The organism is Thermomonospora catenispora (assembly GCF_006363815.1).
Lineage (GTDB): Bacteria > Actinomycetota > Actinomycetes > Streptosporangiales > Streptosporangiaceae > Thermomonospora > Thermomonospora catenispora.
Map to the genome: position 1 here is coordinate 1 of NZ_RRYT01000032.1, position 50,517 is coordinate 50,517.

40 protein-coding genes and 1 pseudogene are annotated in these 50,517 nt (G+C 72.0%); 21 read left to right on the forward strand and 20 right to left on the reverse strand.

Annotated elements, in window-relative coordinates:
* From EIO00_RS19970 to EIO00_RS20000, 7 genes are all read left to right on the forward strand, one after another.
* The coding region (locus tag EIO00_RS19970) for a MinD/ParA family ATP-binding protein (protein WP_422100062.1) at positions 1–1,060 on the forward strand (1,060 nt) is incomplete at its 5' end.
* A gap of 511 nt (positions 1,061–1,571) precedes the next feature.
* Entirely contained in the window at positions 1,572–4,037 is a 2,466-nt protein-coding gene (locus EIO00_RS19975) for an ATP-binding protein (RefSeq protein WP_140181241.1), read from the forward strand.
* Positions 4,038–4,147: 110 nt separating this feature from the next.
* Entirely contained in the window at positions 4,148–6,472 is a 2,325-nt protein-coding gene (locus EIO00_RS19980) for a type IV secretion system protein (RefSeq protein WP_241661481.1), read from the forward strand.
* Positions 6,472–7,128: a hypothetical protein gene (locus EIO00_RS19985; RefSeq protein ID WP_140181244.1), complete on the forward strand. Its 657-nt coding sequence runs from the start codon at positions 6,472–6,474 to the stop codon at positions 7,126–7,128. The genes EIO00_RS19980 and EIO00_RS19985 overlap by 1 nt, the downstream gene beginning before the upstream one ends.
* Before the next feature lie 47 nt (positions 7,129–7,175).
* Positions 7,176–8,228, forward strand: a complete 1,053-nt coding sequence (locus tag EIO00_RS19990; RefSeq protein WP_140181246.1) for a C40 family peptidase — start codon at positions 7,176–7,178, stop codon at positions 8,226–8,228.
* Between the two features lie 75 nt (positions 8,229–8,303).
* Positions 8,304–8,789, forward strand: a complete 486-nt coding sequence (locus EIO00_RS19995) for a MarR family winged helix-turn-helix transcriptional regulator (RefSeq protein ID WP_140181247.1) — start codon at positions 8,304–8,306, stop codon at positions 8,787–8,789.
* A complete protein-coding gene (locus tag EIO00_RS20000; protein WP_422100063.1) occupies positions 8,786–9,223 on the forward strand; it encodes a (deoxy)nucleoside triphosphate pyrophosphohydrolase in 438 nt (145 codons plus the stop codon). Before EIO00_RS19995 ends, EIO00_RS20000 begins: the two co-directional genes overlap by 4 nt.
* A gap of 54 nt (positions 9,224–9,277) precedes the next feature.
* Here the strand turns inward: EIO00_RS20000 and EIO00_RS20005 are convergent, their stop codons facing one another.
* Positions 9,278–9,814, reverse strand: a complete 537-nt coding sequence (locus EIO00_RS20005) for an RBBP9/YdeN family alpha/beta hydrolase (RefSeq protein WP_140181250.1) — start codon at positions 9,812–9,814, stop codon at positions 9,278–9,280.
* Positions 9,815–9,997: 183 nt separating this feature from the next.
* Here EIO00_RS20005 and typA point away from each other — a divergent pair, with 183 nt between their 5' ends.
* Complete coding sequence (gene typA / locus EIO00_RS20010; protein ID WP_140181253.1) at positions 9,998–11,854, forward strand: translational GTPase TypA; 1,857 nt, start codon at positions 9,998–10,000, stop codon at positions 11,852–11,854.
* Between the two features lie 145 nt (positions 11,855–11,999).
* On the opposite strand, the gene EIO00_RS20015 is transcribed toward typA, so the two are convergent.
* The 7 genes from EIO00_RS20015 to EIO00_RS20045 all read right to left on the reverse strand — a co-directional run bounded on the left by EIO00_RS20015 (position 12,000) and on the right by EIO00_RS20045 (position 20,420).
* Positions 12,000–12,398: a DUF4282 domain-containing protein gene (locus EIO00_RS20015; protein WP_140181255.1), complete on the reverse strand. Its 399-nt coding sequence runs from the start codon at positions 12,396–12,398 to the stop codon at positions 12,000–12,002.
* Positions 12,399–12,581: 183 nt separating this feature from the next.
* On the reverse strand, positions 12,582–13,853 hold the full coding sequence (locus tag EIO00_RS20020; protein WP_140181257.1) for an FHA domain-containing protein: 1,272 nt from the start codon (positions 13,851–13,853) through the stop codon (positions 12,582–12,584).
* On the reverse strand, positions 13,850–14,575 hold the full coding sequence (locus EIO00_RS20025) for a 4Fe-4S single cluster domain-containing protein (protein WP_140181259.1): 726 nt from the start codon (positions 14,573–14,575) through the stop codon (positions 13,850–13,852). The genes EIO00_RS20020 and EIO00_RS20025 overlap by 4 nt, the downstream gene beginning before the upstream one ends.
* Entirely contained in the window at positions 14,572–16,488 is a 1,917-nt protein-coding gene (locus tag EIO00_RS20030; RefSeq protein ID WP_140181261.1) for an AAA family ATPase, read from the reverse strand. The genes EIO00_RS20025 and EIO00_RS20030 overlap by 4 nt, the downstream gene beginning before the upstream one ends.
* On the reverse strand, positions 16,485–17,639 hold the full coding sequence (locus EIO00_RS20035) for a response regulator receiver protein (protein WP_140181263.1): 1,155 nt from the start codon (positions 17,637–17,639) through the stop codon (positions 16,485–16,487). The genes EIO00_RS20030 and EIO00_RS20035 overlap by 4 nt, the downstream gene beginning before the upstream one ends.
* Before the next feature lie 22 nt (positions 17,640–17,661).
* Positions 17,662–20,046 carry a serine/threonine-protein kinase gene (locus EIO00_RS20040; protein ID WP_140181266.1) on the reverse strand — a complete coding sequence of 795 codons (2,385 nt, stop codon included), beginning with the start codon at positions 20,044–20,046 and terminating at the stop codon, positions 17,662–17,664.
* A gap of 50 nt (positions 20,047–20,096) precedes the next feature.
* On the reverse strand, positions 20,097–20,420 hold the full coding sequence (locus EIO00_RS20045) for a DUF4282 domain-containing protein (protein ID WP_241661482.1): 324 nt from the start codon (positions 20,418–20,420) through the stop codon (positions 20,097–20,099).
* A 755-nt stretch (positions 20,421–21,175) separates the two neighbouring features.
* Between EIO00_RS20045 and EIO00_RS20050 the strand changes: the two genes are divergently transcribed.
* From EIO00_RS20050 to EIO00_RS20065, 4 genes are all read left to right on the forward strand, one after another.
* Positions 21,176–21,976 carry a hypothetical protein gene (locus tag EIO00_RS20050; RefSeq protein WP_140181270.1) on the forward strand — a complete coding sequence of 267 codons (801 nt, stop codon included), beginning with the start codon at positions 21,176–21,178 and terminating at the stop codon, positions 21,974–21,976.
* A gap of 28 nt (positions 21,977–22,004) precedes the next feature.
* Entirely contained in the window at positions 22,005–23,972 is a 1,968-nt protein-coding gene (locus EIO00_RS20055; RefSeq protein WP_140181273.1) for a fumarate reductase/succinate dehydrogenase flavoprotein subunit, read from the forward strand.
* On the forward strand, positions 23,969–24,739 hold the full coding sequence (locus EIO00_RS20060) for a succinate dehydrogenase/fumarate reductase iron-sulfur subunit (RefSeq protein ID WP_140181275.1): 771 nt from the start codon (positions 23,969–23,971) through the stop codon (positions 24,737–24,739). The genes EIO00_RS20055 and EIO00_RS20060 overlap by 4 nt, the downstream gene beginning before the upstream one ends.
* A gap of 401 nt (positions 24,740–25,140) precedes the next feature.
* A complete protein-coding gene (locus tag EIO00_RS20065; RefSeq protein WP_140181278.1) occupies positions 25,141–25,848 on the forward strand; it encodes a Crp/Fnr family transcriptional regulator in 708 nt (235 codons plus the stop codon).
* Here the strand turns inward: EIO00_RS20065 and EIO00_RS20070 are convergent.
* From EIO00_RS20070 to EIO00_RS20100, 7 genes are all read right to left on the reverse strand, one after another.
* Positions 25,845–26,831: a LysR family transcriptional regulator gene (locus EIO00_RS20070; RefSeq protein ID WP_140181283.1), complete on the reverse strand. Its 987-nt coding sequence runs from the start codon at positions 26,829–26,831 to the stop codon at positions 25,845–25,847. The two genes, EIO00_RS20065 and EIO00_RS20070, sit on opposite strands and share 4 nt — an antisense overlap.
* 220 nt (positions 26,832–27,051) lie before the next feature.
* Entirely contained in the window at positions 27,052–27,810 is a 759-nt protein-coding gene (locus EIO00_RS20075) for a succinate dehydrogenase/fumarate reductase iron-sulfur subunit (RefSeq protein WP_140181284.1), read from the reverse strand.
* Positions 27,811–27,889: 79 nt separating this feature from the next.
* Positions 27,890–29,830 carry a fumarate reductase/succinate dehydrogenase flavoprotein subunit gene (locus EIO00_RS20080; protein ID WP_140181285.1) on the reverse strand — a complete coding sequence of 647 codons (1,941 nt, stop codon included), beginning with the start codon at positions 29,828–29,830 and terminating at the stop codon, positions 27,890–27,892.
* Positions 29,831–29,892: 62 nt separating this feature from the next.
* The gene (locus EIO00_RS20085; RefSeq protein ID WP_140181286.1) at positions 29,893–30,591 is read right to left on the reverse strand and encodes a succinate dehydrogenase cytochrome b subunit; all 699 of its coding nucleotides are present in this window, start codon (positions 30,589–30,591) and stop codon (positions 29,893–29,895) included.
* Between the two features lie 179 nt (positions 30,592–30,770).
* Positions 30,771–31,208, reverse strand: coding sequence for a response regulator (locus EIO00_RS20090; RefSeq protein WP_140181287.1), 438 nt, complete (start codon positions 31,206–31,208; stop codon positions 30,771–30,773).
* Positions 31,201–32,904, reverse strand: coding sequence for a sensor histidine kinase (locus EIO00_RS20095; RefSeq protein ID WP_140181288.1), 1,704 nt, complete (start codon positions 32,902–32,904; stop codon positions 31,201–31,203). Before EIO00_RS20095 ends, EIO00_RS20090 begins: the two co-directional genes overlap by 8 nt.
* On the reverse strand, positions 32,901–34,115 hold the full coding sequence (locus EIO00_RS20100; protein WP_140181289.1) for a PP2C family protein-serine/threonine phosphatase: 1,215 nt from the start codon (positions 34,113–34,115) through the stop codon (positions 32,901–32,903). The genes EIO00_RS20095 and EIO00_RS20100 overlap by 4 nt, the downstream gene beginning before the upstream one ends.
* 344 nt (positions 34,116–34,459) lie before the next feature.
* Between EIO00_RS20100 and EIO00_RS20105 the strand changes: the two genes are divergently transcribed.
* Together EIO00_RS20105 and EIO00_RS20110 are read left to right on the forward strand one after the other, a co-directional pair.
* Positions 34,460–36,175, forward strand: a complete 1,716-nt coding sequence (locus tag EIO00_RS20105) for an ABC transporter transmembrane domain-containing protein (protein WP_241661483.1) — start codon at positions 34,460–34,462, stop codon at positions 36,173–36,175.
* A 21-nt stretch (positions 36,176–36,196) separates the two neighbouring features.
* Entirely contained in the window at positions 36,197–38,002 is a 1,806-nt protein-coding gene (locus EIO00_RS20110; protein WP_140181292.1) for an ABC transporter ATP-binding protein, read from the forward strand.
* Here the strand turns inward: EIO00_RS20110 and EIO00_RS20115 are convergent.
* The gene (locus EIO00_RS20115) at positions 37,983–40,061 is read right to left on the reverse strand and encodes a S9 family peptidase (RefSeq protein ID WP_140181294.1); all 2,079 of its coding nucleotides are present in this window, start codon (positions 40,059–40,061) and stop codon (positions 37,983–37,985) included. The two genes, EIO00_RS20110 and EIO00_RS20115, sit on opposite strands and share 20 nt — an antisense overlap.
* A gap of 192 nt (positions 40,062–40,253) precedes the next feature.
* Between EIO00_RS20115 and EIO00_RS20120 the strand changes: the two genes are divergently transcribed.
* From EIO00_RS20120 to EIO00_RS20135, 4 genes are read left to right on the forward strand one after another with little or no spacing between them, the layout of a single operon-like run.
* The gene (locus tag EIO00_RS20120; protein WP_140181297.1) at positions 40,254–41,792 is read left to right on the forward strand and encodes a serine/threonine-protein kinase; all 1,539 of its coding nucleotides are present in this window, start codon (positions 40,254–40,256) and stop codon (positions 41,790–41,792) included.
* A gap of 13 nt (positions 41,793–41,805) precedes the next feature.
* A complete protein-coding gene (mshB, locus tag EIO00_RS20125; RefSeq protein WP_140181299.1) occupies positions 41,806–42,705 on the forward strand; it encodes an N-acetyl-1-D-myo-inositol-2-amino-2-deoxy-alpha-D-glucopyranoside deacetylase in 900 nt (299 codons plus the stop codon).
* Positions 42,706–42,728: 23 nt separating this feature from the next.
* Complete coding sequence (locus EIO00_RS20130) at positions 42,729–43,202, forward strand: DUF6113 family protein (RefSeq protein WP_140181301.1); 474 nt, start codon at positions 42,729–42,731, stop codon at positions 43,200–43,202.
* 41 nt (positions 43,203–43,243) lie between these two features.
* A complete protein-coding gene (locus EIO00_RS20135; protein WP_241661484.1) occupies positions 43,244–43,756 on the forward strand; it encodes a flavin reductase family protein in 513 nt (170 codons plus the stop codon).
* Between the two features lie 72 nt (positions 43,757–43,828).
* On the opposite strand, the gene rocD is transcribed toward EIO00_RS20135, so the two are convergent.
* On the reverse strand, positions 43,829–45,022 hold the full coding sequence (gene rocD / locus EIO00_RS20140) for an ornithine--oxo-acid transaminase (RefSeq protein ID WP_140181303.1): 1,194 nt from the start codon (positions 45,020–45,022) through the stop codon (positions 43,829–43,831).
* Between the two features lie 173 nt (positions 45,023–45,195).
* Here rocD and EIO00_RS20145 point away from each other — a divergent pair, with 173 nt between their 5' ends.
* Positions 45,196–45,651 (forward strand): Lrp/AsnC family transcriptional regulator, encoded by a 456-nt coding sequence (locus EIO00_RS20145; RefSeq protein WP_140181305.1) that lies wholly within the window; start codon positions 45,196–45,198, stop codon positions 45,649–45,651.
* A gap of 173 nt (positions 45,652–45,824) precedes the next feature.
* Positions 45,825–46,304: a ribonuclease E activity regulator RraA gene (gene rraA / locus EIO00_RS20150; RefSeq protein WP_140181307.1), complete on the forward strand. Its 480-nt coding sequence runs from the start codon at positions 45,825–45,827 to the stop codon at positions 46,302–46,304.
* Positions 46,305–46,738: 434 nt separating this feature from the next.
* Here the strand turns inward: rraA and EIO00_RS20155 are convergent, their stop codons facing one another.
* The 3 genes from EIO00_RS20155 to EIO00_RS20165 form a co-directional block, all read right to left on the reverse strand.
* Entirely contained in the window at positions 46,739–47,500 is a 762-nt protein-coding gene (locus EIO00_RS20155) for a hypothetical protein (RefSeq protein WP_206664209.1), read from the reverse strand.
* A 766-nt stretch (positions 47,501–48,266) separates the two neighbouring features.
* Positions 48,267–48,821, reverse strand: coding sequence for a hypothetical protein (locus EIO00_RS20160; RefSeq protein ID WP_140181311.1), 555 nt, complete (start codon positions 48,819–48,821; stop codon positions 48,267–48,269).
* 333 nt (positions 48,822–49,154) lie between these two features.
* Entirely contained in the window at positions 49,155–49,811 is a 657-nt protein-coding gene (locus EIO00_RS20165) for a cysteine--tRNA ligase (RefSeq protein WP_140181313.1), read from the reverse strand.
* A 478-nt stretch (positions 49,812–50,289) separates the two neighbouring features.
* On the opposite strand from EIO00_RS20165, the pseudogene EIO00_RS24880 reads away from it, so the two are divergent.
* Positions 50,290–50,517, forward strand: a pseudogene (locus EIO00_RS24880) (hypothetical protein); the annotation flags it as partial.

Here is a 50,517-nt window from a genome sequence, read left to right on the forward strand (position 1 = left end):
GCCCGGCCAGGGGACGGGCGGCGTGCCCGGACAGGCCCCGCCGCCGGCCGCGGAACGGGAGACGCGGTCCAGGCCGGCCGCACCGGTGCGGCCGCGACCGCTTCCGCCGCCGCCTCCGCCGCCCTCGCCCCCGGCCGCGCCCGCGATCACACCGCCGGGACTCGACCAGGACACCGGACACGGCGGTGGGCTGCGGAGGCTGCTCCAGGCGGTCGGCGGCAAGCACGACCAGGCCGACCAGGAGTACCTGGAGCGGCTGCAGCGGCCGTTCCACGGATCACGGCACATCGTGGTGCTGGGCTGCACCGGCGGCGCGGGACAGACCGTCACCGCGCTCATGCTGGGGCACACGTTCGCCCAGCACTGCGGGGAGCCGGTGGTGGCGGTCGACGTCAACCCCGGCCCGGGGGCGCTGGCGCGGCGCAGCCGCAGCGACACCCACGAGACCCTGGCCGGCCTGATCACCCGGGCGGATCAGATCACCACGCTGACCGCGATGCGCCGGTACGCCTCGCAGGCCAAGTCCGGGCTCGACGTGATCGCCGCGGGCAAGAACCCGCTGCAGGCGCTGGACGACCGGGACTACGCGCTGGCCATCCGGACCATCGACCGGTTCTACTCGATCACCCTGCTGGACGTCGCGGCGGCCGTGGTCGCCCGCGTCCTGCCGCACGCCGACCATCTGGTGCTGGTCGCCCCGGCCAGCGCGGACGCCCCCCGGGCGGTGGCCATGACCTTCGAGTGGCTCGACGGCCACGGCTACACCGACCTGCGCTCCCGCGCGGTCACCGTCATCAACGGGGTCAGCCGCCGCAGCATGAACGACGTCGAGCAGGCCGAGGCGGTCGCCCGGGGGCGGTGCCGGGCGCTGGTCCGCATTCCGTGGGACGATCACCTCAGCATGGACCGGGCGCCGCGCAACGAGCTGAAGTCGTTGCGCTCGCCCACCCGGCGCGCCTACCTTGCGCTCGCGGGCGTCATCGCCGGCGGCTTCACCGAACTACCCGAGCGCTACACCCGGCAGGAGGAAGTGGAACGGCAGCAGGAGGGCACCCGGTGAACGCCCCCCGTCCGTCCCCCACGCCCCCGTCCCGCACGGGACGCGCGCCCTCCGGCCGGAGCGCCGCCGGGACCCGCGACCCCATGACGAGCGCGGCGCGGCCGCCGCACGCGCCGCGCGGAGCGGCCGCCGCGCCCGCGGCGCCGCCTTCCCCGCCCGGTCCTCCGCCCGGCTCTTCGNCCGCGGCGCCGCCTTCCCCGCCCGGTCCTCCGCCCGGCTCTTCGCCCGCGACCGGGCCGCACCCGGGCGCACCGCCCGGAACCGTGCACGGCGACCGGTCGGGCGGCCTCGGGCGTCGACGAGGACACCGGGTCGGCGGGACCGCTCGGGGTGCGGTGGTGTGGCTCCCGGGCGATGGAGCGCTTTGGGGAGGGTGGGGGACCCTTGAACGGACCACGCGCACGCGGTGCGCGCCGAAGGGACGTCGGCGCGTCCCCGGGTGCGGACACGACGGCGCGCAGCCGAAAGCGGTGGCGGTCCACGGATCGTCGGGGCGAGCGGAGCTGGTGAGATGAGCAGAGCGAAGGCGCGCTCCAGCCGTCTGTCGGTGCGGTACTTCGACGACCGGATCCTGCTGACCGACCAGGCGGCATGGGCCTACTTCCGGTTGCCGACGGTGTCGTACGAGTTCACCACCGGCGAGGAACGCGAGGCGCTGGCCACCAACATCACCATCGCGCTGGCCGGGATCCGGATGCAGGACGCGGAGATCCACCTGCGGATCGCCCACCGGACCTACCCGGCGGCCGAGTGGGCGCGCAACCTGGACCGGACCTCCGACGGCGGGCCGGGCTGGCGCGAATACCTGGAGGAGATGTACGCCCACGTCTGGGCGCAGGATTTTTGGACCAAAGAGGTCTACCTCGGGGTGCGGCTCGGCCCGCGCGGGATGGGCGCCCAGCTGTCCGGCGGGGTGCTCTCGCAGCTGTTCGGCCTCTACAAGCGCAGCGAGCAGATCCTCGGCATCGAGGACGACGCCATCGACCCCAAGGAGATCGACCGCTGGACCGAGCAGGCCGAACGGCTCGGGCGGGCGCTCGGCGGGTCGGCCCTGTACGCCCGGCACGCCACGGCGAACGAGGTGGCCTGGCTGTTCCGGCACGCGGTGACCGGCTCGCTGAACGATCCGCCGCCCTCGGCGGTGCAGCGCCGCACCTGGGGCGCGGGGGAGATCGAGTCGCTGGTCGAGGGCGCCATCCACAACGGCCGTTCGTTCCTGCGGATGGAGCAGCCGGGCAGCGACGGCAGCGGCGGCGCGATCAGCTCCTCCTATGTGGCGTATCTGAGCTTCGCCCGCTTCCCCGATCTGATGCCCTTCCCGGACGGGGAGCCGTGGCTGCACTTCGCCGACGCGCTGCCGTTCCCGGTGGAGATCAGCTCCCGGATGAAGCTGATCTCCCCGGCCAAGGCCTCCAAGGACGTCTCCCGCAAGCTCGCGCACGCCCGCGACATGGACCAGCACATCCGGGAGGCGGGCGCGGAGGCCCCCTTGGCGCTGGCCGAGCAGATCGACGCCGCCCGGATGCTGGAGCACGGCATCACCAAGGAGCGGCTGCCGTTCGTCTACGGCTGGCATCGGCTGATCGTGTCGGCGCCGTCGGAGGAGCTGCTGGCCCAGCGGGTGGACGCGGTGGTCGAGCACTACCGCGACATCGGCATCGACGTGGTCAACTCCACCGGCGACCAGTTCTCGCTGTTTTTGGAGTCGCTGCCGGGCGACCGGATCCGGCTGAACGCCTACGCCCAGCGGCAGCCGCTGCGCACCATCGCCGGCGGCATGCCGACCGCCACCGTGGACCTGGGCGACCGTCAGGACGAGGCCGGCAACGGCTGGGTCGGCCCCTACATCGGCGAGACGCTGGGCCGGGCCCGCTCCATCGTGCACTTCGACCCGCTGGTGGCGGCGGCCCGCAACCGGCCGACCGCGGTGGCGATCACCGGTGAGCCCGGCGGCGGCAAGACCACGCTGGCGCTGTTGCTGATCTATCAGATGGCGCTGCGCGGGGTGACGATCGCCGCGATCGACCCCAAGGGCGACGCCGAATCCCTGGTGGAGCTGCTGCGGTCCCGCGGACGCAAGGCGCGGATCCTGCCGCTGGGGTCGGCCGCCCCCGGCCTGCTGGACCCGTTCTCCTTCGACGACGACCTGGCCGCCAAGAAGACCATGGCCACCGAGACGCTGCGGCTGCTGCTGCCGCGGATGTCGGAGGAACGCGAGTCGGCGATGATCCAGGCCGTCGGCGCGGTGGCCAACGGCGAGCGCCCCTCGCTCGGCAAGGTCGTCGACTACCTGGAGGCCGCGCCGGACCCGGCGTCCAAGAACCTCGGCGCGGTGCTGCGGTCGATGTCGGAGATGCGGCTGGCCCGGCTGTGCTTCGACCCCTCCGGCGGGGAGCGGATCGACACCGAGGGCTGGACCACCGTGTTCACCCTGAGCGGGCTGACCCTGCCGGACGCGACGATCTCCCGGGACGACTACTCCTATGAGCAGCGGCTGTCGGTCGCGCTGATGTACCTGGTCTCGCAGTTCGCCCGGCGGCTGATGCACGGGCTGGACCGCAGGCTGCCCAAGGCGATCTTCCTGGACGAGGCGTGGGCGATCACCTCCACTCCCGAGGGCGCCAAGCTGGTGCCGGAGGTGTCGCGGATGGGCCGGTCCCGCAACACCGCCCTGATCCTGGTCTCCCAGAACGCCGGGGACCTGCTGAACGAGCAGGTGACCAACTGTCTGTCGTCGGTGTTCTCGTTCCGCTCCTCCGAGCGGCACGAGGTCAGCAACGTGATGTCGCTGCTGGGCGTGGAGCCCTCTGAGGAGCACCAGGCCGTGCTGCGCAATCTGGGCAACGGCGAGTGCATCTTCCGCGATCTGGACGGCCGGGCCGGCCGGATCGGGGTGGATCTGATCTCCGAAGAGCTGCTGCGCCGGCTCGACACCAACCCCACCCGGGCTCACTCGTCGTCCCCCCTCACGATCTAGGAGGTCTGCCCATGAACGGGTCCTGGCGGAGCCGCGTCCGGCCGGCGGGAGCGCGCGGTCGCGTCCGGCTGCCGGCCGTCAGGGGCGGACCCGCCCGGCGGCCGGCGGGGTTGCAGCGTTCTCCGGCCGAGGGCATCGCCCCGCCCCGGCGCGGCCGGCGCTTCGGCCTGTCCCGCCGGCGCCGCCGCACCGCCCTGCTGCTGGCGGTGCTGGCGCTGTTCATGCTCAGCCCCGTCGCCCCGGCCGCGGCCGACCCGTTCGGCGGCGACCCCTGCCGTCCGGCCGACAACCCGGCGCCGGAGATGTACGGCGCCGGGTACGAAGGCATGATCAAGCCGCCCGGGTATCCGAGCGAGGAGCTCAAGCGGACCCCGCCCGAGAAGCTGACCTACTACGACCGGTACGGGACGGCGGGGCAGTTCTGGTACGCGGTCGACATGGGCTGCGCGGACGCCATGAGCATGATGGGCAACGCGCTGGCCAACACCACGTTCACCCTGGTCCGGGTGATCGACCGCACGACCATCACCGTCTACCAGGCCGCCGCCTCCGAAGCGCTGCTGGGCTGGCTGAAGAACACCGTCGACGACGTGATCAGTGACATGGGCGAGACGTTCAACGCCCGTTACTGGTCGTGGGTGGTCATCCTCGGCGCGATCTGGCTGGCCTGGTGGGGACTGGTCCGCAAACGGGCCAGCCGCGTCACCGAGGGCACCATCTGGATGGTCGCGGCGATGGTCGCGTTGATCTGGCTGGTGGCCAGGCCCGCCGACTTCACCACCTTGGGCACCAAGGTGTCGGAGGCCACCAGCGCGGCCTTCAACGCCGCGCTGCCGCAGGCCAGCAACAAGGGTGCGGTCTGCATCCCCTCACCCGACGGCCAGAACCCGGCGGCCTCTCCCGACGTCGACGCCACCACCCGCAACGCCAACGGCCTGTGGGTGGCGCTGGTCTGCAAGCCCTGGCTGATGGGCGAGTTCGGCACCGCCGATCCCAACGCCAAGATCGTCCGGGACAACGCCGACAAGCTGCTGTGGTCCCAGGCGGTCGACCTGCCTGAGGCGCACGGTCAGACACGGCTGGACCTGAGCAAGAAGGCCGACGCCTACAAGCAGGTCGCCGAGAACATCAAAGAAGAGCACCCCGGCGTCTACCCCCTCTTCCAGGGCAAGAACTGGACGAGCCGGCTGGCGGTGGCGTTCGGCGCGCTGTTCGCCGCGCTGGTCGCCGGGCTGCTGATCCTGGTGATCGCGATCGCGCTGATCGTGGTGAAGATCGCGTTCCTGCTGCTGCTGGTGGCGGGCCCCATCTTCCTGGGCATCGGCATCCATCCGGGCATCGGCCGGGTGATCGCCATGCGCTGGCTGGAGCTGCTGCTGTCCATGCTGCTCAAGCAGGCGGCGCTGATCGGCGTGCTGGCCCTGCTGCTGTGGACGTACGGGCTCATCCTGAGCGAGGGCCTGCCGTGGGGCCTGCAGATCCTGCTGATCTCGCTGGTGACGCTCGCGGCGTTCATCTACCGCAAGCCGTTCCAGCACCTGTTCTCCGCGGTCGGCTACTCCGCCGTCGGAGCGCGCGAGAAGAGCGAGGTCCATCTGAACAAGTCGATCGCCGAGGCGCGCAAGAACACCGTGGGAGCCGCCACCGCCGTGGTGCCGGGAGTGGCCGGATACCGGCTGGCGCGCTGGGCCAAGCGCGATCCGGCCGTCGAGGGCACCGCGCTGGGCGACGCCGCCGCAGGGGCGACCGCCGCGGCCGAGCGCCGAGGGGCCCTCGCCCAGGCCGACGGGGCCGACGGCGACACCGCCGACGCGACCGCATCGGGCAAGGGCCGAGGCGGCACGGCCATCGCGGCGGGCCGGCCGCGCTCCAGCGCGCCGCCGCTCAACCTGCCCACCCGCGGCAGGTCCTCGACCGGCACCGGGGATTCCGGCGGGTCGGACGGCGCCGCCTCCGGCGGAGGGACGGGCAGGCCCGCCTCTTGGGTGAGCGGCCGGATCGGACGCGGGTCCGGCGGCGGTGAGGACGGCGGCGAGTCCGGAGGGCTCGTGGGCGCCGGCGTCATCGGAGGACGCGCCGCCGGCGGCGGAGGCCGTTCGCGCGGCGAGGGGTCCGGATCCGGAGGGGCGTCGTCCGGCGGCCGGGGGAGCGGAGGCGACTCCTCCGGAGGCCGGCGCTCCGGCGGGGACTCCGGTCGCGGCAGGCTCGGCGGAGGGTCCGGCTCCTCCGGCGGATCCGGCGCGTCGCGGCGCAACGGCCGCCCGTCCGACCCCGCCGCCGGAGTGCCGCGGCCCAGGACCGGCGAGGGCGGCGGGACCTCCGGCGGCGACCGCAGGACCCCGCCCCCGCTGTGGGGGACCGGCCCCCGCGACGAGGGCCCGCCGATGCCGTTCTGGCTGCGTCCGGTCGAAGACGCAAGTGAACGAGAGGACTGATGGAGCTCTCCGATAGCCGGCGCAAGCTGCTGTTCGCAGGGCTGGTGGTGGCGTTGACCGCGGTCGGGGTCTACCTGACCGTGGTCGGCCCGCCGGGCGACGAGGAGCCCGCGCAGAGCCCGGCCGCCCGGGAGACCGCCCTGACGCCTCCCGGGCAGCCCGGCCCGGCCGTGCCGTCGGTGACGCCGCCCGGCATCTCCTCCACCGTCTCTCCGGACGACTTCGACATCTACCGGCTGCTGCCGTTCTCCAAGCGGGACTTCGCCGCCGCGGCCGACTTGGCCCAGCGGTTCACCGCCGCGTACGGCACCTACCGCTACGACGAGGACCCGCAGGCCTACATGGCCCGGTTGGAGCCCATGGCCACCGAGGAGCTCGCCGTCCAGATCGCCCGCGGCGCGTCCGCGCCGGGCCTGCTGGAGCAGCGGCGCAGCGAACAGGTCGTCGCGCAGAGCACCGCCACCCTCGACGCCATCCGCGACATCGAGGCCAACTCGATCATCTTCCTGGTCACCGGCAACCAGCAGCTCACCCGGAACGGCCGGACCGGCCACGAGAGCAAGCGGTTCGCGGTCACGGTGGCGCGGGACGGCAACGCCCTGCGGGTCTACGCGTTCGAACCCGCCGACGCCGGCCAGGCCGGGGACACCGGATGATCGCCGGCGCCCGGGCCAGGGGAACCGACGGCAGGTGAGGGAGGCGGATGAGACGGCAGCTGCTGCTCCTGGGGGCCGCCGCCGCGGTCGGCGCGCTCTTCACGGTCCTCATCGTCATGCCGGTGTTCATGAGCGCCGGGCAGTTCCTCTACGGCGGGGGCACCTCTGACGCGTTCTGCATCGACACCGGCGAGGCGGCGCGACAGCCCGAGGAGACCGCAGACGCCCGCGCCATCCCGGCCGAATACCTGGAGCTGTACAAGAAGGCCGGGCGGGAGTACGGGCTGCCGTGGAACGTGCTGGCCGGGATCGGGAAGGTGGAGACCAATCACGGCACCTCCACCCTCCCCGGCGTCTCGTCGGGCGAGAACTACGCGGGCGCGGGCGGCCCCATGCAGTTTTTGGAGTCGACCTGGAAGGCGTTCGGGGTCGACGGCAACAAGGACGGCAAGAAGGACCGCTACGACCCCGAGGACGCCATCCCCTCGGCCGCGCGCTACCTCAAGCACAACGGGGCCCCGGAGCGGATGCGCTCGGCGCTGTACGCCTACAACCACTCCTGGGAGTACGTCGACCTGGTGCTGTCGTGGTCCAAGCGCTACGGCGGCGGCGACTTCCAGATCGTGCAGGCCGACGGGCCGCTGTGCTCCGACACCGAGGGCCTGCCGGAGAACGTCGAGGACCTGGTCCGGCGCATCATCGACTTCGCCATGGCCCAGCGCGGCAAACGCTACATCTTCGGCGCCAACGGACCGGACGCCTGGGACTGCTCCAGCCTCGTCCAGGGCGCCTACCGGTCGGTGGGGCTGACCATCCCCCGGACGACCTGGGAGCAGTGGCCGTTCGGCGTGAAGATCCCCAAGGGCGAGGAGCAGCCGGGCGATCTGGTGTTCTTCAACTCCGGCCCGGGGACCTCCTGGGACCGTCCCGGCCATGTGGGCCTGGTCATCGGCAACGGCAAGATGATCGTGGCCCGCTGCGCCACCTGCGTGCCCAACATCGGCGTGCAGAGCTACAAGCGGTCCGACTGGGTCGGGGTCACCCGCCCGCTGGCCAAGCCGGAGGTGCAGCAGCAGCTCGCAAGGCTCCGTTCCCGCTGACGGCGCCCGCGGATTCCCCCCGCCGCGCCGGGGCATGCCTGACGCACGGAGCGGTCGGCGGAACGTGGAGACCACATGACGCGCACACCGACATTCGGCGGCCCGAGGGTCAGCCCGGGATATCTGCTGTGGCGGGCGACGCTGCGCTGGCAGCGGCGGATCGCCACGGCGCTCAAACCGCTCGGCCTCACCCATGTGCAGTATGTGCTGCTGGAGAGCCTGTGGCGGTTCGACGCCCAGGGGCGCCGCCCCAGCCAGCGGGAGCTGGCCGACCGGGCGGGCACCGATGTGATGATGACCAGTCAGGTGGTGCGGACGCTGGCGGACAAGGGCCTGCTGCGCCGGACGGTCGATCGGCGCGACGCCCGCAAGCGGGTGCTCGCCCTCACCCCCCGGGGCCGGGAGGCGACCGAACGGGCGATGGAGGTGGTGGCCAGGGCCGATGAGGAGCACTTCGGCGGCGTCGGCGACCGGCGGGCGCTGCTGGTGCTGCTGGGCCGGCTGGCGTACCCCGAGGAGCGGAGGCGGACACGGGACGGCGGCGACCCCGTCGCGAGATGATGGGCCTGGCCCGCGGCCGGCGCGGGAGAGGTGAAGGGAAGGGGATCGCCATCGTCATCGTGGTGGGGGCCGCGATCATCCGCGACGGCCGGTTGCTGGCGGCGCAGCGGGCCGAGCCGGCGCGGCTGGCCGGAGGCTGGGAGCTGCCCGGCGGCAAGGTCGACCCGGGCGAGTCCGACGAGGACGCCCTGATCCGGGAGTGCCTGGAGGAGCTCGGCGTCAAGATCCGGCTGACCGGGCGGGTCGGCGGCGACTGGCCGCTGGCCGACGCGGGCGGCGTGCTGCGGGTCTGGACGGCCCGGATCGTGGAGGGCGAGCCGACCGCCCTGGAGCACTCGGCGCTGCGCTGGCTCACCGAGGCCGAGCTGTATGACGTCGACTGGCTGCCGGGGGACCTGCCCGTGGTGGACGCCCTGCGCGGTCGGCTGAGCTGACGCCCGGCCGGGACGCGTGCGGGCCGCGGCGGGGTGCCCCGGCGGGTCCGCCGGTCAGCTCAGCAGCTCCGCCAGCAGCCGCCGTCCCTCCGGCCAGGAGCCGAGCCCGCTGTCGGCGTTGATGTGGCCCGCCTCGCCGAGGTCGACCAGGTCGGCGCCCCAGGCCTCGGCGAACTCCACGGTCCGCTCGAACGTCATGTACGGGTCGTTCCGGCTGCCCACCACCGTCGTGCGGAACGGCAGCGCCCGGCGCGGTATGGGCGCGAAGGAGCCCAGCGGCAGCTCGGGCAGGCGCTCGACGTCGGCGGGCGCGACCAGCAGCGCCGCCTGGACCAGCTCGCGGGCGGCGTCGGGATGCTCGGCCGCCCACCGCGCCACCGTGATGCAGCCCAGGCTGTGCGCCACCAGCGCCACCCGCTCGGGCGCCGCGGTGACGGCCTCATGCAGCGTCGCGGTCCACTCCTCGGCCCGGGGGAACGACCAGTCGCGCTGCTCGACCCGCCGGTAGGCGGGGTTCTCCCGTTCCCACAGCGTCTGCCAGTGATCGGGACCGGAGTTCTCATAGCCGGGCAGCACGAGGACCTGTGTCATGGCGCGATCATAGGGTTCCCGGAATGCCGGCCTTCACCGGGGCGTTCCCTTTCGTGACGCGCGGCGTCGCCTCCCTCCGGCCCGCTTCGCGGTGGGAGCCCTCACCGGCCGCCACGTAGAATCGACCTGCCGCGTCCGTTCCCCCGCGGCTCCAGCTCCCCAGATCCCAAGGCGAGAACACGCATGCCCCTCTCCACCCGCGACGACCTTCGCAACGTCGCGATCGTTGCTCATGTCGACCACGGCAAGACCACGCTGGTCGACGCGATGCTCTGGCAGTCCGGAGCCTTCCGCGCCAACCAGGACGTCAGCGAACGGGTCATGGACTCCGACGACCTGGAGCGGGAGAAGGGCATCACGATCCTGGCCAAGAACACCGCCGTCCGCTGGAACGGGACGACGATCAACATCATCGACACCCCGGGCCATGCCGACTTCGGCGGCGAGGTGGAGCGCGGGCTGTCCATGGTGGACGGGGTGGTGCTGCTGGTGGACGCCAGCGAGGGGCCGCTTCCGCAGACCCGGTTCGTGCTGCGCAAGGCGCTGGCGGCCCGGCTGCCGGTGATCTGCGTGATCAACAAGACCGACCGGCCGGACGCCCGGATCGACGAGGTCGTGGACGAGACCTATGAGCTGTTCATGGACCTCGACGCCGACGAGGAGCAGATCGAGTTCCCGATCGTGTACGCCTCCGGCCGCGCCGGCCGCGCCTCGCTGAACAAGCCCGGCAACGGCGAGCTGCCCGACAGCCCCGACCTGAAGCCCTTGCTGGAGACGATCCTGCAGACCATCCCGGCGCCGACCTACGACCCCGACACCCCGCTGCAGGCCCACGTCACCAACCTGGACGCCTCCAGCTACCTCGGCCGGATCGCGCTGTGCCGGATCCACTCCGGCACCCTCAAGAAAGGACAGCAGGTCGCCTGGTGCCGCCGCGACGGCGGGATCGAGAGGGTCAAGATCACCGAGCTGCTGATGACCGAGGCGCTGGAGCGCCGCCCCGCCGAGGAGGCCGGTCCCGGCGACATCGTCGCCATCGCCGGCATCCCGGACATCATGATCGGCGAGACCCTGGCCGACCCCGACGACCCCCGCCCGTTGCCGCTGATCACGGTGGACGAGCCGGCCATCTCGATGGTGATCGGCACCAACACCAGCCCGATGGCCGGCCGGGAGAAGGGCACCAAGGTCACCGCCCGGCTCGTCAAGGATCGCCTGGACCGGGAGCTGGTCGGCAACGTGTCGATCCGGGTGCTGCCCACCGAACGCCCCGACGCCTGGGAGGTGCAGGGCCGCGGCGAGCTGGCCCTGGCCGTCCTGGTGGAGAACATGCGCCGGGAGGGCTACGAGCTGACCGTCGGCAAGCCGCAGGTCGTCACCCGTGAGATCGACGGCAAGAAGCACGAGCCCGTCGAGCGGCTCACCATCGACATCCCCGAGGAGTACCTGGGGGCGGTCACCCAGCTCATGGCGGTCCGCAAGGGCCGGATGGAGCAGATGGTCAACCACGGCACCGGCTGGGTGCGCATGGAGTTCCTGGTCCCGGCCCGCGGGCTGATCGGGTTCCGGACCGAGTTCCTCACCGAGACCCGCGGCACCGGCATCGCCCACCATGTGTTCGAGGGGTATGAGCCGTGGTTCGGCGAGCTGCGCACCCGGCCGTCGGGCTCGCTGGTCGCCGACCGGTCCGGCGTCGCCACCGCGTATGCGATCTTGAACCTGCAGGACCGCGGCACGTTCTTCGTCGGCCCGGGCACCGAGGTCTACGAGGGCATGATCGTCGGCGAGAACTCCCGCGCCGACGACATGGACGTCAACATCTGCAAGGAGAAGAAGCTCACCAACATCCGCTCCTCCACCGGCGAGGAACTGGAGCGGCTGACGCCGCCGCGGGTGCTGTCCCTGGAGGAGGCGCTGGAGTTCATCCGCGAGGACGAGTGCGTCGAGGTGACCCCCGGCGCGATCCGCATCCGCAAGGCGGTGCTGGACGCCAAGGAGCGGGAGCGCATCCGCGCCCGCGCCAAGCGCGCCGCGCACTGACACCGCCTCCGCGAGACGACACGAACCCCGCTCCGCACATGGTGGGAAGCGGGGTTCGTCGCGTGTCGGATCCCCAGGCCGAGCCTGGTGCGTTCCGTCCGCCGGAGCCCGATCGGCGGCTCCTCGACGTCCGTCGCGGCCGGATTCAGCGCAGTGTACGGCTGTCCCGGATGTCCTTGATGTCCTCGCTGATCTTGAAGACCACGATCATCAGCTCCAGCCACACCCGGGTCAGCATCACATACAAAAACCACCCGATCGGCGCCAGGATGATCGCCAGCAGGCCGACGGGCTGCTCGTTGATCATCGCCACGAACCCGAGGACCACGTAGAACGCGGCCAACAGCGTGAGCAGCACCACGCTGAGGATGTACAGGAACTTGATCAGCTTCGGCGCGACGAAGTTGTCGAACGTGAAGTCGAACAGGGCGCCGAAGAAGCTCTTGTCGTTGTCGTAACGCGGGCCGGCGGGAAAGCCGTAACCGCCGGGCTGCGCCGGATAGGGCTGCTGCCAACCGCCGGGCTGACCGTAGGGGGTACCCATCGAGAACTCCTGTGAGAGTCGTTGCGGATGCGGAGGCGGGGTACGCGAAACGACCTTAGCGAAGGAAACGTCTCACGCCCTACTCCATAAGGGCCCCTGCATCGTAATGCCGACGATCGGTGACCGGACCGTGTCGGTCCGGTCACCTTATCTCCTCGGGCGCCTCTCCCGGCGGGCGCTCGGTCAGCCCAGCTGTACGGTGCCGGTGACGTCGGCGGCCAGCCGCAGCTCGTCGCCGTCGCGCAGCGGGGCCTCGACCCCGCGCGGCAGACGTTCGCCGTTGACGAACGTCCCGTTGGTGGAGCCCTCATCGCGCACCCAGGCGGTGCCCGACGGGTCCAGCCACACCGTCGAGTGCCGCCGCGACACGTTGTCGAACTGGGTGAACGTGGAGGCCACCGGGGACTGGCCGGCGTCGCGGCCGAGCACCAGGTGCTGACCCACGGAGATCTTCAGCTCCCCGGTGGGGAACACCACCCGGAGCACCGGGCTCTTCTGACGCACCGGCCGCAGGCAGGAGTCGCACTGCACGGCGGACGGGTTGCTCAGCACCGCCTCGCAGTGCGGGCACATGAACGCGGTGCTGTCGGCTCCGCGCTGGGGCTGCTGCGGCTCGTCCGGCGGCAGCAGCGTCGCCTCCCGGCCGTGCGGCGGGGGAGTGACCGACCGGCCGCCGTGCTGCGGAGGAGGCGGCATCTGGTGGTCCCCCGGACCGGGCGGCATGTGCTGTCCGCCCTGCTGCTGCGGCCCGGGCTGCTGGTGGGGCGCCGGCGGCCATCCCCCCTCGGCGGGCTGCCCGCCGCCCTGGGGAGGCGGCGCCCAGGCGTCGTGCCCCTGCTGGCCCTGCTGGCCGCCCTGGGACTGCCAGCCTCCGTCGGGCCCCTGCTGAGCGCCCTGCTGCCACCCGGCGTCGGGACCGCCCGGCCGGTTTCCGGGCTGCCATCCCTGCTCGGGCGTCTGCGGCTGGCCGCCGTGCTGCTGCCAGCCGCCCGCCTCAGGAGACTGCTGGCCGCCCTGAGCGGGCGACCACTGCGGTGCGGGCGGCTGCCCCTGCTGCTGTCCCCACGGAGCGCCCTGCCCGTCGGGCTGCCCCATCTGCTGGCCCTGGTGCTGCGCGGGCTGCGGGGACCAGCTGTCCTGGCGCTGGGGCTGCGGCGGAGCAGGCTGCGGAGACCATCCGTCCTGGTGCTGCGGCTGCGGCGGGGCGGGCTGCGGCGGAGCAGGCTGCGGAGGCCACCCGTCCTGGTGCTGCGGCTGCGGCTGCGGCGGAGGCCCGTACTGCTGGTTGTACGGGGGCGCGGGCGGCTGCGGCACGTGCTGCCCATGGTTCCCGGGGATGGGGCCGGGGCGGGGCGTGGTGGCGCCGGCCTTGGCCAGATTCGCCCCGCAGGACATGCAGACCAGGTCACCGGGCTGGAACGGCTCCTCACAGATGGGACAGGTGGGATTGCTCATGACCGCCAGGACACCTCCCCCGCACGCACTCCGGCCTTCTCCAGCATCGACGCAAGGCGGTCCATGTCGCCTCGTCGCGGGATCCCGATGTAGTACACCCGCCTTCCCTCCGGCCCCTCGTCAACCGCTACCTGCACCCGTGGTCGTCCTCCCTCGCCGGACACGGCGTCAGTCGGCCCGTCGTCGCCGAGCGGCGCCCCGTACCGCTCGCGACCCAGGGCGGTCAATGGCACGACACGCTGGTTCGCCGATCCCCTCCACAGTAGTGAGCGTCCGGCGGGGTCGCCCCCCTCGACGCCCACGGGATTGAGCCGGTCGATGTACGGCCCCGTGATGACGGCGTCGCATAGTTTCAGGATGTCGCGAGTCGCCGCCGAACGCGAGAGCCGTGAGTGGACATATCCACTGTAGACGAGTATGTCCGTCGGGAAGTCTGCCCGCCACCGGTGAATCCCGCGCAGCAGCGCCTCCAGCGCCTCCGGCTGCTGGAACGGCTCTCCGCCGGAGATGGTGACTCCGTCGGGCCGTTCCGGCAGCGACTCCAGCCAGCCCAGCACCGCCTCCACCGGCACCGCGGTCGCCGGATCCGGCTCCCAGGTGTCGCGCGACAGGCAGCCGGGGCAGCGCAGCGTGCAGCCCTGCGTCCAGATCCCCGCCCGCACGCCCGGCCCCAGCGTGGTGACCGGATAGTGCGCCTTGGCCAGCAGCAGCGGCGGGGTCACTGCAGTTCCAGTTCGACGATGCTGCCGCGGCGCGCGATCCCGGACACGACGATCTCCTCGTCGCCCGTCAGCTCCCGGTCGAACAGCGCCCGCGCCAACGGGTTGACGAAGTAGGACTCCAGGGCCATTCCGATGCCCCGGCCGCCCTTGTCCAGCTCGCTGGTGCACCACTCGCGCAGCGTCTTGCGCACCTCGCCGTCGATGGTCAGCGTCAGCCGGTGCTCCTCGGCCACCCGGCGGCAGATGTTGGCCAGCTGCAGTTCGAAGATCTGGTTGGCGGCCTCGGCGGAGATGAAGTTGAACACCACGATGTTGTCGCCGAACCGGTTGAGCAGCTCCGGCCGGTTCAGCACCGTGGTGAAGTGGTCGGAGATCGCGCCCTTGAGCTTGGCCTCGATCTCGTCATACGACATGCCGGGGTGGATGTTCTGCACCCGGGCGCCGGGGGAGAAGCCGCCGTCCAGCCGGCCGCCGGGGTTGCCGGGCGCGTCCACGTACATCCCCAGATTCGAGGTGAAGATCAAGATCGCCTCGGAGAAGTGCACCGTGTTGCCGCGCCCGTCGGTGAGCCGGCCGTCCTCCAGGATCTGGAGGAACTTGTCCAGGATCCGCGGGTGCGCCTTCTCGATCTCGTCGAACAGGATCACCCGGAACGGATCCTCCCGGATCGCGTTGGTCAGCTCCCCGCCGGCCTCATGCCCCACATAGCCGGGCGGCGCCCCGATCAGCCGCTCCCCGGCGTGGTCGGAGGAGAACTCGCTCATGTCGAACCGCAGGTAGGCCGACTCGTCACCGAAGATCAGCTCGGTGATCGCCTTGGCCAGCTCGGTCTTGCCCACCCCGGTCGGCCCGGCGAAGAACAGCACCCCGCGCGGCCGGCTGCCGGACCGGGTGGCCTGCGCCCCCGACAGCCCCAGCACCGCCCGCTTGAGGATGTCCAACGTCTTGGTGACCGCCTGCGGCTGGCCGACCACCCGCTCGGGCACCTTGCTCTCGCCCTCCAGCACCCGTTTGCGCAGGTGGCCGCGGCTCCACGGGTTGTCCAGCACCCCCAGCTTGTAGGTGCGCACCGCGTCCGGCAGATCGGCCAGCTTGACCCCGCGCTCCCGGGCCAGCCGGGTGATCTCGATCATCGACTGCAGGGTCAGCCCGTCGGCCTGCTCGGCGAACGCCTCGCACGCCTCGATCGCCGCCGGGTCGGCGGACACGTCACGCACCCCGAACGCCCGCGCCAGCAGCCGGGCCGTCTCCTGCCGATCGCCCAGATGCGGCCGGGGGATGGTGATCTCCCGGATGTTGTCGTTGCCGGCGGTCAGCCACGGCGGCAGGTCGCCGGGCCGCTCCACCAGCCACAGGACCGGGTTGTACAGCGGCTTGGGCCGCGCCCCGGGCACCACCACCGGACGGGCGGTGCGCGAGAGCTTCTCGCAGTAGCGGAAGAAGTCCCGCTCGGCGGGCTCCAGATCGGTGGGGCTGCGGGCGATCCGCGAGGCCGAGTCGATCACGAACGCCGCCCGGATCTTCTCCGCCGGGCGGGCCACCGCCGCCAGATACCCGGTCAACGCCTCCAGCGAGGGCTTCTCCTCCGGCTTGATCTTGCCCAGCAGCCGCTCGGCCGCCGCGGCCGCCTCCTTCCCGATCTCGTCGGGGGTGTCGGGGTACACCAGCAGCCCGTCCACCGGGTCGTAGATCACCAGGCAGGAGAACCCGCTGGAACGCAGCGCCTCCCACAACAGGTCGCGCAGCGGCAGCAGCCGCGTCGGGCCCCCCTCGGGCGGCGGCGGGGCCAGGAAACTGTCGTACAGGTTGCCCGACAGCACGTACTGCGAGTGCACCGACAGCGTGGCGTCCAGCTCCCGGATGAACGCCGGCCACCCCTGTAGCCGTCCCCCCAGTGTCGGCGACTCCATCATGTTTCGCGCTCCCGCCCACGCTCACGTGCTCGTTGCCTGGTCCGCGCTCTAGTCTGCCGTGCCCGCGAGACCACCGGCAGCTCGTGCTCCCCCGGCTCGATCCGCCAGGTCACCGTCGCGGTCACCCCCGCGGCCGCCAATCGCCTGCGGGCCTCCTCGAACGCCTCACACCACTGGTGCTCCCGTTCCACGTCCAGGCGTCGGTCCTCCTCGCTCTCCGGTGCCCGGGTCCGCACGATCGCGGCGCGGATCGTCCGGTCGTCCTCCACCCGCATCCTGACCCGATGGTCGGGCCAGGCCCCGCGGCTGAGCACCACCTCGCCGTCCCGCGCGGTCAGCGTCTCGAACCCGGTGTCGACCTCATATCCCAGCTCCTCGAACGCGGCGGTCACCGCGTCCTGCACGTACCGGCGCTCGGCCTCGGCCTGCGCGGCGGCGTCCCGCAGCTCCGCCTGCCGGCGCCGCTCCTCGCGGCGGGCGGCGGTGCGCTCGTTGGCCTGCCGCACCCGCAGCCGGACCTCGGTCAGCACCGCCTCGGCCTCGGCGTCGGTGCCGGCCTGGGCGAGCCGTCCGGCGGCCTCGGCGACGAACTCCCGGTCGGCGGGGGAGACGTCCGGGGCCAGCCGTCCCAGCACCTTGGCCAGGGTCGCGGCGCGCTCGTGCCGCCGCGTCTCCCCCTGCCGGTCCTCCCGCCCCGGAGCGGCCGGGTCGTCGAGCCCGAGGCGCAGCCCTTCGGCGGGGAGCGCGAAGACGCGGGCGGCGACGTCCGCCGCGACGTGCTCGCTGATCCGCCGCCGCGCCTCGGCCAGCGCCCGGTCGGTCGCCTCGCACCAGGCCTCCAGCTCCTCGGGGGAACGGTCGCCGGGCGGCAGCGGCGCCGGGAGTGGGACCTGCGTCCCCGCCTCCTGCTGCGCCTCGGCCAGCGCGGCGATCTGGGCGTTGCGGTCGATCACCTCCCGCACCGCGCGGTCCTGGCGTTCGATCTCGGCCAGCGCCGCTGCCCGAGCGTCCGCCCGTCCCTGGGCCGCGGCGGCCAACGCCCGCGCCCCGGCCGCGGTGAGTCCCGCGGCCTTCCCGGCGACGCGCGTCACCCCCAGGCTGAGGACGACCGCCGCGTCCAGCACGACGTCGGCCTCCACCCCGCTACTCATCGACAGCTCCTCCAGGCCTCGGTCAGGCCGTTCCGAGGGATTCCCGCTCGGCGCGCTCGTGCTCGATTCTCCAACGGTGCAGCCGCATCCCCGCCACGACCGCGTGCACGACCGGCGCCAGCACCAGCACCGCCAGCCACAACAGACTCACCGCCGCGGTGAGCAGGGTCACCAGTATCAAGATCATCGCCAGCGGGACGATCAGCAGCAACACCAGCAGCGGCCCGCAGCCGCGCCGTCCGGTGGCCCGCGCCGACGCCGACAGCGTCTGCGAGGCCCGCGACAGTCCTCGCCCGCTCGCGTTCAGCACCTTCGACAGCCACGACCACGGCCCGTGCGGCAGATAGTCCGCCCCCTGCCGTCTGGCCAGCAGCACCTCCGCCCCGCACTGCCCGGCCCAGGCGAGCACCGATACGACCGTCAAAAGGACGGTGGGAGGCCCCGAAGAAGGCTGAACACCAGGGAGAGTGGGACCTTGGGGCCCGTCCCCGCCGCTGAGCGCGCTCACCACCCAGCTGCCGAGCAGCCACAGCGCCAGCAGCGGCAGGGTCCAGGCCACCGCGCGGGCGGTGGCGGCGCCGCGGCCGGCCAGCCGCCGGTGCTCCCGTTCGGCCCAGTGCCGGGCGCGTTCGGCATGCCGCCGCTCGGCGGACCGGCGGTCCTGGGCGAGCGCCTGGGCGGCCAGCACGGCGTCGGGGGCCGCCCGCACCACCGCCAGCAGCCGCAGCGGATCGTCCGCGCCGGCCCAGGCGACCAGTTCCGCGAACCAGGGCACCGGCTCCTGCACCGAGGCGCGGGCCCGGGCGGCGGACTCGGCCAGCGTCCGGGCGGTCTCGGCGGGACGGGCGGCCAGCGCCAGCAGGGTCAGCAGCACGACCGGGGGATCGTCGCCCGTCCGGTCGCCCGCCTCCGGCAGGCGGACCATGCCCCCGAACGGCGGGGGCGCCTGCGGCCCCGTCCCTGCGCGCAGCCAGGCCGCCAGCCGGTTCCACTCCGCGGCGTGGGCGCGCCACCGGTCGTCGATGCCGCGCAGCTCCTCCGCCCCCTGGAAGGCGGCCAGCTCGGGGAGCAGCCGGTGCTCCCACAGCGCCCGCCCGATCAGGCAGGCCGTGCGGTGGTCGGGGTGGCGCGGGTCTCCGGCGAGCGCCGCCAGGTTCGGCAGGTCCTCGGGGGCGACCCGGCGGCCCAGATAGTGCGGCGGCAGGGTCGGGTCCAGCCAGCGCACCAGATGCAGCACCTTGACGTCCGGCGGCAGCGAGGTCGCCAGATAGCCGTCGATCAGCGTGATGCGGCTGTCGTCGGGGAAGGCGGCCAGCCACTCGCGCAGCGCCCGCCACGCCTCTCCGTGCTCGCCGCGGGCGAAGAAGTAGCGCGCCGCCTCCTCCCACCGTTCCACCAGGGCGCGGGCCAGTTCGGCGCGATCGGTGAACCGGCGTCCGGCGAACGGCAGTCCCGGCCCCGAGGGCGGGGGCTGCTGCTCGGCGGCCACCGGCGGGGACTCGCCGCGGAGCCAGGCGGCGACCTGTTCGCCCGTCCAGCGGCGCCGCGGGTCGCGGGTCAGCAGCCCCTGGCACAGCAGCCGCAGCCGGGGGTCGGCGATGTCGGAGTTGTCGATGGGGCGGGTGGCCAGATGGTCGACCACCACCGTCTCGCTCAGCCCCGCGAACGGTGCGCGGCCGGTGACCAGCTCCCGCACGATCATGCCGAGCGACCACCAGTCCCGGGCGGGGGAGACCTGCCCGGACAGCGACTCGGGGGCGGCGTAGGCGAGGGTGCGGGAGGAGGAGGCGAACACCACGCTCTCATCCAGCACCTTGCTCAGCCCGAAGTCGGTGATCGCCACCCGGAGCGGGTCGGTGCTCAGCAGCAGCACGTTCTCCGGCTTCAGGTCCCGGTGCACGATCCCCGCCCGGTGCAGCGCCTCCAGGCCCGCGGTGAGCTGGGCGGCGATCTCGGCGACCGCGGCGGGCGGGACGGGTCCGGTCAGCAGGGCGCGCAGGTTCCCGGCCGGCGCGTACTCCGACAGCTCGTAGTCGCGGCCGTCGGCGTGCCCGGTCTCCAGGATCCGCATCACGTGCGGGGAGTCCAGGGCGGGCAGCTTGGCCCACACCTCGCGGTCGGCGGCGTACCCCCGGCGGAACACCTTGACCACGTACCGCCGGCCGGCGGCGTCGCGGACCAGCAGCAGATCCGACTCGGCCCCCTGCACCGGCAGCTCGCCCTCGACGGCGAACCGCTCGGCCAGCGCGCCCGGCAGCCGCAGCAGCGGGTCGGCGGACGCGGCGGAGCCGTCCCGGCGGGTGGCGTCCGGGACGCGGGGGCCGGGGACGGCGGGGGTCGGCGGGTCGCGGTGCGTCGCTCCGGGGTCCCGCCGCGTCGACTGCGGGAACTCCTCGAACTCGGTCACTTACCGCTCCGTCGATGCCGCTGTGACTGCGGTGAGCCTAACGCGCCGGTTCAGATCTTCTCCTTGATGACCCGCAGGTGTTCGACCCCCTTGAAGCGGACGACCACCGCCTCCATCAGGATCCGCACCATCAGCGCCTCGAACAGCCAGACCAGCGGGGAGGCGAGCATCATGATGACCCCCCAGGCCCAGCCGTCGTCCCAGGAGGCGATCCACAGCCCGAGGAACAGGAAGATCGTGCACTGCAGGGTGATCAGCAGCAGCGCGACGATGTACCACAGCCGGATCAACTTGGGGGTCACCAGGTGCTCGAAGCGCGTGTCCAGCAGCGCGCCGAAGACGCCTTTCTCCCGAGGGAACGGCCGTGGCGGCACGCCGGCGCCGTAGGGGCCGGTGGCGTACGGCGCGTTCTGGGGGGCGCCCTGGGGAGCGCCTTGGGGGTGCGGGGGCCGCGGTGCGGTTCGGGGATCTCGGCCCGGTCCGGCGCCCCCTCCGGAAGCCGGTCCCTGTCCGGGGCTGGGGGGCGAGGGGTTGGTCATCTGTCCCTGGTCTCCCTGAACGCGTGCGACATGGCGGGCAAACCGACTCTAGAACGGTTCCCGGCGGCGGCGCCGGGACCCGTGCCGCCGTGTCACATCCTCGTATCGGACCACCGGGACGCATCGGGCCGTTCGGTCCGCCGGGCGCGTCCGAGGACGCGTCCCGCCGATTCGGTCCGTGGTCCGGTCCGGCGCCCCGGTCCGGCCCGGTCCGGTCGATCGGCGCGGCGGTCCCGTGCGCCGTCCCGAACGGGCCCCGGGGCTCGGCGCAGCGCGACCGACCTGATACGGAGCGTCCGAATCACCCTCTTTTGCGGTGCCGCAACTCCGGCGATATCAGGCGTTCCGGATGGTCGGCGGCGAGCGGGGGCATAGGCGGACGGCATCACCGCAGCGTCTGCGGGCGCCGCGCATGCAATGTGGCCAGGGTCACATTCGTGTGCTTCCTGTTAGGTGTGTCACAGTGCCAGGGTGGTGGCGTAAGGTCGCCTAGCCACCAGCGCGTGTACTGCATGTAGCCGTGGCGCGACGGCCGCAGATGTGCACGACCGACCCGCACGAGCGAAGACTCGACCCCTGGAGTGCCATCGATGAGCACTGTGGAAGCGCCGACCAAGAAGCGCGCGCAGATCACCGCCAAGACGCTCCGGACCGACAACTGGCTCAATTATCCGATCTTCATCGTGGTGCTGTTCACCGCATGGGTCGGCTATGCGACCTTCCGGTCCCTGATGGGCAAGTACTACTGGGTCGAGGAGTACAACTACCTGACCCCGTTCTACTCGCCCTGCGTCAGCAGCGAGTGCGTCGAGGGCTCGGCGCACTTCGGCACCTTCCTGCCCGAGCTGCCGTTCTTCATCCCGTTGGCCGCGGTCTCCCTGCCGTTCCTGCTGCTGTTCCGGCTGACCTGCTACTACTACCGCAAGGCCTACTACCGCGGGTACTGGGCCTCCCCGCCGGCCTGCGCGGTGCGCGAGCCGCACAAGAAGTACACCGGGGAGCGGCGGTTCCCGCTGATCGGGCAGAACCTGCACCGCTACTTCTGGGCGGCGGCGGTCGTCGTCTCCCTGATCAACACCTACGACGCGCTGCTGGCCTTCACCGACGCCGACGGCGGCTTCCGGATGGGGCTGGGCTCCCTGATCCTGCTGGGCAACGTGATCCTGCTGTGGGGATACACGCTGTCGTGCCACTCCTGCCGGCACATCGTGGGCGGCCGGCTGAAGAGCTTCTCCAAGCACCCGATCCGCTACCGGGCCTGGACCCTGGTGTCCCGGCTCAACGAGCGGCACGGCCAGTACGCCCTGATCACGCTGGGCTCGCTGGTGGTGGCGGACCTGTACGTGGCGCTGGTGTCCGGCGGGGTCATCTCCGACCCGCGCATCATCTGACCCGCGCATCGTCTGACGAGGACTGATCATGACCGAGATCGAAAGGCATTCCTACGACGTCGTCGTGATCGGCGCCGGCGGGTCCGGGCTGCGTGCGGCGATCGAGGCGCGCCTGCAGGGCAAGAAGACGGCGGTCATCTCCAAGTCGCTGTTCGGCAAGGCGCACACCGTGATGGCCGAGGGCGGCGCCGCCGCCGCGATGGGGAACGTCAACCCCAACGACAACTGGCAGGTCCACTTCCGGGACACCATGCGCGGCGGCAAGTTCCTCAACAACTGGCGCATGGCCGAGCTGCACGCCAAGGAGGCCCCGGACCGCATCTGGGAGCTGGAGCACTGGGGCGCGCTGTTCGACCGCACCAAGGACGGCAAGATCAGCCAGCGCAACTTCGGCGGTCACGAGTACCCGCGTCTGGCGCACGTCGGCGACCGCACCGGGCTGGAGCTGATCCGCACCGTGCAGCAGAAGGTGGTGGCGCTCCAGCAGGAGGATCACCGCGAGTTCGGCGACTACGAGGCCCGCCTGAAGGTGTGGGCCGAGACCACCGTCACCCGGCTGCTGGTCAAGGACGGCAGGATCGCCGGCGCCTTCGGGTACGTCCGGGAGACCGGCAAGTTCGTGGTGTTCGAGGCCCCGGCGGTGGTGCTGGCCACCGGCGGCATCGGCAAGGCCTACAAGGTCACCTCCAACTCCTGGGAGTACACCGGCGACGGCCACGCGCTGGCCCTGCTGGCGGGGGCGACCCTGCTGAACATGGAGTTCGTCCAGTTCCACCCCACGGGGATGGTCTGGCCGCCCTCGGTCAAGGGGATCCTGGTCACCGAGTCGGTGCGCGGCGACCGCGGCATCCTGCTCAACTCCGAGGGCAAGCGGTTCATGTTCGACTACATCCCGGAGGTGTTCAAGGACAAGTACGCCACCACCCCCGAGGAGGCCGACCGCTGGTACGACGACCCGGACAACAATCGCCGGCCCCCGGAGCTGCTGCCCCGCGACGAGGTGGCCCGCGCCATCAACGCCGAGGTCAAGGCGGGGCGGGGGTCCCCCCACGGGGGCGTGTACCTGACCGTGGTGGGCCGGATGCCGGGCGGCGCAGAGGAGATCAAGCGGCGGCTGCCGTCGATGTACCACCAGTTCAAGGAGCTGGCCGACGTCGACATCACCACCGAACCGATGGAGGTCGGCCCCACCTGCCACTACGTGATGGGCGGCGTGGAGGTCGACCCGGACACCGCCGCGGCGGTGGTGCCGGGGCTGTTCGCGGCCGGCGAGGTGGCCGGCGGCATGCACGGCTCCAACCGGCTCGGCGGCAACTCCCTGTCGGACCTGCTGGTGTTCGGCCGCCGCGCCGGGCTGGGCGCCGCCCAGTACGTGGACTCCCTCGGCGAGGACCGTCCCGCCCCCGACCCCGAGGACATCGAGCGGGCCAGGGCCGAGGCGATGGCCCCGTTCGAGCGCATGGGCGGGGAGAGCCCGTACGCGGTGCACGCCGAGCTGCAGCAGACGATGAACGACCTGGTCGGCATCATCCGCCGGGAGGAGGAGCTGGTGCGGGCGCTGGAGGCGCTGGACAAGCTCCGCGCCCGGGTGGCGAACGTGTCGGTGGAGGGCGGCCAGGGCTACAACCCCGGCTGGCACCTGGCGCTCGACCTGCGGAACATGCTGCTGGTGTCGGAGTGCATCGCCAAGGCGGCGCTGGAACGGACCGAGAGCCGCGGCGGGCACACCCGCGACGACTACCCGGAGATGTCCCCCGAGTGGCGCAAGATCAACTTGGTGTGCCGGCTGGCGGGCGACCCCGACGACCCGCGGGTGGAGATCAGGCGCCAGGAGATGGAGCCGATGCGCGAGGACCTGCTCGCGCTGTTCGACGTGGACGAGCTGAAGAAGTACCTGACCCCCGAGGAACTGCCCGCCGCGGTGGCCGCCGGGGACGGGGAGGGAGCCTCCCAGAAGGAGACCGCCGGTACCGAGACCGAGGAGAGCGGCAAGTGAGCTACCAGGCGAAGTTCCGGGTCTGGCGCGGGGACGCCGGCGAGGGCGAGCTGGTCGACTACACCGTTGAGGTGAACGAGGGCGAGGTCGTCCTCGACGTCATCCACCGGCTGCAGGCCACCCAGGCCCCCGACCTGGCGGTGCGGTGGAACTGCAAGGCCGGCAAGTGCGGATCGTGCTCGGCGGAGATCAACGGCATGCCGCGGCTGATGTGCATGACCCGGATGTCGACGTTCGCCGAGGACGAGGTGGTCACGGTCACCCCGATCCGGACCTTCCCGGTGATCCGCGACCTGGTCACCGACGTGTCGTTCAACTACGAGAAGGCGCGGCAGATCCCGGCCTTCGACCCCGGCGACGCCAAGCCGGGCGAGCTGCGGATGATGCAGGAGGACGTGCAGCGTTCGCAGGAGTTCCGCAAGTGCATCGAGTGCTTCCTGTGCAACAACGTCTGCCACGTCATCCGCGACCACGAGGAGAACAAGCCGGCCTTCGCCGGGCCGCGGTTCCTCATGCGGATCGCCGAGCTGGAGATGCACCCGGCCGATCGGTCCGACCGGCGGAACATCGCCCAGGAGGACCACGGGCTGGGCTTTTGCAACATCACCAAGTGCTGCACCGAGGTCTGCCCCGAGCACATCAAGATCACTGACAATGCGCTGATCCCGCTCAAGGAGCGCGTGGTCGGCCGGCGCTACGACCCGCTGGTCTGGCTGGGCGCCAAGCTCGGGATCGTCAAAAAGAGCGAGGACACCCCCTCGGCCTGAAGCCCTCGCGCCGCCGGGGCGGCGACCTGCGGACGCGCCCGGTCGCCGGGTCGCCGCCGGCGGCGACGGGCGGGTCGCCCTCGCGCGCCGCGGCGGCCCGCCCGCAGCGCCCTGGGGGAGGGATCGATCGCCTCCTGCGCGCCGCGGAGCGTGCCGCGGGGTTCGCCCGCACCGGTTTCCCGGGACCCTTCGCAGACCGGGCCTGCGGGCCGTCGAGGATGGTGGGACGCTGCACGAAGGCCTGTGGGGCGGCGGAGCGGGGCGGCGGGCGGCGTGCCCCGGCGACGCCGCCCGCCGTTCCCCGGGCACTCCGGAGATGCCCATGGCACGGGCACCAGCATGCTCGTTCCATCGTCCGAGAAATAGGGATAAGTGCACATATCCCGTGGTGTAGTGGCTTCATGAGCGCGTACGAGCCTGGTTCGTTCCTCGCCGAGCTGACCGAGCGGGAGCGGGATGATCTGCTCCGCCGCGGCCGGGAACGTCAGTTCGCCCGGGGGGAGGTGCTGTTCACCGAGGGGGAGACCACCACCTGGGTGGCGGTGCTGCTGTCCGGCATGGTGAAGGCCTGCTCCTATGGGACCGGCGGCGTGGAGGTGGTGCTCGCGGTCCGCGGCCCCGGGGCGCTGCTGGGGGAGGTCTCGGCGATCGACGGCCTGCCCCGTTCGGCCACCGTCACGGCCCTGGAGGCGGCCCGGGTGCAGGCGCTGTCGGCGGCGGAGTTCATGGGCTTTCTGCACGCGCACAGCCGGGTGTCGGTCCTGTTGATGCGGATGCTGTGCCAGCGCTGGCGGGACGCCGACCGCAAGCGCATCGAGTTCGGCGTGTTCGACACCACCGGCCGGGTCGCCCAGCGCCTGGTCGAGCTGGCCGAACGCTACAGCGAGCCCTACCGGCCCCGCCGCGGCGCGGCCCCGCACGACCATCCCGCCGGCAGCGTCCGCATCACCTTGAACCTCACCCAGGAGGAACTGGCCGGCTGGGTGGGGGCGTCCCGGGAGGCGGTCAGCAAGGCGCTGCGCACCCTGCGGTCCCACGGCTGGATCGAGACCGGCCGCCGCCGCGTCATCGTCCACGACCTGCAGGCGCTGCGCAGGCACGCCCGCTAGCGGGGCGGGGACACCAGGGACTCGACGCCCGCCGGGAGGGTGCCGGCCTGGGCGGCCTCGCTGATGTAGGTCTGCAGGACCTGCTGGAAGGCACGGGCGGCGTGGGTGGGGGTGACGTCCTTGCGATGGGCCATGGCGATGGTGCGCAGCAGACCGGAGGAGCCGCGCCGGGAACCGCCCGGGTCGTCGACGGTGAGGGGGATGCCGCGCAGGCCGGGACGGCCGGCCAGCACCATGCTGGGGACGACGGCGACGCCCAGCCCCGCCTCGACGAACCGCAGGACGGCGTCCATCTCGCCGCCCTCGACGGCGAAGCGGGGCTCGAAGCCGGCCTGCCGGCAGGCGGTGATGGTGGCCTCCCGCAGGTCGTAGCCGGGGCGGAACATCACCAGGGGACGGTCGCGCAGATCCTCGATGCGCAGGTAGTGCCGGCGGGGGAGCCGAGTCTCCCGGGTGGTGGAGCCCGGAGCGGGGAACGCCACCACCAGGTGCTCTCGGAGGATCGAGGTGGTCTCCAGGGGGGCGTCGCCCGACAACGGCAGGATCACCAGGGCCAGGTCCAGCGAGCCCCGGGTCAGCTCGCGCACCAGGTCCCGGGAGCCGCCCTCCTCGACCAGCAGGCGGATGCCGGGGTAGGCGTCGTGGAAGCGGCGCAGCACGTCGGCGAGCAGGCCCCCGCACAGCGAGGGGGTGGCGCCGAGCCGGACCCGGCCGCGCCGCAGCCCGACGAGCTCCTGCACCTCCAGGCGGGCGGTCTCGACATCGGCGAGGATCCGCTTGGCCAGCGGGAGCAGCGTCTCCCCGGCCGGGGTCAGCGCGATGTTGCCGCGGGCCCGGCTGAACAGCGGCGCGCCCAGTTCGCTCTCCAACGCGCGGATCTGCTTGGACAGCGACGGCTGTGCGATCCGCAGCGTCTCGGCGGCCTGGGTGAAGTGCCGGATCTCCGCGACGGCGACGAAATATGCGAGCTGCTGCAACTGCACACTTCAAGAGCGTACGGAGGGCGTTTTCCCGATTTTCGGCCCGGTCGCCGGTAACGGGCCTCGGCCCAGCGTGCGGGCGGTGCCGCCGCTCTCGGCGTCGTGCTCGACGACGCTCGCGATGACGCTCTCGACGATGGATCAGGGGCGTCCCGCCAGTGGCCGTGACGTGACGGGACGCCCCTAGTCTGAGGGCCGCCTGACCGTGTTCTTCCGCTCGCCGTTACCGGGTCTTCTTGCGGCGGCCGGCGGTGGCGGCCAGGTAGTCGCGGTTCAGCCGGGTGATGGTGTCCAGCGGGATGCCCTTCGGGCAGGCCGCCGTGCACTCGCCGGTGACGGTGCAGCCGCCGAACCCGGCCTCGTCGTGCGCCTCCACCATCTTGACCACCCGGTCGTAGCGCTCGGGCTGGCCCTGGGGCAGCAGCCCCAGGTGGGTGACCTTGGCGGCGGTGAACAGCATCGCCGACCCGTTCGGGCAGGCCGCCACGCAGGCGCCGCAGCCGATGCACTCGGCCGCCTCGAAGGCGGCGTCGGCGGCCGGCTTGGGCACCGGGACGGAGTGCGCGTCGGGGGCCGAGCCGGTGGGCGCGGAGATGTAGCCGCCCGCCTCGATGATCTTGTCGAACGCCGACCGGTCCACGACCAGGTCCTTGATCACCGGGAACGCCTTGGCCCGCCACGGCTCGACGGTGATGACGTCACCGTCCTTGAACTTGCGCATGTGCAGCTGGCAGGTGGTGGTGGCCTTCTCCGGCCCGTGCGGCGTCCCGTTGATGACCAGCGAGCACATGCCGCAGATGCCCTCGCGGCAGTCGTGGTCGAAGGCGATGGGGTCCTCGCCCTCCAGGATCAGCTTTTCGTTGAGGACGTCCAGCATCTCCAGGAAGGACATGTCGGGGGAGACGTCGTCGAGCCGGTACTCGACCATCCGCCCCTCGTCCTCGGGACCCTTCTGGCGCCAGACGCGCAGGGTGATCTTCATGGTTATCGCCTCTGGCCTTTCTCGACAGAACGCCGGACGCGCGAGATGAGGCACGTCGTCATGGTCAGGTCCGGCCTTCCTACTTGTACGAGCGCTGGCTCGGCTTGACGTACTCGAACTCCAGGGCCTCCTTGTGGAGGACCGGCGGCTCGCCGAGCCCGGTCCACTCCCACGCGGCCACGTAGGAGAAGTTGGCGTCGTCGCGCTTGGCCTCGCCGTCGGCGTCCTGGGATTCGGCGCGGAAGTGGCCGCCGCACGACTCGGTGCGGTGCAGGGCGTCGATGCACATCAGCTCGGCCAGCTCCAGGAAGTCGGCCACGCGGCCGGCCTTCTCCAGGGACTGGTTGAGGTCGTCGGCCGAACCCGGCACCTTGACCCGCCGCCAGAACTCCTCGCGCAGCGCCGGGATGAGCTGCAGCGCCTTGCGCAGCCCCTCCTCGGTCCGCTCCATGCCGCAGTACTCCCACATGATGTGGCCGAGCTCGCGGTGGAAGGAGTCCACGGTGCGGTCGCCGTCGATGGACAGCAGCTTGTCGATCTGGGCCTGCACCCGGCTCTCGGCCTCGGCGACGGCCTCGGCCGGCACCTCGCCGAGCTTGTTGTTCGTGGCGAGGTAGTCGCCGATGGTGTTGGGCAGCACGAAGTACCCGTCGGCCAGGCCCTGCATCAGCGCCGAGGCGCCCAGCCGGTTGGCGCCGTGGTCGGAGAAGTTGGCCTCCCCGATCACGAACAGGCCCGGGATGGTGGACTGCAGGTCGTAGTCGACCCACAGCCCGCCCATCGTGTAGTGAACGGCCGGGTAGATCCGCATCGGGACCTCGTACGGATTCTCCCCGGTGATCCGCTCGTACATGTCGAAGAGGTTGCCGTACTTGGCCTTGACGGCGTCGATGCCCATCCGCTTGATGGCGTCGGCGAAGTCCAGGTAGACGCCGCGTCCGCCGGGACCGACGCCGCGGCCCTCGTCGCAGACCTTCTTGGCGGCCCGGGAGGCGATGTCGCGCGGCACCAGGTTCCCGAAGGCCGGGTAGATGCGCTCCAGGTAGTAGTCGCGCTCGGCTTCGGGGATGTCGTTGGGATGACGGTCGTCGCCGGCCTTCACCGGCACCCACACGCGGCCGTCGTTGCGCAGCGACTCCGACATCAGCGTCAGCTTGGACTGGTGGTCGCCGCTGACCGGGATGCAGGTCGGGTGGATCTGGGTGAAGCAGGGGTTGGCGAACAGCGCGCCGCGCTTGTGCGCCCGCCAGATCGCGGTGGCGTTGGAGCCCATCGCGTTGGTGGACAGGTAGAAGACGTTGCCGTAGCCGCCGGTGGCGAGCACCACCGCGTCGCCGGTGTAGGTCTTGATCTCCCCGTTCACCAGATTGCGGACCACCACGCCGCGGGCCCGGCCGTCCACCATGACCAGCTCGAGCATCTCGTGGCGGGGGTGCAGCTCCACGTTGCCGGCGTCGACCTGCCGCATCAGCGCCTGGTAGGCGCCCAGCAGCAGCTGCTGCCCCGTCTGGCCGCGGGCGTAGAACGTCCGGGACACCTGGGCGCCGCCGAAGGACCGGTTGTCCAGCAGACCGCCGTACTCGCGGGCGAAGGGCACGCCCTGGGCCACGCACTGGTCGATGATCTGGGTGCTGATCTCCGCCAGCCGGTAGACGTTGGACTCGCGGGCCCGGAAGTCGCCGCCCTTGACGGTGTCGTAGAACAGCCGGAAGACGCTGTCGCCGTCGTTGCGGTAGTTCTTGGCCGCGTTGATGCCACCCTGCGCGGCGATCGAGTGCGCCCGCCGCGGGCTGTCCTGGAAGCAGAACTGGATGACCTTGTAGCCCAGCTCGGCCAGCGTCGCGCCGGCCGACCCGCCGGCGAGCCCGGTGCCGACGACGATGACGGTCTTCTTCCGCTTGTTGGCCGGGTTGACCAGCTTGGCCTCGAACTTGCGCTTGCTCCAGCGCTCCTCGATCGGGCCTTTGGGCGCCTTGGTGTCGGCGATCGGATCGCCGAGGGTGTAGAAGGTGTCGGTCATGGTGAACCCTTTTTCAACTCGGTCGCTGCGATCTGCGGGTGGACGGGTGGGTTGAAAAAGGCTCAGTCCACCAGCCCGACGGTGACCGCGAACGGCACGGACAGGTAGCCGGCGACGAGCACGACGACGAACGCCGAGGCGGCCAGGTGCAGGGCGCGGGCCCGCTGCGGGCTGGAGAGGCCCAGGCTCTGCACGGCGCTGACCAGGCCGTGCCGCAGGTGGAAGCCCACCGCCACCACGGCGAGCACGTAGAAGAGGGTCACGTACCAGCGCTCGGGCGCGAAGTCCGCGGCCAGGTTGCCGTAGACGTCGCCATGCTCGTACTCGGGGTGGACCGTGCCGGTGGTCAGGTCCAGCACGTGGTAGATCACGAACAGGGCGATGATCACGCCGCCCCACCGCATGGTGCGGGCCGCGTACGACCCCTGCACCTTGGCGCGGTGCCGGTAGCGGGCGGGACGGGCCCGGCGGGCCCGGGCGGTCAGCTGCGCGGCCATGGTGATGTGCAGGATCAGCGAGGCCAGCAGCACCACCCGCATGATCCACAGGAACCACTCGTGGTGCAGGACGGGGGAGCCGATCGTCCGCAGCCAGGCGGCGTACTCGTTGATCTCCTCCGGACCGAAGAAGACCTTCAGATTGCCCAGCATGTGGGCCACCAGGTACAGCACCAGGACGGCGCCGGTCACGGCCATGATCGCCTTCTTGCCGACCGTGGAGCGGTACAGCGCCGGGATCGCGCGGGGTGAAGTTTGAACCACGGCGGCACCGTAGGTCCGCCGGGTTCAGCTCGTCCAAGTCATGGAGATTCTTGTTTCCATAGCTTTTGGCTATGAAGCGTGTCGTATGGGACTTTAGTCCTTTTCCGAACGTCGTTCGGAGTGATCGACTTCACAGACCGTGACGCGAACCCGGCCCGCCGCAGACGCGTCTTACGCCCTCACTTGGGAAGCTTGACCACCGTCACGAAGAAGTCGTCGATCTGCCGGACCACCTCGATGAAGCGCTCGAAGTCCACCGGCTTGGTGACGTAGGCGTTGGCGTGCAGGTGGTAGCTGCGCAGGATGTCCTCGTCGGCCTCGGAGGTGGTGAGCACCACGACGGGGATGGAGCGCAGGTCGGGGTCGGCCTTGACCTCGCTGAGCACCTCCCGGCCGTCCTTGCGCGGAAGGTTGAGGTCCAGCAGGATCAGGTCCGGCCGGCGGGCGTCGGCGTACTTGCCCTGACGGCGCAGATAGGCCATCGCCTCCTCGCCGTCGCTGACCACGTTGAGGTTGTTGCCGACCTTGTTGTCCTCGAACGCCTCACGGGTCAGCAGCACATCCCCGGGGTCGTCCTCGACCAGGAGGACCTCGATCGCGCGCACGGGGTCACTCATCGCCTGACTCGTCGCCTTCCGTCGTCTCGGTGCCTTTCTGCCGCTCCGCCGCGGTCGCCTCCCGCACGGGCAGCGTCCAGCGGAACGTGGTGCCGGGCCCGGTGTGCTCGGTCTCCAGCCAGATCCGCCCGCCGTGGTACTCCACGATCTTGCGGCACATGGCCAGTCCGATCCCGGTGCCCGAGTAGCTCTCCTGCGGGTGCAGCCGCTGGAAGATCAGGAAGATCCGCTCGGCGTACTTGGGGGCGATGCCGATCCCGTTGTCGCTGCAGGCGAACTCCCACATGTCGGGCTGCTCGGCCGACCGCCGCACCGTCAGCCGCACCCGCGGCGGCTCGTCCCCGTGGAACTTGATGGCGTTCCCGACCAGGTTCTGCAGCAGGATCCCCAGCAGCGTCCGGTCGCCGGTGACCACCGGCAGCTCGTCCGACTCGATCCGCGCCCCGGTCTCCTCGATGGCCTGCCCCAGATCGTGCCGGGTGCGCTCCAGCGTCCGGTTCAGGTCCACCGGCTCCATCGGCCGCTCCGAACGGCCCACCCGGGAGAACATCAGCAGGTCGTTGATCAGCGCCTGCATCCGTTTGGCGCCGTCCACCGCGAAGTCGATGTAGCGGCGGCCCCGCTCGTCCAGCGCGTGGCTGTACCGGCGCTCCAGCATCTGGCAGAAGCTGGCCACCTTGCGCAGCGGCTCCTGCAGGTCATGGCTGGCCACATAGGCGAACTGCTCCAGCTCGGCGTTGGAGCGGCGCAGCTCGGCGGCCTGCTCGGCGGCCAGCAGCCGCGCCTCGGAGCTGATCCGCCACTCCTCCACGATCCGGCGGCGCATCGAGTCCACGATCCCGGCCAGCTCGGCCAGCTCCGCCGGCCCCGAGGCGTTCAGGGGGTGGGCGAAGTCGCCCTGGGAGACCGCCCGCACCTGCTCCGACAGCCGCCCGATCGGCCCCAGCACGGTGCGCCGGATCAGCACCACCACCGCGATCGCCACCAGCACGATCACGATCCCGGTGAACGCCAGCGACAGATACAGCGTGCGGGCCCGCTCGCGCAGCTGGGCGTCATAGGTGCCGTGCAGCTGGGTCAGCTCCCGCTGGGTGGCCGAGTTGGCGGCGGTGGCCTGCCGGAACAGCGTCCGTCCGGTCTCGTTCAGCTCCCGCGTCATCTCCCCGTCGCCGGCCAGCGGCACCGCGAACTGGGCGCGCCAGGCCGCGGTGGCCGCGCTGGCGCGGGCGAGCTGCTCCAGCGTCGGCTCGCCCTCGGGGACGTCGGCCAGCAGCCGCCGCATGGTGGCCACCGCCTGGTCCTCCCGGACCACCGCCTCCCGGTAGGCGGTCAGGTCGGCGCGCCGGTGATAGCGGGCGTAGGCGCGGATCGCGCTGTCCTGCTCGTCCAGCGCGGTGGTCAGCTGGAAGTGCTGCAGCGCGGCCGGGGCGACGTGGTCGATCAGGGCGTCCCGGGCCCGGTTGTTGCCCTGCAGCGCCAGGGCCGACAGCACCAGCGAGGCCAACAGGATGATCGACAACACCAGCGCGGCGGCGCTGAACCACTGCCCCAGCCTGATCCGGCTCAATCCGTGGCGCGGCGCGGGCGGCTTGAGCGGGGCCAGCTTGGGCGGCAGCGGCGCCCCCGCGCTCATCGAGCCCGGCCGCGGCTCGGCCTCGTCGGTGCGCTCGCTCTCGGTGCGCTCCGTGCTGGTCAATGGCGCTCCTGTCCGGTCAACAGCAGCACCGCCACATCGTCGGTCAGCTCTTCGCCGTTCAGCCGCTCGACCTCGGAGACCAGGGTGTCGAGCAGCGCGCCGCCGGCCTTCCCGGCGCGCCGGGCGTCCCGGGCCAGCGTCACCAGCCCCTCGGTGCCCAGCCGGACCGGGCCCTGCCCGATCCGGCCCTCGATCAGTCCGTCGGTGTACAGCAGCAGCCCCCACGAGGACGGCAGCGCGATCTCGGCGGCCGGCCAGGCGTCCTCGCCCACCAGGTCGGTCGGCAGCCCCAGCGCGGGGCCCGACGTCTCGTCGGGAACGGCGGTGACCTCGTCCCCGTCCAGCAGCAGCGGCGGAGGGTGCCCGGCCAGGTGCATCCGGGCGGTGCGCAGGGACGGGTCCACGGTGATCGTGCAGACCGTGGTGAACAGCTCGTCGCTGCGCCGCTCGTGCCCGAGCACGGTGTTCAGGGTGGTCAGCAGCTGCGCGCCGGTGTGCCCGGCCAGCACCAGGGTGCGCCAGGCCATCCGCAGGCACACCCCCAGCGCGGCCTCGTCCGGGCCGTGCCCGCACACGTCGCCGATCATCAGGTGCACCGACCCGTCGTCGGTCTGCACCGTGTCGTAGAAGTCCCCGCCCAGCAGCGCCCGGCGGCGACCGGGCCGGTAACGGGCGTGATGCCGCAGCGACTCGTCGTCGATCAGCGGGACCGGCAGCAGGCCGCGCTCCAGCCGGGCGTTCTCCCGGCTGAGGATGCGCGCCTCCACCAGGCGCCGCTCGCTCTCCTCGGCCCGCTTGCGCTCGATCGCGTACCGGATCGCCCGGGCCAGCAGCGGACCGTCCACCTCGCCCTTGACCAGGTAGTCCTCGGCGCCCAGGGCGACCGCCCGGACCCCCAGGTGGGCGTCGGCCAGCCCGGTGAGCACCACCACCGCGGCCCGGTCGGTCAGCGACAGCACCTCCTGCAGGAGCTCCAGCCCCCCGGCATCGGGCAGCGACAGGTCGGCCAGCACGCAGTGAATGCGCCCCGACATCCGCTGCCGGGCCTCGCCCAGCGTGCGGACGTGCAGGATCTCCACGTCCAGCCCGGAATCGGCCAGCAGCTCCTCGACCAGGAAGGCGTCACCGGGGTCGTCCTCGATGAGCAGCAGGCGCAGCCTGCCGTCGATCCCGGGCAGTACCGTGGTGGGATGGTCGCTGGTCGTGCTCACTCAAGGCCTTCGGACGATCGGCGCGGGCGTCGGCCCGCAGACAGGCTCGACATGGGCATAAGCATGGCTCGGGCAACGACTCGGCATGGTGTCACCGGCCGCACGAGCGGCCGTGCCGGGCGGCGGCGGTAGTCCGGTCGCCGCATCTCCCGGCCGTGGAAGCGGCGTCACAGCAAAGGGTCCGATGGCCGCTCCGCATGCCTCGACCTTACCGCCTCCCTTCCAGGCTCTGCACCTGCTGGACCCTTTCGCTTGTCCCCAACGCGTACAGTCTGCGACGAGTGCCCGCCGCCCGCCGGAAAAACGTTCGTTCTCCGTCGAACGGCGCGCCTAGGGTTCGCAGGGTGAAGGATGCACTACCGACCGTCGACCCGGGCGATCCCGATCATCGGTCTCCGGGACGGTACCTGTGGTGGCTGGCCCGCCACCAGTCCGGGCCGCTGCTCCGCGGCATCGGCTGGGGCGTGCTGTGGATGGCCTCGCTGGCGCTGATCCCGCCGACGATCGGCCGGGCGATCGACGCGGGCGTGGCCGCCCGGGACGTCGGCGCGCTGTCGATCTGGTCGGCGGTGCTGCTGGGGCTGTTCGGGCTGCAGGCCGCGGCGGGGGCGATGCGGCACCGGCGGGCGGTGTTCTGCTGGCTGTCGGCCGCCTACCGCACCGTCCAGGTGGTGACCCGGCAGGCCACCCGGCTCGGCGCCGCCCTGTCCCGCCGGATCAGCGCCGGCGAGGTCGTCAGCGTCGGCGTCTCCGACGTGGAGCACATCGGGAGCGCGCTGGAGGTCGTGATCCGCGGCACCGCCTCGGTGGTGATGATCATGGTGGTGATCGCGCTGATGCTGGCCACCGACCTCGGCGCGGGCCTGGCCGCGCTGGCGGGCGTCCCGGTGATCCTGCTGGTCGGGGCGCCGCTGCTGGGGCCTTACCGGCGGCGCACCCGGCGGCTGCGGGAGCTGATCGGTGAGCTGAACACCCGGGCCACCGACATCGTGGCGGGCCTGCGGGTGCTGCGCGGCGTGGGCGGGGAGAAGCTGTTCGCCGCCCGGTACCGCGAGCAGTCCCAGCGGGTCCGGCGGGCCGGCGTGGACGCGGCCCGGGCGGAGTCGATGCTGGCGGGCGCGGAGGTGCTGCTGCCGGGGCTGCTGACCGTGGCGGTCGTCTGGCTGGGGACGCGGTCGGCGCTGGCGGGCGCGATGAGCCCCGGCGAGCTGGTCACCGTGTACGGGTACGCGGTGTTCCTGGTCATTCCCATGGCGACGTTGGCGGAGGCGGCCGACAGCCTCACCAAGGGGCACGTCGCCGCGAGCCGGGTCGTGGCGGTGCTGGCGCTGGAGCCCGAACCGGAGGGGGAGGGCGACCGGGAGCCCGCCCGCCCGGCCGACCTGGTGGACCCGCTGTCGGGCCTGGTGGTCCGGCACGGCCGGCTGACCGCGCTGGCCGCCGCGTCCGCCGCCGACGCCCGCGCCATCGCCGACCGGCTGGGCCGCTACACCGAGGTCGAGGGGGCCGACGTCACCTACGGCGGGGTGCCGCTGCGGGACCTGGCGCGCCTGCGGGAACGGATCATCGTCGCGGTCAACGAGGACGTCCTGCTGTCGGGGCCGCTGACCGCCACGCTCGCCTGCGGCGACCCCGCCCGGGACGTGGACGCGGCGATCGCGACGGCGTCGGCGGAGGACATCGTGGCCGAGGTCGGCCGGGACGCCCACGTCGTGGAGGCGGGCCGGGAGTTCTCCGGCGGGCAGCAGCAGCGGCTGCGGCTGGCCCGGGCGCTGGCCGCCGACCCCGAGGTGCTGGTGCTGGTGGAGCCGACCAGCGCGGTGGACGCGCACACCGAGGCCCGGATCGCCGACCGGCTGAGGCGGATGCGGGCGGGCCGCACCACGCTGGTGTGCACCACCAGCCCGCTGCTGCTGGACCGGGCCGAGCACGTGGTGTTCGTCGAGGACGGGACGGTGGTCGCCGAGGGGACGCACCGCGACCTGCTCGACGCCGAGCCCCGCTATGCGGAGGCGGTGACCAGGAACGAGACGGCCGACCGGGCCCATGGGACGGCTTGAGGAACGGTGAAAGAGGCACGGATGGGCGCACAGATCCTGCCGGTGGCCTCCCCCCGCCGGGTGCGCGCGTACGCGCGGCGGCTGACGCTGCGGCACTCCCGCGCGCTGGCCGGCGCGCTGACCCTGCACGCCCTGGCCGCGGCGGCCGGGCTGATCGTGCCGCGTCTGCTGGGCGACCTGGTGGAGGACGTCGCCGACGGCCGCGCCGCCGCCGGCGGCGTCGTGGCGGCCATCGCGGCGTTCCTCCTCGCCCAGGGCGTCCTGCAGCGGCAGGCGTTCTACGCCTCGGCCCGGCTCGGCGAACGGGTGCTGGCCGAGCTGCGCGAGGAGTTCGTGGAGCGGGTGCTGGCGCTGCCGCTGTCGGTGGTGGAGCGCGCCGGCACCGGCGACCTGGTCAGCCGGACCTCCCGGGACGTGGGGAACCTGGCCGGCGTGGTCCGCTTCGCGGTCCCCGACGCGCTGATCTCCCTGGTGATCGTCGCGTTCACCGCCGGCGCGGTGGCGCTGGCGGGGCCGCTGCTGGTGCTGCCGGGGCTGGCCGTGATCCCGCTGTACTGGCTGTTCTCCCGCTGGTACCTGGCCCGGGCCCGGGACGGCTACCTGCGGGAGAGCGAGGCCTGGGCCGCCCTCACCGACGGGCTCGCCGAGACCGTCGCCGGCGCCCGCACCATCGAGGCGTTCGGCCTGCAGGAGCAGCGGCACCGGAGGACCGACGCCGACATCGCCGCCAGCTGGGCCCGGGAGCGCTACACCCTGCACCTGCGCACGGTGTTCGTCCCCGGCGTCACCGTGTGCCTGGGGCTGCAGGTGAGCGCGACCCTGCTGGTCGGCGGGATCGGTCACATCCACGGCTGGGCGTCGCTGGGGCAGGTCACCGCCGCCGTGCTGTACGTGCAGCAGCTCGCCGGGCCGCTGGAGCGGCTGTTGAGCCGGCTGGACGAGCTGCAGATCGGCGGCGCCTCGCTGGCCCGGCTGTTGGGCGTCGACGAGGTGCCCCCCGATCGCGCACCCTCGGCGGGCGTCGTCTCCACGGGCTTCACACGGCCCGTGCTGGAGGCCCGTGACGTCCGCTACGCCTACCGCGCCGGCCGGGACGTCCTGCACGGCGTCGACCTGACGCTGCGGCCGGGGGAGCGGCTGGCGATCGTCGGGCCCAGCGGCGCCGGCAAGTCCACCCTCGGCAGGCTGCTGGCCGGCGTCCACAACCCCCGCACCGGCACGGTCACGGTGCGCGAGGACGGCGCCGCCGACCATCGGGTGTCGCTGACCGATCTGCCGCTGGACGAGCTGCGCGGACAGGTCGCCCTCCTCACCCAGGAGCAGCACGTCTTCCGCGGCACGCTGCGCGACAACCTGATCATGGCCCGGCCCGACGCCACCGACGAGCAGGCCCGCGCCGCGCTGGAGGCCGTCCGCTGGGACGGCCCGGACCTGGACGCCGTCGTCGGGTCCGGCGGCGCGCCGCTGTCCCCCGCGCAGGCCCAGCAGCTGGCCCTGGCCCGGCTGGTGCTGGCCGACCCGCACACCCTGGTGCTGGACGAGGCGACCTCGCTGCTGGACCCGCGGGCCGCCCGCAGGCTGGAACGCTCCCTGGCGGCCGTGCTGCACGGCCGCACCGTGGTCGCCATCGCGCACCGCCTGCACACGGCGCACGACGCCGACCGCGTCGCGGTGGTCGAAGACGGCCGCATCACCGAGTTCGGCTCCCACCACGAGCTCCTGCGGGCCGGCGGCTCCTACGCCGCCCTGTGGCGGTCGTGGCACGGCGCGGACGATGAGGCGTCGCCCGGGCGGACCGGCCCGGGCGTCAGCCCAGATGGGTCTTGAGGAAGTCCACCTGGAGCAGCAGCAGGTTCTCCGCCACGACCTCCTGGGGGGTCATGTGGGTGACCCCCGACAGCGGCAGCACCGTGTGCGGGCGGCCCGCCGCCAGCAGCGCCGAGGACAGCCGGAGGGTGTGGGCGGCCACCACGTTGTCGTCGGCGAGGCCGTGGATGAGCATCAGCGGGCGCTCCAGCCGGGGCGCGTCCTCGATGAGGGAGTTGCGCACGTAGTTGTCCGGCTCCTCGTCGGGATGCCCCAGGTAGCGCTCGGTGTAGTGGGTGTCGTACAGCCGCCAGTCGGTCACCGGGGCGCCCGCCACGGCCGCATGGAACACATCCGGGCGGCGCAGCACCGCCAGCGCCGCCAACCAGCCGCCGAACGACCAGCCGCGGATCCCCACCCGGCCGGTGTCCAGGGCGTCGGGGAAGCGACGGGCGGCCTCCTCCAGCGCGGTGATCTGATCCTCCAGCACCGGGCCGGCGAAGTCGCCGCGGATCGCCCGTTCCCAGCGCACACCGCGCGCCGGGGTGCCCCGCCCGTCGGCGATGACGACCGCGAAGCCCTGATCGGCCAGCCACTGGGCCTCGGTGTAGGCGCGCCGCACCGCCAGCACCCGCTGGGCGTGCGGGCCGCCGTAGGGGTCCATGAGCACCGGCAGCCGCCCGTCGCCGGGCTTCCAGCCGGTGGGCAGCAGCACCGCGGTGCGGATCCGGCGCTCCCCGGCCTGCAGCAGGTGCACCGTCGGGGTGATCGCCGGGGTCTCCGCCCGCGAGGCGATCTCGTGCACGCCGCCCGGCGCGGTCACCTGCACCTGGACGCCGTGCCTGTCGAGCCGGGAGGCGGTCAGCACGGTCACCTTCCCCGACCGGGCGCCGCCGAACACCCCCTGCCCCTCGCTGAGGCGGGTCAGCTCGCCCGGCGCGTACGACCACACGTGGACCTCGGTCGGCTCCTCGGAGGCGGTGAACAGCACCGAGTCGCCCTCCACCTCCAGCACCGAGCGCACCTGCAGGCCGGGCGGGGTGACCGGCTCGCCGCCCACGGTCAGCCGCCGGGTGTCGGTCTCGGCGTCCTCGACCGTCCACACCAGCGCCCCGTCGTCGGTGCGGGCGGGCACGCCGGGGACGATCTCCAGCCAGACCGGGTCGTGCGACACGTGCAGCACCGAGGTGTCGCCGCTGGCCGGGTCCACCGCCAGCACCCGCATGACCCGCTGGTCCCGCGACTGCACCACGACCATCGGGCCGTGCCGGTCCCACACGGCGGTGACCAGGTAGGGGAACTCCGACTGGTCCCACACCACCGGCCTGCGCTCGCCCTCCAGCGGGATCAGGTACAGCGCCACGTAGGCGTTGGGGGTGCCCGCCGCCGGGTAGGCGACCTCGGTCGCCGGCCGGTCGGGGTTGGCGGGGTCGGCGATGTGCCAGCGCGTCACCGGGGTCTCGTCCACCCGCGCCGCCAGCAGCGCCGTGCCGTCCGGCGACCACCAGTGGCCGCGCATCCGGCCCATCTCCTCGGCCGCGATGAACTCCGCGAGCCCGTAGGAGACCTGGTCGCTCTCCGGCTGCACCAGGGCCCGGTCGTCGCCGCCGTCGACATCGACGACCCGCAGCGTCCGCCCCGACACGTACGCCACTCTCCGGCCGGTCGGGTCGGGGCGCGGGTCGAACACCGGGGTCGCGGCGGGCAGCGCCCGCACCGTCCCCTCCCGCAGGTCGGCCGTGAACAGCCGGCCGCCCAGCGCGAACGCCGCGGTCCGCAGCCGCCGGTCGGCGGCGAACCCGACGATCCCGCCGGCCTGCTCGCGGGCCCGTTCGCGGCGGGCGCGCTCCTCCGGGGGCAGGTCCTCCTCGCCCGGGACGGACAGCTCGGCCGGGTCGGCGATCAGCCGTTCGGTCCCGGTCGGCAGGTCCAGCGCCCACAGGCAGGTGACCGGATCGGTGCCCGACCTGGTGCGCAGGAACGCCACGAGGGAGCCGTCGGGCGCGATCTGGAACCCGCGCGGGACACCGAGGGTGAACCGGCGGGTGCGGGCACTCTGCCGTGGGAAGCTGATGGTCATGGTCTGAGTCTGCCAGTCCCCCCGGGCGGGCCGGGAACGGGCATGAGGGACGCCGGACGCGGGACGGGACGGCGGATGAGGCGAAGGACACCCCCGTGACCGTGATCCCTCCGCGCAAGAGAGCGTCACGGCGCCCGCCCCTCCGGTAGTTTCGAGGTTCTGCCCCTAGGTCCTCGCGTACAGGAGTGGTCGATGCCGGAGCTGCAGCCGGGTGATCCACGGCGGCTGGGTACCTACGAGATCGTCGAACGTCTCGGCGAAGGCGGTCAGGGTGTCGTCTATCTGGGTCGGGACGCCGACGGCACCAAGGTCGCCATCAAGTTGCTGCGGGCGGATCTGACCGAGAACGAGAGCGCCCGCAACCGGTTCGTGCGCGAGGTCCAGGCGGCCAAGAAGGTCGCCCGGTTCTGCACCGCGCAGGTGCTGGAGGCGGACGTGGCCGGCGACCGGCCGTACATCGTCAGCGAGTTCGTGCCGGGCAAGTCGCTGCAGAAGCTGGTCACCGAGGAGGGGCCGCGCACCGGGGCCGCCCTGGACCGGCTGGCGATCGGCACCATGACCGCGCTGGTGGCCATCCACCAGGCCGGGATCGTGCACCGCGACTTCAAGCCGCACAACGTGCTCATGGCGCCGGACGGCCCCCGGGTGATCGACTTCGGCATCGCGCGCGCCCTGGAGTCGGGCTCGGCGGCCAGCACCAAGGCCATCGGCACCCCCGCCTACATGGCGCCCGAGCAGGTGATGGGCTCGGCGCTGACCGAGGCGGTGGACGTGTTCTCCTGGGGCTCGACGATGGTGTTCGCCGCGACCGGGCGTCCCCCGTTCGGGCAGGACTCGATCCCCGCGGTGATCAACCGGCTGCTCAACGAGGAGCCGGACCTGACCGGGGTCCCCGACGACCTGGTCGAGCTGATCCGCGAATGCCTGAACAAGGATCCGAAGGCGCGGCCCACCGCGCAGGCGCTGATGATGCGGCTGATCGGCGGGGGAGGCCCGGCGGCGGGCGCGCCCTCCGCCCCGGCGGCCGACGCGACCCGCGTCGACGGGCCGGGGGCGGACGAGGCCACCCGGGTCATCGGCCCCGGGAGGGGCCCGGACAGGACCGCGGTGATGGGCGCGATCCCCGAAGGCGGCGAGCTGCCCACCGAGGTGCTGGCCGAGGGGCAGCAGCGGGCCCGGCAGACCGGGCCCGCCCCGGCGCGCCGGCCTGCGGGGCGCGCCGGGGCGGGCGAGGGCACGCTGCCCGGCGTCCCCGGCCACCCGCAGCGGCCGGGCCGGAGCCGCATCGACGACGGGGAGGGCGGGTCCAAGGGCCCGCTCCTGGCCACGGTGGCGGCGGTCGCCGGCGTGCTGCTGCTGATCGGCGGCCTGGTGTACCTGGTGGGCGACCGGGATCCCCAAGACCCGGTCGCCCCGACGCAGAGCGTCACCCCCACCGTCGAGCAGCAGGAGCCGCAGCGCCCGTCGCGGCGGCAGGAGGAGACGCAGGAGCCCGCCTTCGAGGAGCCGGAACCCAAGCCCAAGCCCACCGGAGGGCCGCCCGCCCCGCCCGATGACGGTCCGGCCGACACCGGCCCGCCGTCCCCGCCGGCGTCCAGCCCGCCGCCCGGCGACTCCGACGGCGGCGACACCGGCGGCGGCGACACCGGCGGCGGAGGCGATCCCGGCACCGGCGGCGACACCGGCGGCGGCCCCGAAGGGCCCGGTCGACGCGGCGCTCCCGCGCCCTGAGTAGGGTCGGCGTATGAGCGAGACGGAGCGGCGGATTCTGTTCGTCCACGCCCACCCGGACGACGAGTCGATCAGCACCGGCGCCACCATGGCCAAGTACGCCGCGGAGGGCGCCCACGTCTGCCTGGTCACCTGCACGCTCGGCGAGGAGGGCGAGATCATCCCCGACGAGCTGCGCCACCTGGCCTCCGACAAGGAGGATCGGCTGGGCGAGTTCCGGATCGGGGAGCTGGCGGAGGCGTGCTCCGCGCTCGGGGTGACCGACCACCGCTTCCTCGGCGGCCCCGGCCGGTGGCGCGACTCGGGCATGATGGGCGCCCCCTCCAACGACCATCCCCGCTGTTTCTGGCGGGCCGACGTGGACGAGGCGGCCGCCGAACTGGTCCCGGTCATCCGGGAGGTGCGGCCGCAGGTGATCGTCACCTACGACGAGCGCGGCGGCTACGGGCACCCCGACCACATCCAGGCCCACCGGGTGACGCTGCGGGCCCGCGAGCTGGCCGCCGACCCCGCGCACGGGGAGGGCGAGCCGTGGCGGGCGGCCAAGCTCTACGCCGCCGCCACGCCTCGCACGGTGCTGGCCCGGTCGATCGCGCTGATGCGCGAGTCCCGGCACCCCTTCAAGCGGGTCACCAGCATCGACCAGCTCGGCTACGGCGTGCCCGACGACCAGGTGACCACGGTGGTGGACGCCCGCGCCCACCTGCCGGCCAAGCTGGCGGCGCTGCGCGCCCACCGCACCCAGATCACCGTGGCGGCCGAGGACGTCGGCCCGTTCTTCGCGCTGTCCAACGGCCTCGGCCAGCAGGCGTTCGGCGCCGAGTACTACACGCTGCTGGACGGGCCGAGCGGGCCGCGGGCGGCCGACGGGCGGGAGAGCGGCCTGTTCTCCGGGCTGCCCGAGTCGCGCTGAGGGGCGAGATACCCTCGATGGCCGTGGACGAGAAGCCAAGCGGCGGCGTGTCGCTGACCAAGGACGATGAGTCGTCCCCGGCGGCGCCTCCCTCCGCGTGGGAGACGGCGTACATCGCCGCCGTCACCTACCTGATGCTGGTGATGCTGGGCCTGCTGCTCGGCGTCCTCGGCTCCCTCCACCACGGCTGGTCCGTCGGGAAGGTGCCGGTCGCGGCGATCGCACTGATCGCGGTGAACTTCGCGGTCTGCCGGCTGGCGGGCTGGGGGATGGGCGGCAAGCTGGGCGCCGCGGCGCCGTGGACGGCCTGGACGGCTGTGGTGATCCTGGCCTCCGCGGACCGCGCCGAGGGCGACCTGCTCATCGCCGGCGACCTGGCCGGCTATGTGTTCCTGATCGGAGGGATGGTCAGCGGCGGACTGGCGGTCGCGGCCACCCGCTCCGCCGAGCCCGCCGGCTCGTGGCTGATGCGGCCGGGGCTGCGCGGTCGGGGCTGACCTCCGCCGCCGGCGAGGCGTCTGGGTAGTGTTGTTGCATCGTGAACGACAACGCCCTCCCCGTCCCGGTGGATCCCGCCGAGTTCCGCCGGGTGGTCGGCCGGTTCGCCACCGGCGTGACCATCGTCTCGACCGTCGTCGACGGCGTCGACCACGCCATGACGGTCAACGCCTTCACCTCGGTGTCGCTTGAGCCGCTGCTGGTGCTGTTCTGCGCCGAGAAGATCGCACGCTTCCACGACGCCGTGCTGCGTTCGGGGCAGTGGGCGGTGTCGGTGCTGCCGGAGAACGCCCAGGAGCTGTCCACCTGGTTCGCCACCCGCGGCCGGCCGCTGGGCGACGGACGGCTGAGCGAGCCCCCGTTCAAACGCGGCCCGATGACCGGGGCGCCGATCCTCACCGAGGCGGTCGCCACGCTGGAATGCCGCACCCACGCCGTGCATGAGGGCGGCGACCACAGCATCATCGTCGGCGAGGTGCTGGCGGTGGACACGCCCGACCTCGACGCCCGGCCCCTGCTGTTCTACGAGGGCCGGTACCGGACCGTGGAGTGAGACGCCGCGGGCCGGGCGGCCGCGCCGGAGCGGGGACCGCCCGGCCCGCCGGGGGACGGCGCGGGGACGCGCTCAGTCGCGCAGCGCGATCTCCAGCCGGTCCAGCGCCCAGTCCAGCTCGTCCTGCTCGATCACCAGCGGAGGGGCCAGCCGCAGCGTCGTCTCGTGGGTCTCCTTGGCCAGCACGCCCAGCTCCATCAACCGCTCGCTGACCGGGCGGGCCTTGCCGTTGAGCTCCACCCCCGCCCACAGCCCGCGCCCGCGCACCTCGCGAACCTTCTCGCCGAGGAGCGCGCCGAGCCGCTCGTGCATGTGCGCGCCCAGCACCCGGGAGCGCTCCTGGTACTCCCCGGTCTTCAGCATCGCGATCACCTCGCGGGCCACCGCGCAGGCCAGCGGGTTGCCGCCGAACGTGGAGCCGTGCTGGCCGGGCCGGAACACCCCCAGCACATCGGAGTCGGCGACCACCGCCGACACCGGCAGGATGCCCCCGCCGAGCGCCTTGCCCAGCAGGTACACGTCCGGGACGACGTTCTCGTGCTCGACCGCGAACGTGGCGCCGGTGCGGCCCAGCCCGGACTGGATCTCATCGGCGATCATCAGCGCCCCGTTCGCGCTGCACAGCTCACGCACCGCGGTGAGGAACCCGCTGGGCGGCACGTTCACGCCCGCCTCGCCCTGGATCGGCTCGATCAGCACCCCGACCGTGGTCTCGTCCATCGCCGCCTTGAGGGCGTCGACGTCCCCGTAGGGGACGACGCGGAAGCCGGGGGTGTAGGGGCCGTAGGAGTTGCGGGCGTCCGGGTCGGTGGAGAAGCTGACGATCGTGGTGGTGCGACCGTGGAAGTTGCCCTCGAAGGCGATGACGGTGGCCTCGTCGGCGGGCACCCCCTTGACCTCGTACCCCCACTTGCGGGCGGCCTTGAGCGCGGTCTCCACGGCCTCGGCGCCGCTGTTCATCGGCAGCACCATGTCCTTGCCGACCAGCTCCGCCAGCTCGGCGACGAACGGCCCGAACTGGTCGTGGTCGAACGCCCGGCTGACCAGCGTCACCCGTTCCAGCTGGCGCTGCGCGGCGGCGATCAGCCGGGGGTTGCGGTGCCCGAAGTTGACCGCCGAGTACGCGGCCAGCATGTCCAGGTAGCGCCTGCCCTCCACGTCGGTCACCCAGACGCCCTCGGCCTCCGCGATCACGACCGGCAGCGGATGGTAGTTGTGGGCGCTGTGCCGTTCCGCCAGCGCCCGCAGCTCCTGGGTACGCGTCACGTGTTCCTCCGGCGGTCTGCCGGCCGAATCACGGCCGGACGGTGGCGGCTCTGTGAGCACCGGGGATCGGCCCGGTGCCGCGGATCCGACGGCTGGTCATGGGCCCGGCTCAAGCGTATGTTCGGGCTCAGGTGCAGACCAATTGTCGAAACCGACTTCAGGGCTGGTGTTCGTTGCGTCTTGACGAGCTTGACCGCCGGATCGTTGCGCATCTGCTGGAGAATGCCCGCGCGTCGTTCGCCCAGATCGGTGACGCGATCGGGCTGTCGGCGCCCGCCGTCAAACGCCGGGTCGACCGGCTGCGGGAGGAGGGCGTCATCACCGGCTTCGCCGCGGTGGTCGACCCGGCCGCGCTGGGCTGGACCACCGAGGCGTTCATCGAGATCTTCTACGACGGCGCCCGGTCGCCGGAGGAGACCTACGAGAGCGTCTGCAAGCATCCCGAGGTCATCGCCGCCTACACCGTCACCGGCGAGGCCGACGCCCTCATCCATCTGCGCGCCCGGGACATCGCCCACCTGGAGGAGACCCTGGAGCGGCTCCGCCGCGAGCCCAACATCGCGCAGACCAAGACCTCCATCGTGCTGTCCCGCCTGATCGGCCGTCCCACCGACGGTCCCCACACCTGAGGGCCGCGGCACGCGGGCCTCGGGGTCCGCGGCCGGTGACACGAGACCGGCTCGGGGTGCCGGCGCCGCCCCCGCCGGGGGCGCCCGCGGCCTCGCCGTGGCCCGTCCGCGGCCCGTGACGTGGGGTCGACCCGGCGGAGGGCGTGGGATTACTCGGGAGTACGCTCTGCGGCATGGAATTCGCGACCGCCGACCTGATCGACGAGTTCGACGCCGAGCTGGCCAGCTGCCAGACGCAGTTCCGGCAGTACGGGGGACGGTTGACGTTCGCCGGGCCGATCTCGACCGTGCGCTGTCACCGGGACAACGCCCTGATCAAGCAGGTGCTCAACGGCCCCGGTGAGGGACGGGTGCTGGTCGTCGACGGCGGCGGCTCCCTGGCCTCGGCGCTGATGGGCGACATGATCGCCGCCGCCGCGGTGAAGAACGGCTGGGCCGGTGTGGTGATCAACGGGGCGGTCCGGGACGTCGCCGCCCTGCGGACGCTGGACCTGGGCATCAAGGCCCTGGGCTCCAACCCGCGCAAGAGCGCCAAGGCGGGCGCGGGCGAGGTCGACGTCCCGATCAAGTTCGGGGGCGCCGAGTTCGTTCCCGGCCACTGGCTCTACAGCGACGAGGACGGCATCGTGGTGGCCGCCCGCCGCCTGATCTGACCTTGTCTCTTGGGGCCCCTTCGGGCCCCTTCGGACCCCTTCGGACGCGTCCGCCGCATGCGCCGTCCGGCCCGCCCGGGCGGAACGGTCCCACACCTGACATGGAACGGCTGGTTGAGCCGGTGCCCTGAGTCTTCGGGTAGCCGCTGCCTACGTGGTGCCCGTGGACATGGTGGGACTGTTCCATCGAGCGGATCCAGGCGAGGTTCAGCTGTATTGCCTGACGGGACATGACCTCCAGTGGCAAAGCATCTGGGCATCGGCGGTTCCGTGGGAAGTCTTGCCTAGCCAGATGCGTGACCCGCTCCAGGCATAATCGTTGTCGGTGGCGCAGTAGTGCCGACCCGGCGGACTCGGCGGAATACTCGACGTTCTGCTTAGGGTACATACGTTGACCTGATGAGCTGCATCAGGAGTCGGTGCGATGTTCGACTTCACTCGAACTTTTGCAGCTGCCGAGTCAATAGTTCGTTGGCTCTTTGGGCAACGGGATCCCCTGAGTCATCCGGCTCTGCCCGTTCCCAGTAGAGGGAACAAAAGACGACGTTCCCTCGGGTGGCGTAATCGTACATGAAGTAGAAGACGTTGTACTTACTGGTTCGTGGCTCAATATGTTTTTCATAACCGCGGAAGCTGGTCCAGCCGGGAACGCTTGTAGTGACAACCTTCCAGGTGTCATCGTGGGGATTGTAGATGAAATTCTCGCCAGGCTTCTTTCGGGCTGGTATGCGTTGCTTGCTGGGGCATGATTCTGCTTTTTTCTTTAGTGTGCTGAATGCTTTGATGGCTTCTGCTGGGCTTGCATAGAGGGCAACTATTTGCGTGTAGAAGATCTCATCTCGAGGGCGCTTTGGTTGATTGAAGAACTGCCTCTTGAGGAGTTCTGGCTCGCCCTTGAAGCTGGCCCCAGAAAGTGAGCACATGGGGGCCTTGTTGTTTTTTATTGATTCAACCGCGACCCTGATCTCATGTTTGGCTGATCCGATCTCTTCTCCAGATAGCAGGCGTGATCTGATCTGCTGTATGGTGTAGGTCGGCGGCGTGCTCACACTAGGGCTTGACGTTTTTGATGGAATGGTTGAGGTGCCTTTCGAGGGTTCGTCGCTGCAGGAGGCCGCTACTGGAAGAAGCAGCGCACAGAGCATTGGGGCGGCTTTCCGCCTGAGGTGCTTTCCTGGGATCGAATGAGCCATCATGGCCTGCTGTTGGTTTGGATTTCGCTCACCACAAGTGGTTGTGGTGCTGAGGTCTGGCTGAGATCGTCAAGCCTGCCGCCTGTATTGGGGCCGCAACCCGCACCTTCGCATGACCAAGTGACCTGCCAGAGGATGGTTGCGGTGATCTGGTAAGCTCCCCCTGGGATTTTACTCGAAGAGCGTCGGTAGGTATGGCTGCACGCAGCGCTGTTAGGGCTGCCGGGACCGCTGCATCGGAGGGTTGTCTCGCCGACGTTCCACTCGACGGCGTAGGGTCTTGCGGTCGCTTGTATTGTCCGGTTTCCGGACGTAATCGGCCCCGCTTGAACAGGAATATAATTATCTACCCATAGGTTTGTTCGCAACCGTACGAAGGTCTTGCCGGATGGTGCTGTGTGTACGCGTGGAACCGGCACTTCTGCAGACGCGCGCAGTGCCTCGGCTATTTCCTGTGGTGTGGGGAGGGGGTCCGGGTCGGTTGGAGTGCCCCCTCCGCCGCCTCCTGGATCTGCGGAGTACTCCGGGAATTCATCGCCTGAACCGCTGTTTCCGGATCCAGGGGTTCCGCCGCCGCTCTTGCCATTACCGGTTATGGCGCATCCAAACTTATTTCCTCCTGCAACGGAACATGGGTCAGCGGAGGCCGGTTGCGTCGTAGCAGTCAGCACTGTGAGCGTTGTGGCCAAAGTCGCTACGGCGGACAGCTGGAAGCGAAGATGACTCTTTGTTGCGCGAGGGTGTTCTTGGTGTTCGGAAGACTGGGTGCTCAGCATGGCTCATCCAGTCTCATATCAGAGACCTTCCACGTTCCACTTTCATATTTTATTGCTGTTCGATAGCGATATCTGCCACCCTTTTTCTCGTCGATTCGTTTTCCTGTTTTGGCGGAGAAACGGTAGGCGGCGAGGGTGCGCATGCAGTCGACCACGTAGACGGTCCGGCCGTCTTTGGAGCGGGCGTAGACCTGGGGATTGGAGATGTTGACGAAACGCCAGATCTCGCCTTTGGCGCGGGTCCGTTCGATGTCCTTGGTGACGGTGGTGAGGAGGGGATCGGTGGCGACCGGGGGAAGAAGGGACGGGTCGTTGGTCTCGTAGGCCTTTTTATAAGCCTGCTGATAGGCCGCGTAGCTGCGCAGGACCTGGGCGTCGACCTGTTCGGTGGGCAGGGCTTCGGGAGCGACGGGGGCGGCGGCGGACGCGGCGGGATCGGCGGGGGTGCCGGAGGGGCGGAAAGCGCCGCCGCTGGGGGTCGAGGCACAGGCGGTGATCAGTCCGGCCAGGGCGAGGGGGCCGAGCGGCCGAACGGTCCGGGCGAACATGCCAAACCCCTGATCGGAAGCGGCTTGCTGAGGGTGCGGGGGTACGGAGCGAAGCTTACAGAGACGCATGTGGCGGGAAAAGAGGTTCGTTGCGTCCCGGTCGGCTCACAGGTGATCGGTGAGGAGAGTGTTCCTTCGGAGACGGTGGGATTTGTCATGGTCGGGGGCCGTTCCGCCGGACCGGTAAGGACCCGCCGCGGCCGATCCGAAAACCCTGAACGGGGAGCGGCTCATCTGATCCGGCCGCCCCGGGACCGGTGCGAAGTCGGATGCGTTCCCGCTCCGCATCCGGGCGGTCGATGATCGGTCCCGGGAGGCGCGTCGGGATCCTCGTCAGCGGCGGCCTATCTCGCTCACCAGATCCACGGCCAGAAGCAGGTCCATGTGGATGAACGTCTCCAGCTTGGCGCCGGGGGCCACGTCGGGGTCGTCGGCCAGGCGCTCCAGGACCGCCAGGGCGGCCGGGGTGTCGAGGTCGTCGTCGAGGGCGGCTTCGGCCTCCTCGACGGAAGGGCGGTGGAGGGGCTTGCCGGGAGAGCCGGCCCACCGGGCCATGAGGGCCCGCCAGCGCTCGAGCTGGGGATGGGCCGCCTTCAGCTCGTCGGCGATGTTCACCGGCTCGCGGTATCGGGTGCGCAGGAGCGCCAGGCGCAGCGTCACCGGGTCCGCATCCGCCGGGATGCGCTCCAGCCCCGGGGTGAGGACCAGATGGGAGGCGGGCACCGGACGTTCGGCGACCACCACATGAGCGGTCGCCGGATCGCCTTCGCCGAAGTCGGGGATGTTGCAGTCGGCGGGCCGCCAGCCCTGGGGAGGCGGACCCGAGCGGGTGGTCAGCACGCGGTGGCGGCGCCTGGTCAGGACGCGGCGCAGCACGTCGCCCACCACGAAGGCGCGCAGGCCGTTCCCGTGGACGTGCAGGTGCAGCGGCCCGGACGGCGGCCGCCGGAGCCGCTCGCTCGCCGCGTCGTACAGCAGTGTTCCGGGCATGGCGGTCCGATCAGGTGTCGGGGGCCGCCGCGGACTCGGCCTGAGGATCTCCCGCCGGCGGAACGGGAGGCAGCGGTCCCGTCTCGGTGATGCGGGGCAGCGCCCCCGTGTCCGTGATGCGTGGCAGCGATCCCGTGTCCGTGACGCGGGGGAACGACCCCGTCTCCGTGACGCGGGGCAGTGGCCCCGTCTCGGTGATGCGCGGCAGCGGCCCTGTCTCGGTGACGCGGGGGAACGACCCTGTGTCCGTGACGCGGGGCAGCGGTCCCGTCTCGGTGGCCCGCGCGTGAGGCGTCCGGCCGTCGGGCGGCACCACCCGCAGCGGGCCGGTCGCGTCCGGGGGAAGGGGGCCGTGCGCGTGCTGCGGCGGGACGGCGGCCCGAGGCGGAGGGGCGTTCTGCGGGGCGGTCGGGGCGTGGCCCGCCGCGGCGGGATTGGCGGCCTGCGCCGGCGGGATGCCGGCCTCGGGCATGGGCGGATGCGTCGGCTGGGGCACGGTCGCACCGGGCGGGGCCTGCTGGGGAGCGGTGACCCCGGCCGTGTGGGGGGCGGTCCCGGGGGCGGGCGGCGTCTGCTGGGGGACGCCGTGCGGGGCGGCGGGCCCGCCCTGAGGCGGTGCGCCCGCGGCTCCGGCGCCGTGCTGTGCGTGGTGCGCGTGCTGCTGGGCGTGCTGCGGCCCGGCCGTGTGCGGTCCGCCGGCCGGCGC

Excerpts from the sequence above, each read along its gene's own strand:
- EIO00_RS19975 (WP_140181241.1), top strand. The coding sequence starts at position 1,572 with ATGAGCAGAGCGAAGGCGCGCTCCAGCCGTCTGTCGGTGCGGTACTTC.
- EIO00_RS19985 (WP_140181244.1), top strand. The coding sequence starts at position 6,472 with ATGGAGCTCTCCGATAGCCGGCGCAAGCTGCTGTTCGCAGGGCTGGTG.
- EIO00_RS19990 (WP_140181246.1), top strand. The coding sequence starts at position 7,176 with ATGAGACGGCAGCTGCTGCTCCTGGGGGCCGCCGCCGCGGTCGGCGCG.
- EIO00_RS19995 (WP_140181247.1), top strand. The coding sequence starts at position 8,304 with ATGACGCGCACACCGACATTCGGCGGCCCGAGGGTCAGCCCGGGATAT.
- EIO00_RS20000 (WP_422100063.1), top strand. The coding sequence starts at position 8,786 with ATGATGGGCCTGGCCCGCGGCCGGCGCGGGAGAGGTGAAGGGAAGGGG.
- EIO00_RS20005 (WP_140181250.1), bottom strand. The coding sequence starts at position 9,814 with ATGACACAGGTCCTCGTGCTGCCCGGCTATGAGAACTCCGGTCCCGAT.
- typA (WP_140181253.1), top strand. The coding sequence starts at position 9,998 with ATGCCCCTCTCCACCCGCGACGACCTTCGCAACGTCGCGATCGTTGCT.
- EIO00_RS20015 (WP_140181255.1), bottom strand. The coding sequence starts at position 12,398 with ATGGGTACCCCCTACGGTCAGCCCGGCGGTTGGCAGCAGCCCTATCCG.
- EIO00_RS20020 (WP_140181257.1), bottom strand. The coding sequence starts at position 13,853 with ATGAGCAATCCCACCTGTCCCATCTGTGAGGAGCCGTTCCAGCCCGGT.
- EIO00_RS20030 (WP_140181261.1), bottom strand. The coding sequence starts at position 16,488 with ATGATGGAGTCGCCGACACTGGGGGGACGGCTACAGGGGTGGCCGGCG.
- EIO00_RS20035 (WP_140181263.1), bottom strand. The coding sequence starts at position 17,639 with ATGAGTAGCGGGGTGGAGGCCGACGTCGTGCTGGACGCGGCGGTCGTC.
- EIO00_RS20050 (WP_140181270.1), top strand. The coding sequence starts at position 21,176 with ATGAGCACTGTGGAAGCGCCGACCAAGAAGCGCGCGCAGATCACCGCC.
- EIO00_RS20055 (WP_140181273.1), top strand. The coding sequence starts at position 22,005 with ATGACCGAGATCGAAAGGCATTCCTACGACGTCGTCGTGATCGGCGCC.
- EIO00_RS20065 (WP_140181278.1), top strand. The coding sequence starts at position 25,141 with ATGAGCGCGTACGAGCCTGGTTCGTTCCTCGCCGAGCTGACCGAGCGG.
- EIO00_RS20075 (WP_140181284.1), bottom strand. The coding sequence starts at position 27,810 with ATGAAGATCACCCTGCGCGTCTGGCGCCAGAAGGGTCCCGAGGACGAG.
- EIO00_RS20080 (WP_140181285.1), bottom strand. The coding sequence starts at position 29,830 with ATGACCGACACCTTCTACACCCTCGGCGATCCGATCGCCGACACCAAG.
- EIO00_RS20090 (WP_140181287.1), bottom strand. The coding sequence starts at position 31,208 with ATGAGTGACCCCGTGCGCGCGATCGAGGTCCTCCTGGTCGAGGACGAC.
- EIO00_RS20110 (WP_140181292.1), top strand. The coding sequence starts at position 36,197 with ATGGGCGCACAGATCCTGCCGGTGGCCTCCCCCCGCCGGGTGCGCGCG.
- EIO00_RS20115 (WP_140181294.1), bottom strand. The coding sequence starts at position 40,061 with ATGACCATCAGCTTCCCACGGCAGAGTGCCCGCACCCGCCGGTTCACC.
- EIO00_RS20120 (WP_140181297.1), top strand. The coding sequence starts at position 40,254 with ATGCCGGAGCTGCAGCCGGGTGATCCACGGCGGCTGGGTACCTACGAG.
- mshB (WP_140181299.1), top strand. The coding sequence starts at position 41,806 with ATGAGCGAGACGGAGCGGCGGATTCTGTTCGTCCACGCCCACCCGGAC.
- rraA (WP_140181307.1), top strand. The coding sequence starts at position 45,825 with ATGGAATTCGCGACCGCCGACCTGATCGACGAGTTCGACGCCGAGCTG.
- EIO00_RS20155 (WP_206664209.1), bottom strand. The coding sequence starts at position 47,500 with ATGATGGCTCATTCGATCCCAGGAAAGCACCTCAGGCGGAAAGCCGCC.
- EIO00_RS20160 (WP_140181311.1), bottom strand. The coding sequence starts at position 48,821 with ATGTTCGCCCGGACCGTTCGGCCGCTCGGCCCCCTCGCCCTGGCCGGA.
- EIO00_RS20165 (WP_140181313.1), bottom strand. The coding sequence starts at position 49,811 with ATGCCCGGAACACTGCTGTACGACGCGGCGAGCGAGCGGCTCCGGCGG.